The organism is Streptomyces sp. CNH189, from assembly GCF_000527195.1.
Genome location: NZ_AZUS01000031.1, coordinates 1 through 57,671 on the forward strand (window position 1 = coordinate 1; position 57,671 = coordinate 57,671).

The 57,671-nt window shown below is 73.2% G+C and carries 47 protein-coding genes and 2 tRNA genes (1 of these 49 running past the window's edge); 41 read left to right on the forward strand and 8 right to left on the reverse strand.

Going from position 1 to position 57,671, the window contains the following annotated elements:
* Positions 1 to 805, forward strand: an 805-nt coding sequence (locus B100_RS0131300; RefSeq protein ID WP_024888320.1) for a stealth conserved region 3 domain-containing protein, incomplete at its 5' end; no start/stop codon positions are given.
* Between the two features lie 78 nt (positions 806 to 883).
* Here the strand turns inward: B100_RS0131300 and B100_RS0131305 are convergent.
* Positions 884 to 2,983 carry a hypothetical protein gene (locus B100_RS0131305; RefSeq protein WP_024888321.1) on the reverse strand — a complete coding sequence of 700 codons (2,100 nt, stop codon included), beginning with the start codon at positions 2,981 to 2,983 and terminating at the stop codon, positions 884 to 886.
* A gap of 401 nt (positions 2,984 to 3,384) precedes the next feature.
* Between B100_RS0131305 and proB the strand changes: the two genes are divergently transcribed.
* The 5 genes from proB (at position 3,385) to B100_RS0131330 (ending at position 8,369) form a co-directional block, all read left to right on the forward strand.
* Positions 3,385 to 4,512 carry a glutamate 5-kinase gene (gene proB / locus B100_RS0131310; RefSeq protein WP_078541284.1) on the forward strand — a complete coding sequence of 376 codons (1,128 nt, stop codon included), beginning with the start codon at positions 3,385 to 3,387 and terminating at the stop codon, positions 4,510 to 4,512.
* 131 nt (positions 4,513 to 4,643) lie between these two features.
* Positions 4,644 to 5,114: a hypothetical protein gene (locus tag B100_RS0131315; RefSeq protein ID WP_051490107.1), complete on the forward strand. Its 471-nt coding sequence runs from the start codon at positions 4,644 to 4,646 to the stop codon at positions 5,112 to 5,114.
* Between the two features lie 142 nt (positions 5,115 to 5,256).
* Complete coding sequence (locus tag B100_RS0131320; RefSeq protein WP_024888324.1) at positions 5,257 to 6,543, forward strand: glutamate-5-semialdehyde dehydrogenase; 1,287 nt, start codon at positions 5,257 to 5,259, stop codon at positions 6,541 to 6,543.
* Between the two features lie 102 nt (positions 6,544 to 6,645).
* Positions 6,646 to 7,203, forward strand: a complete 558-nt coding sequence (locus B100_RS0131325) for an SCO2584 family spore wall biosynthesis protein (protein WP_486585746.1) — start codon at positions 6,646 to 6,648, stop codon at positions 7,201 to 7,203.
* Positions 7,204 to 7,289: 86 nt separating this feature from the next.
* Positions 7,290 to 8,369, forward strand: coding sequence for an SCO2583 family membrane protein (locus tag B100_RS0131330; RefSeq protein ID WP_024888326.1), 1,080 nt, complete (start codon positions 7,290 to 7,292; stop codon positions 8,367 to 8,369).
* A gap of 54 nt (positions 8,370 to 8,423) precedes the next feature.
* Here the strand turns inward: B100_RS0131330 and B100_RS0131335 are convergent, their stop codons facing one another.
* Positions 8,424 to 9,524: a M48 family metallopeptidase gene (locus B100_RS0131335; RefSeq protein ID WP_024888327.1), complete on the reverse strand. Its 1,101-nt coding sequence runs from the start codon at positions 9,522 to 9,524 to the stop codon at positions 8,424 to 8,426.
* Positions 9,525 to 9,811: 287 nt separating this feature from the next.
* Here B100_RS0131335 and B100_RS37380 point away from each other — a divergent pair, with 287 nt between their 5' ends.
* The 9 genes from B100_RS37380 to B100_RS0131380 all read left to right on the forward strand — a co-directional run bounded on the left by B100_RS37380 (position 9,812) and on the right by B100_RS0131380 (position 14,779).
* Positions 9,812 to 9,976, forward strand: a complete 165-nt coding sequence (locus B100_RS37380) for a hypothetical protein (protein WP_024888328.1) — start codon at positions 9,812 to 9,814, stop codon at positions 9,974 to 9,976.
* 70 nt (positions 9,977 to 10,046) lie between these two features.
* Positions 10,047 to 10,685: a nicotinate-nucleotide adenylyltransferase gene (gene nadD, locus B100_RS0131345; protein ID WP_024888329.1), complete on the forward strand. Its 639-nt coding sequence runs from the start codon at positions 10,047 to 10,049 to the stop codon at positions 10,683 to 10,685.
* A gap of 16 nt (positions 10,686 to 10,701) precedes the next feature.
* Positions 10,702 to 12,471, forward strand: coding sequence for a LytR C-terminal domain-containing protein (locus B100_RS0131350; RefSeq protein ID WP_024888330.1), 1,770 nt, complete (start codon positions 10,702 to 10,704; stop codon positions 12,469 to 12,471).
* Between the two features lie 93 nt (positions 12,472 to 12,564).
* Positions 12,565 to 13,011 carry a ribosome silencing factor gene (gene rsfS, locus B100_RS0131355; RefSeq protein ID WP_024888331.1) on the forward strand — a complete coding sequence of 149 codons (447 nt, stop codon included), beginning with the start codon at positions 12,565 to 12,567 and terminating at the stop codon, positions 13,009 to 13,011.
* Positions 13,002 to 13,676: a histidine phosphatase family protein gene (locus B100_RS0131360; protein ID WP_024888332.1), complete on the forward strand. Its 675-nt coding sequence runs from the start codon at positions 13,002 to 13,004 to the stop codon at positions 13,674 to 13,676. Before rsfS ends, B100_RS0131360 begins: the two co-directional genes overlap by 10 nt.
* A gap of 155 nt (positions 13,677 to 13,831) precedes the next feature.
* A tRNA-Ala gene (locus B100_RS0131365) sits at positions 13,832 to 13,904 on the forward strand.
* Between the two features lie 202 nt (positions 13,905 to 14,106).
* Positions 14,107 to 14,280, forward strand: a complete 174-nt coding sequence (locus B100_RS36735) for a hypothetical protein (protein WP_006136075.1) — start codon at positions 14,107 to 14,109, stop codon at positions 14,278 to 14,280.
* A gap of 3 nt (positions 14,281 to 14,283) precedes the next feature.
* Complete coding sequence (locus B100_RS0131375) at positions 14,284 to 14,517, forward strand: hypothetical protein (protein ID WP_004988233.1); 234 nt, start codon at positions 14,284 to 14,286, stop codon at positions 14,515 to 14,517.
* A 189-nt stretch (positions 14,518 to 14,706) separates the two neighbouring features.
* Positions 14,707 to 14,779 (forward strand) — tRNA-Ala (locus tag B100_RS0131380).
* 121 nt (positions 14,780 to 14,900) lie between these two features.
* Here the strand turns inward: B100_RS0131380 and B100_RS0131385 are convergent.
* Both B100_RS0131385 and B100_RS0131390 read right to left on the reverse strand, forming a co-directional pair.
* Positions 14,901 to 16,514, reverse strand: coding sequence for an NADH-quinone oxidoreductase subunit NuoF family protein (locus B100_RS0131385; RefSeq protein WP_024888333.1), 1,614 nt, complete (start codon positions 16,512 to 16,514; stop codon positions 14,901 to 14,903).
* Positions 16,511 to 17,755: a ferric reductase-like transmembrane domain-containing protein gene (locus tag B100_RS0131390; protein ID WP_024888334.1), complete on the reverse strand. Its 1,245-nt coding sequence runs from the start codon at positions 17,753 to 17,755 to the stop codon at positions 16,511 to 16,513. The genes B100_RS0131385 and B100_RS0131390 overlap by 4 nt, the downstream gene beginning before the upstream one ends.
* Before the next feature lie 485 nt (positions 17,756 to 18,240).
* On the opposite strand from B100_RS0131390, the gene leuS reads away from it, so the two are divergent.
* The 8 genes from leuS to holA all read left to right on the forward strand — a co-directional run bounded on the left by leuS (position 18,241) and on the right by holA (position 29,522).
* A complete protein-coding gene (gene leuS, locus B100_RS0131395) occupies positions 18,241 to 21,111 on the forward strand; it encodes a leucine--tRNA ligase (RefSeq protein WP_024888335.1) in 2,871 nt (956 codons plus the stop codon).
* Between the two features lie 154 nt (positions 21,112 to 21,265).
* A complete protein-coding gene (locus tag B100_RS0131400; RefSeq protein ID WP_024888336.1) occupies positions 21,266 to 22,015 on the forward strand; it encodes a hypothetical protein in 750 nt (249 codons plus the stop codon).
* Positions 22,016 to 22,109: 94 nt separating this feature from the next.
* Entirely contained in the window at positions 22,110 to 22,955 is an 846-nt protein-coding gene (locus B100_RS0131405; protein ID WP_024888337.1) for a DegV family protein, read from the forward strand.
* A gap of 1,121 nt (positions 22,956 to 24,076) precedes the next feature.
* Positions 24,077 to 24,751 (forward strand): ComEA family DNA-binding protein, encoded by a 675-nt coding sequence (locus B100_RS0131410; RefSeq protein ID WP_106967136.1) that lies wholly within the window; start codon positions 24,077 to 24,079, stop codon positions 24,749 to 24,751.
* The gene (locus B100_RS0131415) at positions 24,748 to 27,324 is read left to right on the forward strand and encodes a ComEC/Rec2 family competence protein (protein WP_024888339.1); all 2,577 of its coding nucleotides are present in this window, start codon (positions 24,748 to 24,750) and stop codon (positions 27,322 to 27,324) included. The genes B100_RS0131410 and B100_RS0131415 overlap by 4 nt, the downstream gene beginning before the upstream one ends.
* A gap of 4 nt (positions 27,325 to 27,328) precedes the next feature.
* The gene (locus tag B100_RS0131420; RefSeq protein ID WP_024888340.1) at positions 27,329 to 28,180 is read left to right on the forward strand and encodes an arylamine N-acetyltransferase family protein; all 852 of its coding nucleotides are present in this window, start codon (positions 27,329 to 27,331) and stop codon (positions 28,178 to 28,180) included.
* Positions 28,181 to 28,203: 23 nt separating this feature from the next.
* Entirely contained in the window at positions 28,204 to 28,449 is a 246-nt protein-coding gene (locus B100_RS0131425) for a hypothetical protein (protein ID WP_037723888.1), read from the forward strand.
* A gap of 83 nt (positions 28,450 to 28,532) precedes the next feature.
* Positions 28,533 to 29,522, forward strand: a complete 990-nt coding sequence (holA, locus tag B100_RS0131430) for a DNA polymerase III subunit delta (RefSeq protein ID WP_024888341.1) — start codon at positions 28,533 to 28,535, stop codon at positions 29,520 to 29,522.
* 537 nt (positions 29,523 to 30,059) lie between these two features.
* Here holA and rpsT read toward each other — a convergent pair.
* The gene (rpsT, locus tag B100_RS0131440; RefSeq protein WP_024888342.1) at positions 30,060 to 30,326 is read right to left on the reverse strand and encodes a 30S ribosomal protein S20; all 267 of its coding nucleotides are present in this window, start codon (positions 30,324 to 30,326) and stop codon (positions 30,060 to 30,062) included.
* 252 nt (positions 30,327 to 30,578) lie between these two features.
* Here rpsT and lepA point away from each other — a divergent pair, with 252 nt between their 5' ends.
* The 6 genes from lepA (at position 30,579) to hemW (ending at position 40,368) form a co-directional block, all read left to right on the forward strand.
* The gene (lepA, locus tag B100_RS0131445; protein ID WP_024888343.1) at positions 30,579 to 32,447 is read left to right on the forward strand and encodes a translation elongation factor 4; all 1,869 of its coding nucleotides are present in this window, start codon (positions 30,579 to 30,581) and stop codon (positions 32,445 to 32,447) included.
* A 246-nt stretch (positions 32,448 to 32,693) separates the two neighbouring features.
* On the forward strand, positions 32,694 to 34,568 hold the full coding sequence (locus B100_RS0131450) for an AMP-dependent synthetase/ligase (RefSeq protein ID WP_024888344.1): 1,875 nt from the start codon (positions 32,694 to 32,696) through the stop codon (positions 34,566 to 34,568).
* 375 nt (positions 34,569 to 34,943) lie between these two features.
* On the forward strand, positions 34,944 to 35,690 hold the full coding sequence (locus B100_RS0131455) for a hypothetical protein (protein ID WP_158686761.1): 747 nt from the start codon (positions 34,944 to 34,946) through the stop codon (positions 35,688 to 35,690).
* Positions 35,691 to 35,774: 84 nt separating this feature from the next.
* Positions 35,775 to 36,719: an NADP-dependent oxidoreductase gene (locus B100_RS0131460; protein ID WP_024888346.1), complete on the forward strand. Its 945-nt coding sequence runs from the start codon at positions 35,775 to 35,777 to the stop codon at positions 36,717 to 36,719.
* Positions 36,720 to 37,003: 284 nt separating this feature from the next.
* Positions 37,004 to 39,061: an ATP-binding SpoIIE family protein phosphatase gene (locus B100_RS0131465; RefSeq protein ID WP_024888347.1), complete on the forward strand. Its 2,058-nt coding sequence runs from the start codon at positions 37,004 to 37,006 to the stop codon at positions 39,059 to 39,061.
* Positions 39,062 to 39,135: 74 nt separating this feature from the next.
* Complete coding sequence (hemW, locus tag B100_RS0131470) at positions 39,136 to 40,368, forward strand: radical SAM family heme chaperone HemW (protein ID WP_024888348.1); 1,233 nt, start codon at positions 39,136 to 39,138, stop codon at positions 40,366 to 40,368.
* A gap of 115 nt (positions 40,369 to 40,483) precedes the next feature.
* Here the strand turns inward: hemW and B100_RS0131475 are convergent, their stop codons facing one another.
* Positions 40,484 to 41,293 (reverse strand): DUF3097 domain-containing protein, encoded by an 810-nt coding sequence (locus B100_RS0131475; RefSeq protein ID WP_024888349.1) that lies wholly within the window; start codon positions 41,291 to 41,293, stop codon positions 40,484 to 40,486.
* Positions 41,294 to 41,327: 34 nt separating this feature from the next.
* Positions 41,328 to 42,056 (reverse strand): MBL fold metallo-hydrolase, encoded by a 729-nt coding sequence (locus tag B100_RS0131480; RefSeq protein ID WP_024888350.1) that lies wholly within the window; start codon positions 42,054 to 42,056, stop codon positions 41,328 to 41,330.
* Positions 42,057 to 42,219: 163 nt separating this feature from the next.
* Here B100_RS0131480 and hrcA point away from each other — a divergent pair, with 163 nt between their 5' ends.
* The 8 genes from hrcA (at position 42,220) to B100_RS0131520 (ending at position 51,754) form a co-directional block, all read left to right on the forward strand.
* Positions 42,220 to 43,236 (forward strand): heat-inducible transcriptional repressor HrcA, encoded by a 1,017-nt coding sequence (gene hrcA, locus B100_RS0131485; RefSeq protein WP_024888351.1) that lies wholly within the window; start codon positions 42,220 to 42,222, stop codon positions 43,234 to 43,236.
* On the forward strand, positions 43,237 to 44,376 hold the full coding sequence (gene dnaJ, locus B100_RS0131490; protein WP_024888352.1) for a molecular chaperone DnaJ: 1,140 nt from the start codon (positions 43,237 to 43,239) through the stop codon (positions 44,374 to 44,376).
* Between the two features lie 238 nt (positions 44,377 to 44,614).
* Positions 44,615 to 45,688: a nitronate monooxygenase gene (locus tag B100_RS0131495; protein WP_024888353.1), complete on the forward strand. Its 1,074-nt coding sequence runs from the start codon at positions 44,615 to 44,617 to the stop codon at positions 45,686 to 45,688.
* Positions 45,685 to 46,425 (forward strand): 16S rRNA (uracil(1498)-N(3))-methyltransferase, encoded by a 741-nt coding sequence (locus tag B100_RS0131500; RefSeq protein WP_024888354.1) that lies wholly within the window; start codon positions 45,685 to 45,687, stop codon positions 46,423 to 46,425. The genes B100_RS0131495 and B100_RS0131500 overlap by 4 nt, the downstream gene beginning before the upstream one ends.
* Before the next feature lie 138 nt (positions 46,426 to 46,563).
* Positions 46,564 to 47,106, forward strand: a complete 543-nt coding sequence (locus B100_RS0131505) for a hypothetical protein (RefSeq protein ID WP_051490105.1) — start codon at positions 46,564 to 46,566, stop codon at positions 47,104 to 47,106.
* 46 nt (positions 47,107 to 47,152) lie between these two features.
* Positions 47,153 to 50,395: a S41 family peptidase gene (locus B100_RS0131510; RefSeq protein ID WP_024888356.1), complete on the forward strand. Its 3,243-nt coding sequence runs from the start codon at positions 47,153 to 47,155 to the stop codon at positions 50,393 to 50,395.
* A 93-nt stretch (positions 50,396 to 50,488) separates the two neighbouring features.
* Complete coding sequence (locus B100_RS0131515) at positions 50,489 to 50,842, forward strand: histidine triad nucleotide-binding protein (protein ID WP_024888357.1); 354 nt, start codon at positions 50,489 to 50,491, stop codon at positions 50,840 to 50,842.
* A gap of 3 nt (positions 50,843 to 50,845) precedes the next feature.
* Complete coding sequence (locus B100_RS0131520) at positions 50,846 to 51,754, forward strand: ribonuclease Z (RefSeq protein ID WP_024888358.1); 909 nt, start codon at positions 50,846 to 50,848, stop codon at positions 51,752 to 51,754.
* 189 nt (positions 51,755 to 51,943) lie between these two features.
* Here the strand turns inward: B100_RS0131520 and B100_RS0131525 are convergent, their stop codons facing one another.
* Positions 51,944 to 53,290, reverse strand: a complete 1,347-nt coding sequence (locus B100_RS0131525; protein WP_024888359.1) for an MFS transporter — start codon at positions 53,288 to 53,290, stop codon at positions 51,944 to 51,946.
* Positions 53,291 to 53,687: 397 nt separating this feature from the next.
* On the opposite strand from B100_RS0131525, the gene B100_RS0131530 reads away from it, so the two are divergent.
* The 4 genes from B100_RS0131530 to ybeY form a co-directional block, all read left to right on the forward strand.
* Entirely contained in the window at positions 53,688 to 54,998 is a 1,311-nt protein-coding gene (locus tag B100_RS0131530; RefSeq protein WP_024888360.1) for a glucarate dehydratase family protein, read from the forward strand.
* Positions 54,999 to 55,130: 132 nt separating this feature from the next.
* Positions 55,131 to 56,285 (forward strand): PfkB family carbohydrate kinase, encoded by a 1,155-nt coding sequence (locus B100_RS0131535; protein WP_024888361.1) that lies wholly within the window; start codon positions 55,131 to 55,133, stop codon positions 56,283 to 56,285.
* 258 nt (positions 56,286 to 56,543) lie between these two features.
* Positions 56,544 to 57,614, forward strand: coding sequence for a PhoH family protein (locus B100_RS0131540; RefSeq protein WP_024888362.1), 1,071 nt, complete (start codon positions 56,544 to 56,546; stop codon positions 57,612 to 57,614).
* A 12-nt stretch (positions 57,615 to 57,626) separates the two neighbouring features.
* Positions 57,627 to 57,671: the beginning of an rRNA maturation RNase YbeY gene (gene ybeY, locus B100_RS0131545; protein ID WP_024888363.1), read on the forward strand. It continues 453 nt past the right edge of the window; only the first 45 of its 498 coding nucleotides appear in the window; it begins with the start codon at positions 57,627 to 57,629; the stop codon falls past the right edge of the window.

The following is a 57,671-nucleotide window of genomic DNA, read 5'->3' on the forward strand; positions in this document are numbered from 1 at the left end:
CGACGAGCTGAAGTACTCGCTGCGGTCGCTGGAGATGTACGCCGGGTTCGTGCGGCACATCTACATCGTCACCGACGGCCAGACGCCGGAGTGGCTGGACGCCGACGCGCCCGGCATCACGGTCGTGGACCACAAGGACATCTTCCCCGAGGGCGTCCTGCCGGTCTTCAACTCGCACGCCATCGAGACGCGGCTGCACCACATCCCGGGCCTGTCGGACCACTACCTGTACTTCAACGACGACGTGTTCGTCGGCCGCAGCGTCACCCCCCAGCACTTCTTCTACGGCAACGGCGTCGCCCGCCTGCCCTTCTCGACCTACCAGATCGGCGTCGGCGCCCCGCACCCCCAGGCCTCCGCCCCCAACTCCGCCGGACGCAACGTGCGCCGGCTGCTGGAGGAGACCTACGGGGTGTCCATCACCCACAAGTTCCTGCACACCCCGCACCCCCAGCGCCGTGACGTGCTGAACGACCTGGAGCGGGACTACCCCGACGCGATCGAGCGGACCATGCGGTCGAAGTTCCGCTCCATCGAGGACGTGGCGACGGCCACCTCCTTCCACCACCACCTGGCGCTGCTGACCGGCCGCGCCGTCCCGGGGAAGTTCAAGTACCGCTACGTCGACGTCGGCAAGGCCCACCTGGAGGAGCGGGTGAAGTCCCTGAAGGAGCGGCGCGGCTACGACTTCTTCTGCCTGAACGACGTGGACACCGCCCCGGGACGCCGCGACTACGTACGCGGCTACGTCCACGCCTTCCTGGAGTGGTACTTCCCCTACCCGAGCTCCTTCGAGCGCCGCTGACCCCCACCGGGCCGGACACCGGCCCGGAACGCCACGCCCGGGCCGCCGTAGCGCCCGGGCGTCGTCACGTTCCGGCGGTCACGCCCGCGTCGGCGCCCCCGACGGCACCCCGGCGCCCGGGGCCACGGCCTCCGCGGCCACGGCGTCCGGGGACACGCTGCGCGGGACGGGCTCGCGCCGCTGTCCCGGCAGCTCCGCCGGCCGGCGTCCCAAGGCCCGCAGCCGGTGTTGCAGCGCGGCGGCGCCGAGCGCCCGTACGGCCGCCGCGAAACGCTCCTGGGACGCCGGTTCCGCCGGGCCCAGCAGCCGGGCCTTCAACGCGGCGCGCGCTTCCGCCAGTTCGTCTTTCTCCGGGTGGCGGACCGTCTCCAGCAGGGCCGGCACCCCGCTCGCGTCGGGGGTGAGGACCGTCGCCGCCACCACGGTCGGGAAGGCCGCGCGGAACTCCTGCTCCGGCATCCCGCCGGTGTTGGCCACCGCGTACGGCTTGCCGCTCGCCAGGAAGTCGCTGATCACGCTCGACACGTCGCTGATCAGCAGGTCGGCGGCGTTGAAGCAGGCGTAGAGGGAGGGGCGGGCGTCCACCACGACCTGGTGCTCCCACTCCGGCAGCGACGCCCAGTACGCCGCCTCCCAGTCCCGTGTCGCCCGCGCCACGGCCTCCGCCCGGCCCGGCTCGGGCGCGCGCTGGACGAGCATCCGCTCGGCCTGGTCGGCCCCCTCCCGGAACTCGGCCGCGGTGAGCCGGTCCAGCTCGGCGGTCAGCGCGGCCAGTTCCTTCGACGGGGCGGGGCGCGGCCCGGAGCGGGCCCGGTTGGCCGAGCGGACCATCTCCCGGATGCGGCGGTCCGCGGCGCCCGCCCGCGGGTCCACCGAGCCGGTCAGCGGATGCGGCTTGTACAGCAGTCGTACCCCCGGGTCGGCGAGCAGGGCACGCACCAGGTTCTCGCCGGCCGCGATCACCGACGTGTTGCCCGGGTTGCCGTCCCAGCCCTCCCAGGTCGGCGCGTACAGCACGGTGGTGTACGAGCCCGCCGGCGGCCCCGCGTACGGCCGTACCGCGTCCAGCTGCGGGCGGCCGATCTCCACCACGTCCTTGTCCTCGACCCCGACGTCGGCCAGCGCGTACCGCTCGCGCGCCGCCGGGCCGGCCACCCACACCTCGTCGTACGCCTTCGCGTACGGGTTGCAGGACGACAGCTTGTCGCTCTCGCCGTGGTTGACGAAGGCGTGCTTGATCGTGGGGATGCGCAGCACCTGGGAGGTCTTGCCCGAGTTGGAGGGGTGGATGAGGACCTGGAGCGTGGAGTGTTCCAGCCGCATCAGCGTGGGCACCTTCGGCAGGCACACGATCGGGATGTCGGTGGCCGGGATCCGCGACACCATGAACCGCTCGCGCAGGACGACGATCGGCCGGGCGTCGAGCCGGGCCAGCGGCTCCAGCCACATCCCGGCCTGGTAGACGGAGGCCACCCCGCCGGAGAAGTACAGCCCGACCGTGGGCCGGTACTCGGCCAGCCAGGCGTCGAACCAGGCGAGCACCTCCTGCTCGCCCGCCGGCCGCCGGCCCGGCAGCAGCCGCGGCAGCAGCGCCGCCAGACCGGCCAGCGCCAGTACCAGGGACAGCCCGATCCCGGCCGCGGCGCAGCGCGGGTCGTCCGTCACCGCCGTCGCCGTCAGTCCGGCCGTCGCGGGCAGGCCGAACACGAGCAGCCGGTGCCCGGGGCGGCGCAGCAGCGCGGCCGGGGCGGGGGAGAGGCGCAGCGCCGAGGCGTCGATGTTGCGGGTCACCACGGGGAGCGTGCGGGTGCGGCGCACCAGCACGGACGCGGCCTGGATGGCGCAGTGCAGGGCGTAGCAGAGCAGCAGACCGGCCAGCAGCGGCGCGTACTGCGTCTCGCGGTGCTGCTCGCCGAGCCGCAGCAGACCCACGACCAGCAGCAGGTCGCGCAGCACATGGCGCACGGTGATGTCCGCGTGCGCCTTGGCGAACAGCGCCGGCACCCCCCGCTGCCAGCGGTACAGCACGCCCTCGACGGCCAGGGACACGGCTGTCGCGGCCAGCAGCAGCGGCACGTGCGGGGTCAGGGCCGCCACGGCCTGCACCACGTAGGCGCCGGCCAGGACGGACGCCGTCAGGACGGTGGCGAGCGCGGGGCGGCCGGGTGGGCGGAGCAACGGGAGGCGGCGTCGGCGGGCTGCCGCGCCGGACCACCGACGGGACGTGGGTAGGGGCACTGCGGTCACTCCAGGGTCGTGAGGGACGTGCGCCCGGGTTAACGCCCGTCGGCCTCCGGACGACACGCGCGTGTCGGCGGGCCCCGGTCGATGCCGTCGTACGGCGGACCGCTTACGGCGGTCCGCTCACGGGGTCGACGCGGCGGAGTGCGGCCGCCCCGTCGGGACGGCTGCCGCGGCGCACCCCGCCACCCCGACACGGCCGGTCACGCGAACGGCGTACGGCGTCCGGCGTGCCAGGCCCCGGCCTGTCCGGAGGCTGGACCCGTGAGCGGCCTTCCGCGCCCTTCGCGTAGATTGCCTGGCGGGCGAAGGATCGGCGCGAGGGGAGCGACGGCAAGGTGGCAGGGGCACGGCAGGCCGTGGGCGAGGCGCGCAGGATCGTCGTCAAGGTCGGCTCCTCGTCGCTGACCACCGCGGCGGGCGGACTGGACGCCGACCGCGTCGACGCGCTCGTGGACGTCCTGGCCAAGACCAGGAGCGGCGGGGAGCGGGAGGTCGTCCTCGTCTCCTCGGGCGCCATCGCCGCCGGACTCGCCCCGCTGGGACTGCGCCGCCGCCCCCGGGACCTGGCCCGGCAGCAGGCCGCTGCCAGCGTCGGCCAGGGGCTCCTGGTCGCCCGCTACACCGCCTCCTTCGCCCGCTACGGCATCCGGGTCGGCCAGGTGCTGCTGACCAGCGACGACATGAGCCGCCGGGCCCACCACCGCAACGCCTCCCGCACCCTGGACAAGCTGCTCGCGATGGGCGCGCTCCCGGTCGTCAACGAGAACGACACTGTGGCCACCGACGAGATCCGCTTCGGCGACAACGACCGGCTCGCCGCCCTCGTCGCCCATCTGGTCCGCGCCGACCTGCTGGTGCTGCTGTCCGACGTGGACGGCGTCTACGACGGCGACCCCTCCCGCCCCGGCACCTCGCGGATCGCGGAGGTCAGGGGTCCCGAGGACCTCGCCCACGTGGAGATCGGCAGCGCCGGCAAGGCGGGGGTCGGCACCGGGGGCATGGTCACCAAGGTCGAGGCCGCCCGCATCGCCGCCGCCGCGGGCATCCAGGTGGTGCTGACCAGCGCGGTCCACGCGGCGGAGGCGCTCGGCGGCGGCGACACCGGCACCTACTTCCACCCCACCGGGCGCCGTTCCGCCGACCGGCTGCTGTGGCTGCAGCACGCCTCCACCCCGCAGGGTTCGCTCACCTTGGACGACGGGGCGGTGCGCGCGGTCGTGCAGGGCCGCAAGTCGCTGCTGCCGGCGGGCATCGCCGGGGTCGAGGGCGAGTTCAGCGCGGGCGACCCGGTGGAGCTGCGGGACCGGGAGGGACGGGCGGTGGCCCGCGGGCTGGTCAACTTCGACGCCCGGGAGATCCCCCGCCTGGTGGGGCGCTCGACCCACGAGCTCGCCCGGGACCTCGGACCCGGGTACGAACGCGAGGTCGTACACAGGGACGATCTCGTGGTCCTGCAACCGTAATGCCCTGAAACGTCGGCCCTCGGTGGTGGACGTTCCGCGAAACCGCCCCACGAGCCGCGACGGCCTGCTCAACTTTGTCGCAGGGACAAATCCGCCCGGCCCCGGGTGGTCCGCGTGTGAAGGAGGCCGTCGTGAGACGAGTGCGCCCTGGGACGACGGTGTCTCCCGGTGGCCGCGGCTCCCGGGCGGCGGGCGAGGAGCGCGCCCTGACCAGCGTCACGGCCGGGGACCGGCACCGCGGCGGCGAGGCGCGCGATCTGCCCCGCCTGTGGCACGTCACCCTCAGCGTGTCCGGCGAGCCCGCCCCGGTCGCGGAGGTCCGGCGGGCGCTGGAGCAGCTGGCCCAGGACCACCCGTTCCTGCTGACCAGCCGCTACGCCGACGACCACGCGGAGATCCGCTACTGGGAGGAGGCCCGCGACCTGCACGACGCGGCCGCGGTGGCGCTGCGCCTGTGGGGCGAGCACCGGCGGACCGCGGGGCTGCCGCCCTGGGAGATCGTCGGCCTGGAGGTCATCGACCGCGCCACCTACCGCCAGCGCGTGGCGGCGGGCCATGGCCCGGTCCCGGCGACTCCGGTGGGCGTCCACCCGTTCCCGTAGGGACGTGGCGAGCCAGGGGGCGGGCGTCCATCACGGTGGCGGACCGCACCACCCGTCCCATCCGTTTTGCGGGTGAAAGTCCCCGTCTCGGGGTGTGGGACGAGCGCCTCCGCGGCAGGCCGCGCGCACTACGCTTCCCCTCATGACCACGCTCTCGCCGTACGACTCGATGTCCCCGGTCAGCCAGGCCGCCTACCGTGCCAAGGGCGCCGCCGCCACTCTCGCGCCGCTGCCGCGTGCCACCAAGGACGACGCGCTGCTCGCCATCGCGGACGCGCTGGAGGTCCGCACGAGCGAGATCGTCGAGGCCAACGCCCAGGACGTGGCCAAGGCCCGGGACGCAGGCATCGGCGAGGGCATGATCGACCGGCTCACGCTCACCCCGGAGCGGGTGCGCGCCATCGCCGCCGACGTCCGGGACGTGGCCGCGCTGCCCGACCCGGTCGGCGAGGTGGTCCGCGGCTCGACCCTGCCCAACGGCATCGACCTGCGCCAGGTCCGGGTGCCGCTCGGCGTCGTCGGGATCATCTACGAGGGCCGGCCCAACGTGACGGTCGACGCCGCCGCCCTCTGCCTGAAGTCGGGCAACGCGGTGCTGCTGCGCGGCTCCTCCTCCGCCTACCGCTCCAACACCGCGCTGGTGCGGGTGTTGCGCGACGCCGTGCACGGCGCGGGTCTGCCCGCCGACGCCGTCCAGCTGGTCCCCGGCGAGAGCCGGGACAGCGTGCGGGAGCTGATGCGCGCCCGGGGCCTGGTCGACGTGCTGATCCCGCGCGGCGGCGCCTCACTGATCAACACGGTCGTGCAGGAGTCCGTCGTCCCGGTCATCGAGACCGGCACCGGCAACTGCCACGTGTACGTCGACGCCCAGGCCGACCTCGACATGGCCGTCGACATCCTGATCAACTCCAAGGCCCAGCGGGTCGGCGTGTGCAACGCCGCCGAGACCCTGCTGGTGCACCAGGACATCGCCGCGGAGTTCCTGCCCCGCGCGCTGGACGCCCTCGCCGACGCCGGGGTCACCGTGCACGCCGACGAGCGCGTGATGGCGTACGCCAAGGACTCCCGCGCCACCGTCGTGGAGGCCACCACGGAGGACTGGGAGACCGAGTACCTCTCCTACGACATCGCCGCCGCCGTGGTCGACTCCCTCGACCGGGCGGTCGAGCACATCCGGCTGTGGACCTCCGGCCACACCGAGGCCATCGTCACCACCTCCCAGCAGGCCGCCCGCCGGTTCACCCAGCTGGTCGACTCCACCACGGTTGCGGTGAACGCCTCCACCCGGTTCACCGACGGCGGCCAGTTCGGCTTCGGCGCCGAGATCGGCATCTCGACGCAGAAGCTGCACGCCCGCGGTCCGATGGGCCTGCCCGAGCTGACCAGCACGAAGTACATCGTCACCGGCGACGGCCACACCCGGCGCTGATCACACGCCCCGCGAGGTCGCCCCGCGCGCGGCGGTGTCCGGTGAACGGACGAATTTCCATACCGTCTGCCCAAAATGACCCCCCAGGTCTACTCTGGATCCGTGCCGGAGGACGTGGGGGGCACGCCGTTCCCTGACGGCTGGGAGCCCGACGACGACCACGACCGCGGGGTGTCGGACGAAGAGTTCGCCTCCGTGGTCTTCGACGAGGCCTTCGTGCAGGCGGCCGCGGTGCACGAGCCGACCGCCGTGGAGCGCCTCCTGGCCGCCGCGCGGGCCAGAGCCGAGGCCTCCGAGGCCGAGGCCCACCGGGCCCGCGCCCGAGGCGAGCGCCACGACGACGGCTACGGCGGCCACCGGAGCGGTGGCGCCTACGACGAGGACGAGGACGCCGACGTCCTGGAGGCGGGCTACGGCTCCCCCTTCGGCCGGCAGGTGCGCTGGCACCGCCCGGTGGCCTGGATGCTGGCGCTGGTGCTGGGCGTCGGCATGGTCGCGCTCGCGTTCTCTGCCGTCTACCGGGGTGCCTCCTCGCAGCGCCAGGGCCCCGTCCCGCCGCCCGCCACGACCGGGGTCGGACAGGGCGGCGCGGCGGCACCCTCCGCCTCGGCCGACTACTCCAGGCCGACCGTCCCGGTGATACCCGACGGCAGTCCCTGAGCCCGTCGCCCGCTTGGTGAGGGCCTGTCAGAAGTTGGCGGTCCGGCGGGCGTTTACCGCGACCCCGCCGGACCTACCCTGAAGATATGGGAGAGCCTCCGGACCCGCCCGAGGGGACGCCCGAGGGAGCCCCTGGAGGTGGCGAGGACGAGTACCGGTCCGTCGTCTTCGACGAGTCCTTCGTCCGTGCTGCCCGGCTCCAGGAGTTCTCGGCGCAGGAGCGCATCACCGACCACGCACCCGCCGTGCGCCGCCGGGAGCCGGTGCGCCGCGGCGGCGGGCTGTCCCGCCAGGTGCTCGTCCTGGTGCTGCTGATCGCCGTGGCCTTCGGCACCGCCGTCTACATGGGCGTACGCCACCCCTACCGCACGTCGGCCGCCGACCGGCCCGCGGAGCCCTTACGGATGACCGTCGTCCCCCTCGCCCCGCAGGACGAGGTGCCCGGCACCACCGACGTCGGGCAGCTGTACGCGCACAGTCCGGCCGCGCGGTTCCGGGTCGGTGCCGAGGGCGTCCCCCTCCCGCCGACCAGACGCACCGCGAACTTCTCCGACGAGCAGGTGGTGTCCGCCCTGCTCACGGCGAAGGACTACGTCGTACGGTCCACGCTGGACCCGGCCGTGCTCACCGGCGGGGAGACCCGGGAGGTGCGGGTGCTGCTCGACTCCGGCCAGCAGCAGCAGTTCGACGACAGCTTCGACCGGCCCGCCGCCGACGGACGGCACGCGGTCACCGGATGGCTGGTCCGCTTCGACCCCTCCCGGGTGGAGCTGGCCGACGAGCGGATCCGGGTGCGCGGGACCATGCAGGCCGCCGAGGCCGACGCCGCGACCCTGGAGGTCACCACCGACCACACCGTCGTCTACGCGCTGCGCCCGGCCGGCGCCGGGCGGGACGCCGAGGCGTCGTTGTTCACCGTCCGCCGCGAGCTGCGCTTCCGCTTCGACCGGGACGACCTGCGGCTGCACCAGACCGAGCTGATCATCTCGCACGTCCAGGCGGGCCCCCAGTCCTGCGCCCTGGACCCGGCGCCCCGCCTGCACCCCCTGCTCGCCGGCCAGAAGGCCGAGCGGACCGGCCCGCCCGGCACCAACCCCTACCTCCCCGACACCAGCACCCCACCCCTGTGCGGCACCCTCTCCCCGGCGGCCCAGCCCACCCTGTGAACAAGCCGCCCGGGCGGCGCGGGGACGGGCCGTGGCGGGCCCGGGAATCGCCGGTCAGGTGCTGTCGCGCGGGGGCTCGTCGTCGCGCGGGGGCGGGCCGTCGGGGGCCGGCTTCGGGCCCGTGAAGCCGCCGAAGCCGCGGCGGACCCGGTCGCCCAGGTCGCCGGCGCCGCCCGCGATGTCGTTGACCAGCCTCATCAGGGGATCCTTGGAGTTCTTCACCTCACCGGCGTAGGCGCTCGCCGACTCCCGCCAGGAGTCCCGTACCGAGGCGTCCTTGTCCTCGTCGCGGCGCGGGTAGTGGCCGTCCATGATCCGCTGGAAGTCCCGGGAGGCCTCCCACTTCTTCAGCTCCGCCGCCCGCACCGTGGTGAAGGGGTGCGTGCGCGGCAGCACGTTGAGGATCTTCAGCACGGAGTCGCGCAGGTCACCGCCCGACTCGTACTCCTCGGCCTGCTCCAGGAACGCGTCCACGTTCATCTCGTGCAGATGGTTGCCGCCCGCGATCTTCATCAGGCCGCGCATCGACGCCTGCAGGTCCTGTCCGACCAGCAGCCCCGCGCGGTCCGCGGACAGCTCCGACTTGCGGAACCACTCCCGCAGCGCGGTGACGATCGCCATGATCGCGACGTTGCCCAGCGGGATCCAGGCCACCCGGACCGCCAGCGACGTCAGGAACAGCAGGACCGTCCGGTACACCGCGTGACCGGACAGCGCGTGCCCGACCTCGTGCCCGACGACCGCCCGCATCTCCTCCTCGTCGAGCAGCTCCACCAGGCCCGTGGTCACCACGATGATCGGCTCGTCGAGCCCGATGCACATCGCGTTCGGGTTCGGGTCCTGGTTGACGTACATCGGCGGGACCTTCTCCAGGTCCAGGATGTAGCAGGCGTCCCGCAGCATGTCGTTGAGATGCGCGAACTGCCGGTCCGAGACCCGTACCGAGTCGGACAGGAACAGCAGCCGCAGACTGCGCTCGGGCAGCAGCCCGCTCAGCGCCTTGAAGACCGTGTCGAACCCGCTCAGCTTCCGAAGCGCCACCAGCGCGGAACGGTCGGCGGGATGCTCGTACGCACGCGAGGAGATTCCGGGGAAACGCCTGCGCTGCCTGCTGGGCACCTTCTCGTGCCCGTTGTGCTCGTGGCCGTCGGACATGTTTCCCCCATGTGCGTCTGGATGACCTGTGCGGCCCCTGGTGCGGCCCTTCGCTCCCCCGCGGCGGGACCCAGCCTAGGGGGAGTCAAGCGGAAGGACGAGCGCGGACGGGGCAACGGTTGCCTCCCGGTGCGGGACCCGGGAGGAACCGCCGCGGGCCGTTCCGAACGGCCGCGCCGGGACGCCACGGGCCCGCAACGGCGGAGTCGGGGTGATCGCCGCGAAGCCGCCCGCATACGATGAGCCCACGTCTTTATCCCGCCCACACGCGATAGGTCCTGCCGAAGATGAGCTTCCCCAGCACCGCTGCCCAGATGGTCACCCTCGCCGCCGAGGGCGGAGAGCACGGCGGCAACCACGAGAGCCTGAGCCCCTTCCTCACCGGTGGCGGCGCCCTGTTCGCGCTGCTGCTCCTGCTGTGGATCACCACCCGCTTCAACCGCGACCGCTGAGCCGACGGGGCCCCGTCCCGAGGGCACTGGACGACGGGGCCCACAGCACGGGCCGGTAGGGTCTGCACGCATGGGAGAGCAGGACATGCCTACCGGCCCCGGCACCGGCACGGCCCCGCGGGGCAAGCGCCGTCTGGGCGTCATGGGCGGCACTTTCGACCCGATCCACCACGGGCACCTGGTGGCGGCCAGTGAGGTGGCCGCACAGTTCCACCTCGACGAGGTGGTCTTCGTCCCCACCGGCCAGCCGTGGCAGAAGAGCCACCGCGCGGTGTCCGCGGCCGAGGACCGTTACCTGATGACGGTCATCGCCACCGCCGAGAACCCGCAGTTCTCGGTGAGCCGCATCGACATCGACCGCGGCGGTCCCACGTACACCGTGGACACCCTGCGCGACCTGAGCGCGCTCAACCCGGACACGGACCTGTTCTTCATCACCGGCGCCGACGCCCTCGCCCAGATCCTCACCTGGCGCGACAGCGAGGAACTGTTCTCCCTGTCACACTTCATCGGCGTGACCCGGCCCGGACACCACCTGACCGACGCCGGCCTGCCCGAGGGCGGTGTCTCGCTGGTGGAGGTCCCGGCCCTCGCCATCTCCTCCACGGACTGCCGTGCGAGAGTCGCCAAGGGAAACCCCGTCTGGTACCTGGTGCCGGACGGAGTCGTGCGCTACATCGCCAAGCGCCAGCTGTATCGCGGCGAGTGAGCCGAGAGGGGCACCGGTGAACGACGGATACGACGCGGGGTACGGCGACGGCGGCCCGTACGAGCTCGTCGGCTACGACGAGTACGGCCGGCCGGTCTACCGCCAGGCCGCCGACCAGCAGACCGAGCGGTACGACCCTTACGGGCAGCAGGGGCAGCAGGGGCAGCAGGACCGGCAGGGTTACGGCTACGACCCGTACGCCACGGGCGGCCACCAGCAGCCGTCGTACGACCCGTACGGGGGTAACGCCTCCGCGCCCCCGCAGCAGCCGCAGGGCCCCTCCTACGGCTCCTACGACCCCTACGGCTCCCAGCAGGGCGCCGGCGCGCCCGTCTACGACCCCTACGGGCAGGGAACGCACCCCGACGGCACCGGACAGCAGCCCCGGGTGGCCGAGCAGACCGCCTACATACCCGAGCAGCAGGCGGGGCACGCCCCCCAGCGGCCCGCGCACATCCCCCGGCAGGCCGGACCGGCCGACGGGGAACAGGAAGGCGACGGGCCCGGCCGGGAGTACCACACCGAGCAGTTCGCCTTCGTCGAGGAGCCCGACGGCGACTCCGAGGACGTCATCGACTGGCTCAAGTTCACCGAGAACCGCACCGAGCGGCGCGAGGAGGCCCGGCGCCGCGCCCGCAGCCGGGTCATCGCCCTGGTCGTGGTGTTCGCGCTGGTCGCCGCGGGCGGCGTCGGCTACCTCTGGTACGCGGGCAAGCTGCCCGGACTGTCCGACTCCGGCACGGACACCGGCACCACCACCGCCGCGGGCGCCCAGAAGCGCGACGTCATCGTCGTCCACCTGCACGACACCGAGAACGGCGGCACCTCCACCGCGCTGCTCGTCGACAACGCCACCACCAAGCAGGGCACCACCGTGCTGCTGCCCAACTCCCTCGCCCTGACCGCCGAGGACGGGACCACCACCACGCTCGCCAAGTCGGTCGACGACGACGGCTCCGAGGGCACCAGGACCGCCCTCGACACCGTCCTCGGCACCGACATCGAGGGAACCTGGCGGCTGGACACCCCGTTCCTGCTCACCCTCGTCGACCTGGTCGGCAACATCGACGTCGACACCGACGCCGACGTGCCCGACCCCGACGCCAAGAAGAAGGGTGAGGCGCCGCTGGTCAGGAAGGGCAAGAAGCAGACCCTCAGCGGCAAGATGGCCGTTGCCTACGCCACCCACCGCGCGTCCGGCGAGGGGCAGAACGCCCAGCTGGAGCGGTTCGGCCAGGTGCTGCACGCCGTGCTGCGCAAGATGACCTCCGACCCGGACGCCGCCACGGTCACCGTCCAGACCCTCGGCCAGATCATCGAGCCGCCACTGACCGACGCGGACCTCGGCGCCTTCCTCGCCGGGCTCTCCGACCTGGCCAAGGGCGGCGACCACCGGACCGCCCTGCTGCCCGTCGAGGAGGACGGCACGCTCACCGCCGAGGCGAGCGACAGCGTGGTCAAGGACGTCCTCGGCGGCACCGCCAAGAGCCCCGACCGGGACGCCGCCGTCACCGTGTCCGTGCGCAACGCCACCGGCGACAAGGACACCACCGAGAAGGCCCGCGTGGTGCTCCTCAACGGCGGCTTCACCTTCCTGGAGGGCGGCACCGCGTCCTCCACCGAGGGCACCTCCGAGGTCGTCTACGCCGACCCCGCCGAGAAGGAGAACGCCACCGAGGTCGCCAAGACCCTGGGCCTGCCCGCCGACACCGTCTCCAAGGGCAAGATCTCCGGCAACGCGCGCGTGGCGGTGATCCTCGGCCAGGACTACGACCCCGGCTCGTAGCGAGGCGTGGCGCACCCTCCGTGACGGCGTGGGGTGCGCCCGGCGGTCCGTGAGACCCTTGAGGTCCATCGACCGCCGATCGAAAGCCACGCAGTGACCGCAACCGACCGTTCCATCGAGCTCGTCCACACCGCCGCGCAGGCGGCCGCCGACAAGCTCGCGCACGACATCGTCGCCTACGACGTCAGTGACGTGCTGTCCATCACCGACGCCTTCCTGCTGGCCTCAGCCCCCAACGACCGTCAGGTCAAGTCGATCGTCGACGAGATCGAGGAGCGGCTGAACAAGGAGCTGGGCGCCAAGCCGGTCCGCCGCGAGGGCGACCGCGAGGCCCGCTGGGTGCTGCTCGACTACGTCGACATCGTCGTCCACGTCCAGCACAGCGAGGAGCGGGTCTTCTACGCGCTGGAGCGGCTGTGGAAGGACTGCCCCGAGCTGGAGCTCCCCGAGGACGCCAAGGCCACCCGGGGCAAGGCCACGGAGCACGCCAAGCTCCAGGAGGCCGAGGAGGCGACGGAGCCGGGCGGTGAGTGGCGGTGAGCTCCACCGGTGAGGTGCGCGACTCCGGACGCCGGGGCCGCCGCGTCATCCTGTGGCGGCACGGCCAGACCTCCTGGAACGTGGAGCGCCGCTTCCAGGGCTCCACGGACGTCGAGCTGACCGAGACCGGCGTGGCCCAGGCCCGCCGGTCCGCCCGTCTGCTGGCGGGTCTGCGGCCCGACGCGATCGTCGCCTCGGACCTGAAGCGGGCCGCGGCCACCGCCGCCGAGCTGGCCGCCCTCACCGGCCTGCACGTCGTCCACGACGAGGCGCTGCGGGAGACCTACGCGGGCGTCTGGCAGGGCCTGACGCACGACGAGATCATCGCCCGGTACGGCGAGGAGTACTCCGCGTGGAAGCGCGGTGAGCCGGTCCGCCGGGGCGGTGGCGAACTGGAGACCGAGGTCGCCGACCGCGCCGCCCCCGTGGTGCTGCGGCACGCGGAGAAGCTGCCGGAGGACGGCACCCTCGTGGTGGTGAGCCACGGCGGCACCATCCGCACCACCATCGGCCGGCTGCTGGGCCTGGACGCGCGCAGCTGGGAGAGCCTGGGCGGCCTCATCAACTGCTGCTGGTCCGTCCTCGGCGAGGGTGCCCGGGGCTGGCGCCTGCTGGAGCACAACGCCGGCACCCTGCCGGAGCCGGTGCTCGGCGACGACGACTGAGACCGCAGGCGGGGCGTCCGGCGAGGGGCCGTACGACCCGCCCCGGTGCGCCCCGGACCCGGATTTCACTTTCTGGCAGGTCGCAGGCTAAAGTTCTTCTTGTTCGCCCCGCCGAGCGGAGCGAAACACCAGGAAGCCGCGTCAGGCGGCAGCCCGGGGCTATAGCTCAGTTGGTAGAGCGCCTGCATGGCATGCAGGAGGTCAGGAGTTCAATTCTCCTTAGCTCCACGTGACGATGATCCCGCCTCCCACAGTGGAGGCGGGATCTTTTGTTGTCCGCAGATGAGCAGGACGGTGTTCCCAGGCGTATACCTCTACGAGGCGTCCAGCCGTGTCCCGACCGGTACCACGGCGTCGCTGACCGTATTGGCCCGGTCGTGGCAGAATCAAACGACCGGAAGGGGGCGCGGCCCGACGGGAGGGAGTTGTGATGCCTGCGAGCATCCTCGAGGAGGTCGACCACCTTCTCGGAGCGGTGTCGACCCGACGGACCTCTACCCGCCTCAGCTGCCCTTCCTGCGGTTCCGCGCACGTCGCCCAGGTCCTCGGCGACAACGGCGGGATCTCCTACGTGTGCACGGCCTGCGGCCACAGCTGGAGCTGACCGATGGGTGCACACAGGCGGAAGTGCGACTGGTGCGGCAGCGGGACGCCGATCGTCCGCGACATGGAGCCGCTCAACCCCGAGTACCAGTACTGGTGCGAGGAATGCGCGCGGGCGCTGATCATAAAAGGCGACCCCATCGAGACGTACCGGGAACTCGAGGGCGAGCCGATCTACGGCCGGCTGCTCGAGGAGCACTGCACCCTCAAACGCTTCTACTCGTTCGTGACGGCGTGACGGCGTGACGGCGTGACGGCGTGACGGCGTGACGGCGTGACGGCGTGACGGCCTGGTCGGCGTGACGGGGCGTGGCGAGGGCCGGGCGATCCGGGTGGAATCGGGCGAAGCGAAACCGATTTGGTGTTGGCCCGGGGGGACCGTGTAAAGTTGGCGTCGCCGCCGGGGAGACCCGGAGGAACACCGCAAGGGGCTATAGCTCAGTTGGTAGAGCGCCTGCATGGCATGCAGGAGGTCAGGAGTTCAATTCTCCTTAGCTCCACAGAAGTCGAGGGCGGATCATCCGAACGGATGATCCGCCCTCGCTCGTTGTGCGTGCGGCCCGCGCGGACTCCTCCCCGGCGGCCCGAAGGCCGCCGGGAAGGGCGCGGTTCAGCTGTCCGTCAGCGTCCCAGGGCGCGCCGGCCGCGGCCCTGGGAGAGCACCGGAAGGTTCCGGGAGGGCGCCTTGGCCTGCGGGCCGGTGTCCTCGATACGCAGCGCCAACGCCGGGCAGCGGCGCACCGCGCGCAACGCCTTCGCCTCGGCGTAGCGGGGCACCTCGGCCTGAGCCACCGTCGGGAAGCCGTCCGCGCCGAGCTGGAACACCTCCGGGAGGAGGTCGGCGCACAGCCCGTGGCCCCGGCACAGCGTCCAGTCGACGAAGATCTTCTGGCGGCTGGGGCCGTTCTCCTCGGACTCGGCGCCGCCCGGGATGCCCGTCGGGGCCCTGCCCCCCTCGAAGAGCGGCAGGACGCCTGCCACGGGACGTCCGCAGCCGCCCGCGAGGGTATGGGCCGCGATGTCCTCGGTGAACGCCTTGAGGGTCGACTCCAGGAACATCGCGGAGCCGTCCGGATGCGAACAGGCCCCGCGCCGCTTGACGTTCTTGGCGACCTGCCTGACCGCCTCGAGCGCGGCCGGCCCGCCGCCGCCCAGGATGTCCTCCAGACCGCGCGCGGCGGCCGGGAGCCCCAGGTAGCAGGGGCCGCACTGGTTGGCGCTCTCCTCCGCCAGCCACTTCGCCACCATCAGTGACTCGCCCAGCGGGCAGGTGTCCTGACTGATCGGCAGGATCGCGCCCGCGCCCAGCGAACCGCCCACCGCGTCCAGCGAGTTCCGGGAGACGATCGCGTCGTTCACGGTCGCCGCGTCGATCCACTTGCCGTGGTAGCCGCCCGTCAGCACGCCCTGCGGGACCGGCGGGGCGCCGGCCAGCTGGAGCACGTAGCGCAGCGGCACGCCGGTCGGCACCTCGATCACCATCGGGCGGGCCACCGCCCCGGACACCGTGAGCATCACGGTGCCCGGCTCGTCGTACAGGCCCGTGTTGCCGTAGCGCTCCGGGCCGATGCGGGCGGCGATGGCGAGCTGTGCGAACGTCTCGGCGTTGGACAACAGCGTGGGCGCGCCGCCCACACCGCTCTTGGAGGCGCTGGTCTTGCGGCCCGGCGGGATCGCCGGGCCGCCGTCGATGGAACGGATCAGGGAGGCCGCGGCCCCCGTCACCATGCGCACCGGGTTGCGCTGCACACGGGCGCGCAGCACGGACCGGCGTCCGTTGCTCAGGCCGCGCTCGGCGAGCGCCTGCTCCATCGAGCGCTGGGTGGACTCACGGGTGACCCCCACCACGAGCGTGCGGGCACCCATGGCCTCGGCGCACAGCAGTGCGCCGTCCAGGATGAGGTGCGGTGCCCGGTTGATCAGCACCGTGTCCTTGCGGCAGGCCGGTTCGTCCTCGCTGCCGTTAACGACGACGACCGGCCGGACGCCGCGCTTGATCGCCGATTCGGCGACCGAGCGCAGCTTCTTGTGGAAGGGGAAGCCGGCGCCGCCGCGGCCCCTGAGGTTGATGCGTTCGGCGAGCTGCGCGAGCTGCTCACCGCCCAGGGGCTCGAGCGGGCCGTGCACCTTGAGGTGCATCTGCAGGTCGAGCCGGTCGACAAGGTCGAAACCCGACGTCAGTTGCGGAAGCCCTACGACGCGGACTTCTGGTACGTCGGGCAGGGCCTCGTTCACTTAAAGCCTCCGGAAGGCGTGTTCCAAGGTTCGCCCGAACCCGGTGCGTCGAAGTCGTAGGACGACGAGGGCGCACCGGGGTGTGGTTCATTGGCGGGACCGCTGTTGTACGTGTCACCCGGGTTGTACGTGCCGTAGAGGGTGTTCGTCTCAGCGGTGTCGTACACATCACTCGACCCGTAGCCGGAGGCGACCGAATTGTCGTAGGTCGGGATGGTGTATCCGGTGTCGTTGAGCGGGTCGTACGCCGACGGAGGGGCCTCACCGACCGGTGGCGGGGACGGGACGGGCCAGCTTCCGGAGGTGCTGGACGGGCCGTCGACGCGGGGTATGGCCTCCGTGGCCTGCAGGTCCGGCAGCTCCATGCGGGCGGTCGCGTCGGTCAGCGGGCTCTGCCCGGCGCCGGACGGCCGGGAGGGCGCGGACATCGCACGGTAGGCGGCCGCGAAGCCGTTCGCCGGCTCCGGGGCGGGCGTGGGTACGGGCGCCTCGTACAGGGGGCGTTCGGCGCGCTGCCGGCCACCGTCCCGGGCGTTCCCTCCGCCGTATCCGGGGAGGGCGGACTCGGTGCCCCGCGCTCTGCTCTCCTCCAGTTGCTCGCGGGCGGCGCGCTGCTGGTCGGTGAGGCCGAGCAGGTTGGTGACGCGGTCGGCGACCTTGCGCTTGACCGGCCGCGGGGAGGCCCGCAGCACCAGGGCCGCGAGCACGCCGAGCAGCGACAGGCCGTAGAGGATCATGAAGATCGGCTTGGCCGCTCGACCCGCGTAGAGGCCGTGGACCAGCGCCGCGCACCAGGCCGGATAGGCCAGCATGTGCACCGCGCGCCAGCGGGCGGCGACCTCCGCCGGGGAGGCGAAGCGGTTGCGCAGCACGCCCGTGATGGCGACGAAGATCATCAGCATGCCGGCCAGGGTGCCGAGCCCGATCAGGAAGCTCCGCCCCATGACGGCCTCGTCGTCGGTGAGGACGAGCCCGAAGGGGATCACGGCGGCGATCCACGAGGTGTGGTCCAGGACCAGCTTGATCACGATGTGGATGAGCAGGAAGACGACGGCCGCGACCGCCGTCGTGCGGTGCACCGCCTGCGCGAGAATCCGCTGCCGGGGGCCGAGCAGGATCCGGTCCTGCGCCACGAGTCCCCAGATCACGGAGCAGCTGAGGCAGACGAGCGACAGGACGCCGACGCCGAAGTTGAGAAATTCGACGAACCAGTCGTCCGCCGTGCTGTCGTCCGGCCTCACGACGCACCTCCGGGCGTCGGGACGCACAGCGGGTACGACGGAGTCGCAGCCGACCTGCCCCGAGCGGGGGGTGGGCTGCCGAATGGACGAGGGTTCATGGGGGCAACTCCGAACGGTTCGGTAAAGCGGTCCCGCTGCCGAACTCTAAGCCTCGTCGTACCCGTCAGTACCGGGTTTGAGTTATTGCGCTGTTATCAAAAGACAATGAGGCTGTTGTGATGTCCCTTAGGAGTTGTTACGCGGAGTAACTTTTGACCTTTGGTCAGCGCGCCGTGAACGGCGTCGCGGCCGGTTCCGTCACTGCGGTACCCTGACCGCATGCGTGCCGTACGCCTTCTGCTTAGCGAGCCGCGCTGATCAGTCCCGACCCGCCGGTGTCCCCGGCAGGCCGGAATCGGCGCGGCGTCCCCTCCTGTGCGAGGGGTTTTTTCATTTCCAGGAAGCCGCAGCAGCAGGCAGAGACGATCGATGGAGCTTTGAGGATCATGAGCGAGACGAACCCCGCAGCCGCGGAGGCCGCGCCGCACCGCTACACGGCCGCCCTGGCCGCCGAGATCGAGGCACGCTGGCAGGACTTCTGGGACGCCGACGGCACGTACGCGGCGCCCAATCCCAAGGGTGACCTGGCGGGGGATCCCGAGCTGGCCGCGCGGCCCAAGAAGTTCATCATGGACATGTTCCCGTACCCCTCCGGTGCGGGCCTGCACGTCGGCCACCCGCTGGGCTACATCGCCACCGACGTCTACGCCCGCTTCCAGCGCATGACCGGGCACAACGTCCTGCACACCCTGGGCTTCGACGCCTTCGGCCTGCCCGCCGAGCAGTACGCGGTGCAGACCGGCACGCACCCGCGCGTGTCCACCGAGGCCAACATGAAGAACATGCAGAGCCAGCTGCGCCGGCTGGGCCTGGGCCACGACAAGCGCCGGTCGTTCGCCACGATCGACCCGGACTACTACAAGTGGACCCAGTGGATCTTCCTGCAGATCTTCAACTCCTGGTACGACGAGAAGGCGGGCAAGGCCCGCCCGATCGCCGAACTGGTCGAGCAGTTCGCCTCCGGTGAGCGCCCCGTACCGGGCCACACGCGCGCGTGGAGCGAGCTGACCGAGGCCGAGCGCGCCGACGCCCTGGGCGAGTTCCGCCTGGCCTACGCCTCCGACGCGCCGGTCAACTGGTGCCCGGGGCTGGGCACCGTGCTGGCCAACGAGGAGGTCACCGCCGACGGCCGGTCCGAGCGCGGCAACTTCCCCGTCTTCAAGGCCAAGCTGCGCCAGTGGAACATGCGCATCACCGCCTACGCCGACCGCCTGCTGGACGACCTGGACGCCTTGGACTGGCCCGAGGCGATCAAGCTGCAGCAGCGCAACTGGATCGGCCGCTCCGAGGGCGCCCGCGTCGACTTCCCCATCGACGGCGAGAGCATCACCGTCTTCACCACGCGCCCCGACACCCTGTTCGGCGCCACCTACATGGTGCTGGCGCCCGAGCACCCGCTGGTCGAGAAGTTCACCCCCGCCGCCTGGCCCGAGGGCACCCACGAGGTGTGGACCGGCGGCCACGCGACGCCCGCCGAGGCCGTCGCCGCCTACCGCGCCCAGGCCGCCTCGAAGTCCGACGTCGAGCGGCAGGCCGAGGCCAAGGACAAGACCGGTGTCTTCACCGGCGCCTACGCGACCAACCCGGTCAACGGGCAGAAGGTCCCCGTCTTCATCGCCGACTACGTCCTGATGGGCTACGGCACCGGCGCGATCATGGCCGTCCCCGGCCACGACTCCCGCGACTTCGCCTTCGCGCGCGCCTTCGAACTGCCCGTCGTCTGCGTGGTCGAGCCGACCGACGGCCGCGGCACCGACCCGTCGACGTGGGACGACGCCTTCGTGTCCTACGACGCGAAGATCGTCAACTCCGCCCGCGAGCACATCTCCCTGGACGGTCTGGGCGTCGTCGAGGCCAAGGCGCGCATCACCGAGTGGCTGGAGCGCGAGGGCCACGGCGAGGGCACCGTCAACTTCCGCCTGCGTGACTGGCTGTTCAGCCGCCAGCGCTACTGGGGCGAGCCCTTCCCGATCGTCTACGACGAGGACGGCATCGCCCACGCGCTGCCCGAGTCGATGCTGCCGTTGGAGCTGCCCGAGGTCGAGGACTACAGCCCCCGCACCTTCGACCCGGACGACGCCGACACCCAGCCCGAGACGCCGCTGTCGCGCAACGAGGACTGGGTGAACGTCACCCTGGACCTGGGCGACGGGCCGAAGAAGTACCGGCGCGAGACCAACACCATGCCCAACTGGGCCGGTTCCTGCTGGTACGAGCTGCGCTACCTGGACCCGCACAACTCCGAGAAGCTGGTCGACCCGGAGATCGAGCAGTACTGGATGGGCCCGCGCGAGGGCATGCCGCACGGCGGCGTCGACCTGTACGTCGGCGGCGCCGAACACGCCGTGCTGCACCTGCTGTACGCCCGCTTCTGGTCCAAGGTGCTGTACGACCTGGGGTACGTGTCCTCGGCCGAGCCGTTCCACAAGCTGTTCAACCAGGGCATGATCCAGGCCTACGTCTACCGCGACAGCCGGGGCATCGCCGTGCCGGCCGCCGAGGTGGAGGAGCGCGACGGCGGCTACTGGTACCAGGGCGAGCGCGTCACCCGGCTGCTGGGCAAGATGGGCAAGTCCCTGAAGAACGCGGTCACCCCGGACGAGATCTGCGCCGAGTACGGCGCCGACACCCTGCGCCTGTACGAGATGGCCATGGGCCCGCTGGACGTGTCCCGCCCCTGGGACACCCGCGCGGTCGTCGGCCAGTTCCGCCTGCTGCAGCGGCTGTGGCGCAACATCGTCGACGAGGCGACCGGCGAGGTGACCGTCGTCGACACCGACGACGTCGACGAGGACACCCTGCGCGCCCTGCACAAGGCGATCGACGGCGTCCGCGGCGACCTGGAGGGCATGCGGTTCAACACCGCCATCGCCAAGGTCACCGAGCTGAACAACCACCTGACCAAGCGAGGAGGGGCGCTGCCGCGCCCGGTCGCGGAGTCCCTGGTGCTGCTGGTCGCGCCGCTGGCCCCGCACATCGCCGAGGAGCTGTGGCGCAAGCTGGGCCACGACGACTCCGTGGTGCACCGGGACTTCCCGGTCGCCGACCCGGCCTACGTGGTCGACGAGACCGTGACCTGCGTGGTGCAGATCAAGGGCAAGGTCAAGGCGCGGCTGGAGGTCGCCCCCGGGATCGCCGAGGACGAGCTGGAGAAGGTCGCGCTGGCCGACGAGCGGGTGGTCGCGGCGCTGGACGGCGCCGGGATCCGCAAGGTGATCGTGCGGGCGCCGAAGCTGGTGAACATCGTTCCGGCCTGACCCCTGCCCGGTCCGACCCTTACGGGTAGCGGCCGGATCGTCTGCGGGCAGGTTCGGGGTTCCGCCGGAACTCCGGGCCTGCCCGTTGCGTTTACCGTGGAAGAGCGGCACGACGTGTGCCGGGACAGGCCGAAGGGCCCGGAGGAGGAGCCTCGTGGAAGCGGTGTTCGCAGTGATCGCCCTGCTTTTCGTGCTCTTCGTGGCGCTGGGTGTGTTCGTCACGGTGAAGGTCGTGGGCGCCGCCAAGCGCAGCGCGGACCGCCACATCCACCAGGCCCGGCGCACGGTGGAGGAGCACACCTTGCGGGCCAAGGCGTTCGCGCAGACCGGCCCGGCCGGCGAGATCGCCCAGCTCCGCCTGAAGCTGCGCACCTCGATGCGCGCCACCCAGGACGCCCTGGAAGCGGTCGCCGCCGAGGACGGCTCCGTCAAGGAGTCCCTCTCCCTCTTCCAGCGGCTCAGCGCGCACGGCCACGAGCTGGACGCCGAACTGCGCCGCCTGGAGGGCGAACCGGACCGCGCCACGCTGTCCGCGCGCCTGCCCGAGCTGCGCGAGCGCACGGAGCGCATCACCAAGTCCGCGGACTCCCTGCGCTGGGCCACCCGCGACCGCGCCCGCCGCTTCGCGGACGACGACCTCGACTCCCTGAGCGAGCAGATCGACATGGAGGCCGGTGCCCTGCGGCACTGGACCACCACCGAACAGCCGGGCACGCCCGCGCCCCCGCCCTGGCCCGAGGCGCCCGCCACCGACGCCGCGACGGCACCCGGCCAGACCTGGCCGGAGACCCCGCGGCCCGAGGAGGCACGGGAGCCGGACCAGGACCAGCCCGCGATCGCGCCGGCCGCCCCGCGCCCCACCTATCCCTGGCAGAAGAAGCCCCGCCCCGAAAGCACCACGTGAGGACCGTCTGATCCCCGCGTGATCACACCACCGTCGAGGACGCCCCGCGGGCCCGGGCTGCCCCGCGGCCACCACGGCAGGTAACCTCCAGCTCATGTCCCGCCATGTCGCGATCGTCACCGATTCAACGGCCTACCTTCCGGCCCGGACGATGGAGCGGCACGACATCACGGCGGTACCCCTGACCGTGGTGCTGGGCGACCGTGCCCTTGAGGAAGGCACCGAGATCTCCACCCGCTCCTTGGCGCAGGCTTTGCAGAAGCGGCGTCCCGTCACGACGTCCCGGCCCAGCCCGGAGGTCTTCGCGGAGACCTACCGCAGGGTCGCCGAGTCCGGCGCGACCGGCATCGTCTCCCTTCATCTCTCCGCCGAGCTGTCCGGCACCTACGACGCGGCAGTCCTCGCGGCCCGCGAGGCGCCGGTGCCGGTCCGCGTGGTCGACACCGGCATGATCGCGATGGCGCTCGGCTTCTGCGCGCTGGCGGCGGCCGAGGCCGCGGAGGCGGGCGGCACCGTCGACGAGGCGGTCACCGCGGCGGAGAAACGGGCTGCGGGCACCTCGGCCTACTTCTACGTCGACACACTCGACTATCTGCGCCGGGGCGGCCGGATCGGCGCCGCGCAAGCTCTGCTGGGCTCCGCCCTCGCGGTGAAGCCGCTGCTGCAGCTCGCGGGCGGGCGTATCGAACCGCTGGAGAAGGTGCGGACGGCGTCCAAGGCGATCGCCCGCCTTGAGGAGATCGCGGCGGACCGGGCGGGGAGCGCGGAGGTGGACGTCGCCGTCCACCATCTCGCCGCGCAGGAACGGGCCTCGGCGCTGGCCGATCGGCTGCGGGCCCGGCTGCAGGGGCTGGGTGAACTGCATGTCAGCGAGGTCGGAGCGGTGATCGGCGCGCACACCGGGCCGGGGCTGCTGGGGGTCGTGGTCTCGGCGCGCTGAGGCTGTAACGGCCGACCTGGGGGGACCGGGGGCGAGGCGGGGACCGGGGGTGGGCTCCGGGGAAGGGTTCCGTGGAAGGGCTCGGGGCGGGGTGCGCTTCCGTCCTCGATCGGGTGACGCCGTTGTCCACAACGGGGCGTTCGTCCACGGATTCCGAGCAAGATCATCGCGGTGGGACGGTTGTGCCGGACCCTCGTCGCATGGCACTTCGATCACGCACACGCACCGCGACTCCGACGAGCGGCCCGGGCCGCGGCCCCTCGTCCGACGGCCGCACCCGCAACCGGCACCGCCGGCCGGGCAGGACCCGGACCTGGCCCCCTTCCTGGCCCCGGCAGGGGGACCGTGACGGCGACGGCCACGCAGCGGCGGACGACATCCGGCGTCGCGCCGAGACCTTGTTCGGGGTGGAGGGCGGGGGCGGGCAGCCCGTCGGGAAGGGCGGGGCGGTGCGTCCCACGGATGCCGTCGAGGGACGCCTGGCGAGGCGGGCGCCGAGCTGGGCGCGGCCGGGCGAGGACGGGGCGGGGACGGCCGGCGCGTTAGCGGGCGTGAACGATGCGACGGCGGCACGGCGGCGGGCCGTGGTGGTGGACCGTCGGGGCGGCGCGGGTCATGCGTTGCTGACCACGTCCCAGTCGGGTGCGAGGCGTCCGGCAGCCGTGGACCGTACGGCTCGTGCCGACCACACCCTGGAACTGCGGCGGCTCCCGGACCGTGCGGGCATGCCGGGGGCGGTACGTCGGGGGAGGCCGGGCGCGCCGCCGGAACCCGCGTCGGCCGGTGCGCACGCCACGCGTCCGGGGCGGTTCCTCGGCGTCGGGCCGGAGGGCGAGCCCGCCACCTATGCGGTGCGGCTGCATGCGCCGCGCCGGAGGGAGCAGGGCCGGACGGAGCAGGGCCGCACGGAGCGACTCGGAACGGAGCAGGGCCGGACGGAGCAGGTGCAGGGGGCGCCTGAGCCGTGGCGGTTGCCTGCGGGAGTGGCCGATGCGGTCGGCCGTGCGGACTCGGTCGGCCGTGCGGACTCGGTCGGCCGGGAGACGCCGGAAGGGGTGCCCGAGCCGGGGCCTCCGCCGGGGCGGTGGGGACCGGCGTTGCGGGAGCGGCTGCCGCTGTGGGTGCAGGTCCGGTGCGGGTTGGAGCGGCGCAGTGTGGTGGCGCTCTCCGCACTGCTCGTCCTGGCCGTGGTGTTCGCCGTGCAGCACTTCTGGACGGGGCGCACCCAGCCGGTGCGGGCACCGGAGGTGGTGCAAGCCGGTGCGGCCTCGCAGACCTCGCGGGAGGAAATGACGGACGGCGGAGCGAGCCCGTCGGGCGCACCCGGCCTCACGGTGGCGGCAGGAGGCTCGGCGGCTCCCGAGATCGTGGTCGACGTCAGCGGCAAGGTACGGCACCCCGGCGTTCACCGCCTGCCCTCCGGCTCACGCGTCGAGGACGCCCTGAAGGCGGCCGGCGGAGTACGTCCCGGTGCGAAGACCGGCAGCCTCAACCGCGCCCGTTTCCTCGTGGACGGCGAGCAGTTGGTCGTCGGAGGCCCGGCACCCGCGGGCGCCGCGGCCCCCGCTGCCCCGCCCGGCCCGGGTGCGGCGGCCGGTCCCACCGCGCCCGTCTCCCTGAACACCGCCACCGTCGACCAGCTCGACACCCTGCCCGGCGTCGGTCCCGTGCTGGCCCAGCACATCGTCGACCACCGCACCCGCAACGGCGGTTTCCGCTCGGTGGACGAACTGCGCGAGGTCAACGGCATCGGCGACCGCCGGTTCGCGGACCTGCGCGACCTCGTACGCCCATGAGTACCCGGACACCCACCGCGCCCGGGGCACCGGAGGACACGGCACCCGCGCCGCGCCCCTCCGTCCACGCTGCCTCCGGCAAGCGGCTCGGTGCTTCGCATCCGCGCCAGGAGGGGCCGACCGACCTCCGGCTGGTCCCGCCCGCGCTCGCCGCCTGGGCCACGGCGGCGGTCACGCTGCACGCCCCGCCCGGCTGGACCGTGGCCACCGTGGCCGGCTCGGTCCTGACCGCCGCCGCTCTCCTCCCGGCGCGAGGCCGCCTGACGGAGCGGGCCCGGGGCACCGTCCACGCCGTCGCGGCCGTGCTGCTGTGCGTCGGGGCCGCCGCCGGTTCGGCCGGCCTGCACGGCGTGGACGTCCGGCGCGGTCCCGTCCCGGAGCTGGCCCGGGAGTACGCCCGCGTCGTCGCGGAGGTGGAGGTCACCGCGGACCCCCGGCTCACCCGGCCCCGGGTCAGCGGCGACCACATGGCCCCGACGTCCGTGCTGATCGAGGCCGACGTGCGGCGGGTGGAGCGGGCCGGCGCGACGGCGCGGACGACCCGCGCACCCGTCCTGCTGATCGTCGACACGGGCGCGGCCGGCCGGGGCGGTGGGGTCGACGGGGCCGGTCCCGCGACGGGCGGGCGGGGCTCGCCGTGGCTGGGCCTGCTGCCCTCCACCCGGCTGAGGGCCGAGGGAGGGCTGGCACCCGCGCGGGAGGGCGGCGACCGGTTCGCGGCGGTGCTGCGGGTGCGGGGCCGCGACGGTCCACAGACGGTGGACGGGCCGTCGGGCCCGCAGCGGCTGGCGGGACGGCTGCGGGCCGGACTGCGCGAGGCGACCGAGGACCTGCCGGCGGACGCGCGGGCGCTGCTGCCGGGCCTGGTCGTCGGCGACACCGCGCGGGTCACCCCGGAACTGGATCTGGCGTTCCGGGAGACCGACCTCACGCACACCCTCGCCGTGTCCGGCGCCAACTTCACCATCCTGCTCGCCCTGCTCCTCGGGCCGCCCGGGCTGGCGCAGCAGGCCGAGCGACGGGGACTCGCGCCCCGCCTCGGCATCTCCCTGCGGACCACGGCGGTGCTGGGCGCGGTGCTCTCCCTCGCGTTCGTCGTCGTGTGCCGGCCCGACCCCAGCGTGCTGCGCGCCGCCGCCTGCGGATCGGTCGCCCTGCTCGCGCTCGCCACCGGCCGCCGCAGATCCCTGGTCCCGGCCCTGGCGACGGCCGTCCTGCTGCTGGTGCTGTACGACCCATGGCTGGCCCGCAGTTACGGCTTCCTGCTCTCGGTGCTGGCCACCGGCGCGCTGCTCACCCTCGCGGCGCGCTGGAGCGAGGGACTGCGCCGCCACGGGGTGCCGCCCCGCGTCGCGGAGGCCCTGGCGGCGGCGGGCGCGGCCCAGGCGCTCTGCGCCCCGGTGGTCGCCGTGCTGTCCGCGCGGGTGAGCCTGGTGGCGATCCCGTGCAACCTGCTCGTCGAGGCCGCGCTCGCGCCGGCCACGGTGCTGGGCTTCCTGGCCCTGGCCACCGCGCCGGTCGCGATGCCGTTGGCCGAGGCGGTGGCCTGGTGCGCGGGCTGGCCCGCCGGGTGGATCGCGAAGGTCGCCCGCACCGGGGCGGCCATGCCCGGCGCGGGGGTGGACTGGCCCGGCAGTTGGACCGGCGCGGCGGCCCTCGGCGCCGTCACCCTGGCCGCGCTGCTCGTGGGGCGGCGACTGCTGCGACACCCTTGGTGGTGCGCGGCGTGCGCACTGCTGCTGGCGCTGCTGGTGGTGCAGCCCCGGCCGCTCGTCCGCCCGATCACGGGCTGGCCGCCGCCGGACTGGCGGATGGTGATGTGCGACGTGGGACAGGGCGACGCGCTGGTGCTGGCGGCGGGCGAGGGGACCGGGGTGGTCGTGGACGCCGGACCCGACCCGGTCCTCGTCGACCGCTGCCTGGACTCCTTGGGCGTCACCCGCGTCCCCCTGGTCGTGCTGACCCACTTCCATGCCGACCACGTGGCCGGTCTGACAGGGGTGCTGCGCGGACGTGCGGTGGGTGCCATCGGGACGACGGCCTTCGAGGAACCGGCCGACCAGGCGGCGTTCGTCCGGAGAGCCGCGGCCGACGCGGGGGTTCCGGTGACCCGGGTCGTCGCGGGGGAGCGGCGGCGGGCCGGCGACCTGTCCTGGGAGGTGGTGTGGCCCCCGCCCGGCGCCCACCCGGCGGTGGAGGGCCCGAACGACGCCAGCGTGGCCATGCTGGTCCGCACCGGGGGCTTGCGCCTGCTGCTCCTGGGCGACCTGGAACCTCCGGCCCAGCGCGCCCTGGCCCGGTCACCGGCGGCACGGGACCTGACCGGCGTCGACGTCCTCAAAGTCGCCCACCACGGCTCGGCGTACCAGGATCCGGGCCTCGTGAGCCTTACCGCCCCCCGGCTGGCGCTGATCAGCACCGGCGAGGACAACTCCTACGGCCACCCCGCCCCGGGGACGGTCGACGCGCTGCGCGCCGGGGGAGCGGTGGTGCTGCGTACGGACCGGGACGGGGCGCTGGCGGTCACCGTCGGTACGGACGGGAGCGGAGAGCTGGAGGTGGCGCGACACTGAGAGCATGACCGAGGGGACGAACCCCGCGACGATCGACGCCTATCTGCGCCGCCTGGGGGTGGAGCAGCCGGCCCGGCCCACCCTGGACGCCCTGCGCGAGCTGCATCTGAGTCATCTGCGGACCGTGCCGTTCGAGAACCTCTCCGTGCATCTCGGCGAGGAGATCGTGCTGGAGGAGAAGCGGCTGCTGGACAAGGTGGTGGAGGCCGGGCGCGGCGGGTTCTGCTACGAACTCAACGGTGCCTTCGGGACGTTGCTGACCGCGCTCGGCTACGACGTCGCCCTGCTTCCCGCGCGCGTCCACGGCGAGGGCGGCCGGCTGGGCATCCCGTACGACCATCTCGCGTTGCGGGTGCGGACGGTGGACGGCGGGGACCGGCTGGTGGACGTCGGGTTCGGGGCGCACTTCCATCTGCCGCTCGCCTTCGGGGAGCGGCGGGAGCAGCAGGACCCGGCGGGCGTGTTCCGGATCGTGGAGGCCGGGGCGGACGCGGCCGGGGCGCGCGGCGGGCACGGCGCGAAGGAGGCGGCGGACCTGGACGTGCTGCACGACGGCCGGCCCGTGTACCGGCTGGAGGTACGGCCCAGGGTGCTCGGCGACTTCGCTGCCGGGGCGTGGTGGCACAGCACCTCACCGGCGTCCCACTTCCCGCGGTCGCTGGTGTGCTCGCGGGTCACCGCGGACGGCGGCCGGGTCACGCTCAGCGGGCGGCGGCTGACGGTCACGGCGCCGGACGGGACGCGACAGGTGCGGGAGATCGGGGCGGACGAGGAGGTGCTGGACCTCTACCGGGACGAGTTCGGGATCACGCTGGACGCGGTGCCGGCGGTGCGGGGTGCCGGTACGGACGGCTGACCCCGTACCGGACAATGACCCGTGTGAGTGATGTGCGACATGTGCTGGTGCTGCCCGACCGGGACGCGGCCGAGGAGGTGGCCGAGGCGCTGGAGGAGCGCTTCGGCGTCGACGAGGAGCCGCGGCTCGTGCGGGACGCCCTCGCGGGGGAGGACGACGCGGAGGACGCGCAGTGGCTCGTCCTCCTGCGGGACGAGGCGGGGCGGCTGGACGCCGGCGAGCTGAACGAGTTCGTGGCCCGGTGGGACGGCTGGCGCGAGGAACCGTAGCCACCGGGGCGCGGCGGCCGCGTACCGGGCCCGCGAGTCCGGCCGGGCGGGGATGTCGGTGGCCCGTGGGATGCTTGTCGGCGATGGCCAGGAAGAACGCATCCGACGACCCCCTCGCCCCCGTGACGCTCGCCGTGGGCCAGGAGGAGCTGCTGCTCGACCGCGCCGTGCGGGAGGTGGTGGCCGCCGCGAAGGCCACGGACCCCGACACGGACGTGCGCGACCTGACCCCGGACCAGCTTCAGCCGGGCACCCTCGCCGAGCTGGTCAGCCCTTCGCTGTTCGCCGAGCGCAAGGTCGTGGTCGTGCGGAACGCGCAGGACCTGTCGGCCGACACCGTCAAGGACGTCAAGGCGTACCTGTCCTCGCCCGCCGAGGAGATCACCCTCGTCCTGCTGCACGCGGGCGGCGCGAAGGGCAAGGGGCTGGTCGACGCGGCCCGCAAGGTGGGCGCGCGGGAGGTGGCCTGCCCGAAGATGACCAAGCCGGCGGACCGGCTGGCCTTCGTGCGGGGCGAGTTCCGTGCCACCGGGCGGTCGGCGACGCCCGAGGCGTGCCAGGCCCTGGTCGACTCCATCGGCAGCGATCTGCGTGAGCTGGCCTCCGCGGTGACGCAGCTGGTCGCGGACGTCGAGGGCACGATCGACGAGGCCGTCGTCGGCCGGTACTACACCGGGCGGGCCGAGGCGTCGAGCTTCACGGTCGCGGACCGGGCGGTCGAGGGACGCACGGCGGAGGCCCTGGAGGCCCTGCGCTGGTCGCTGTCGACCGGCGTGGCCCCGGTGCTGATCACCAGCGCGCTGGCCCAGGGCGTTCGGGCCATCGGCAAGCTGTCCTCGGCGCGCGGCGGCCGGCCCGCGGACCTGGCGCGCGAGCTGGGCATGCCGCCGTGGAAGATCGACCGGGTGCGGCAGCAGATGCGCGGTTGGACCCCGGACGGGGTGTCCGTGGCGCTGCGCGCGGTCGCCGAGGCGGACGCGGGCGTCAAGGGCGGCGGGGACGACCCGGAGTACGCCTTGGAGAAGGCGGTCGTCACCATCGCCCGCGCGGCCCGCTCCCGCGGCCGCGCGTGACTGACGAGCGTGCTCGCCGACTTCATTGACGAGCGCCCCCGTCGGCTCTGTTGACGAGCGCCCCCGTCGACCCCGCTGACCAGTGCCCCCGCCTCCCGTTGACGAGCGCCCTGTCGGCCCTGCTGACGAGTGTGCTCGCCGACTTCATCGACGAGCGCCTCCGCCGGCTGCTGACGAGCGCTTCCGTCGGCCCCGCTGACCAGTCCCCGCTAACCCGCTGACCAGCGTGCGTGCCAGCCCTCGCTGACGAGCGCCCCCGCCCGCCCCGCTCGACGAGCGCGCTCGCCCCCACCGTGAGCGCGGCGGGGCGAGCCGACCCCGGCCCCCGGGGCGTCGCGGAAGCCCACTCCCCGCGCGGCGGCACGCCGAAGGCCCCGCTCCCGCCCTGGGGAAGGGTGGGGAGACGGGGCCTTCGGATGAAGCCGATGAGCTCGTACCCGCGTGGCGAACGCAGGCCGCGTACGAGCTCGTGGTGCCGGCAGGGGGCGGATGAGAGAGGGCCCGCCCGGGTCCCGCCGACGATCAGATCAGGGTGATTCAGGCCTTGACGGCCGCGACCTTCTGAGCCAGCGCCGACTTCTTGTTGGCGGCCTGGTTCTTGTGGATGACGCCCTTGGAGACGGCCTTGTCGAGCTGACGCGCGGCAGCGCGCTGGTACTCGGTGGCCTTCTCGACGTCACCCGCGGCAGCGGCCTCGCGGGCCTTGCGGATCGCGGTCTTCAGAGAGGACTTGACGGCCTTGTTGCGCAGCCGCGCCTTCTCGTTGGTCTTGTTCCGCTTGATCTGGGACTTGATGTTCGCCACGAATGAGCCTCTACAGGTTCTGGCACGGGGCCGTACGGGGCCGCACGGATTCCGTACCGGGTGATTTCTTGGGTGTGCCTCGCGCTGAGAGGGCATGAGACACAGCCCCCCACACTACCAGCGGCCGATTCGGTGGCCCAAACCCGTCCCCGGTCCCCACGCGTGGGACCATGGAGGCTACGTATCGATCCGACCCGAGACCGCAGACGGACAAGCACACGTATGCGGACGCCTCAAGAATCAGGACCCTGCGTGCCCGCGATCCCCAGCCATGTGCCCGAGCCGAGCCGTACCGACCCGGCGCTGATCCGCAATTTCTGCATCATCGCCCATATCGACCACGGCAAGTCCACGCTCGCCGACCGGATGCTCCAGCTGACCGGTGTGGTCGAGCAGCGGCAGATGCGCGCTCAGTACCTCGACCGCATGGACATCGAGCGTGAGCGCGGCATCACGATCAAGTCCCAGGCGGTGCGGTTGCCGTGGGCCCCGACCCACGACAAGGGCAACACGCACATCCTCAACATGATCGACACCCCGGGGCACGTCGACTTCACGTACGAGGTCTCCCGTTCGCTCGCGGCCTGCGAGGGGACCATCCTCCTCGTCGACGCGGCCCAGGGCATCGAGGCGCAGACCCTCGCCAACCTGTACCTGGCGATGGAGAACGACCTCCAGATCATCCCGGTCCTCAACAAGATCGACCTGCCGGCCGCTCAGCCGGAGAAGTTCGCCGAGGAGCTGGCGAACCTGGTCGGCTGCGACCCGGACGACGTGCTGAAGGTCTCCGCGAAGACCGGTCTCGGCGTCGAGGCGCTGCTGGACCGCGTGGTCGCCGAAGTGCCCGCCCCGGTCGGCGTCGCGGACGCCCCCGCCCGCGCGATGATCTTCGACTCGGTCTACGACTCCTACCGCGGTGTCGTCACCTACGTCCGTGTCATCGACGGCCAGCTCAACAAGCGCGAGCGCATCCGGATGATGTCCACCGGCGCCACCCACGAGCTGCTGGAGATCGGCACCAACTCGCCCGAGATGCTGCCGGCCGACGGCCTCGGCGTCGGCGAGGTGGGCTACCTGATCACCGGTGTGAAGGACGTCCGTCAGTCGAAGGTCGGTGACACCGTCACCAGCCAGCACAAGGGTGCCGAGGAGGCGCTCGGCGGCTACAAGGACCCCAAGCCGATGGTGTTCTCGGGCCTCTACCCCCTGGACGGCTCGGACTACCCGGAGCTGCGCGAGGCCCTGGACAAGCTCCAGCTCAACGACGCCGCCCTGGTCTACGAGCCGGAGACCTCCGCCGCCCTCGGCTTCGGCTTCCGCGTCGGCTTCCTCGGCCTGCTGCACCTGGACGTGATCCGTGAGCGGCTGGAGCGCGAGTTCGGGCTCGACCTGATCGCCACCGCGCCCAACGTGGTCTACCGCGTGGTCATGGAGGACGGCAGCGAGCACACCGTCACCAACCCGAGCGAGTTCCCCGAGGGGAAGATCGACGAGGTCTACGAGCCGGTCGTGCGCGCCACGATCCTCGCACCCAGCGAGTTCATCGGCGCGATCATGGAGCTGTGCCAGACCCGGCGCGGTGTGCTGCTCGGCATGGACTACCTCTCCGAGGACCGCGTCGAGATCCGCTACACCCTGCCGCTCGCCGAGATCGTCTTCGACTTCTTCGACCAGCTGAAGTCCAAGACCCGCGGCTACGCCTCCCTCGACTACGAGCCCACCGGCGAGCAGACCTCCAGTCTGGTCAAGGTGGACATCCTGCTGCACGGCGACAAGGTGGACGCGTTCTCCGCGATCACCCACAAGGACCAGGCGTACGCGTACGGGGTACGGCTCGTCGCCAAGCTGAAGGAGCTGATCCCGCGGCAGGCGTTCGAGGTGCCCGTGCAGGCGGCCATCGGCTCGCGGGTCATCGCCCGCGAGACCATCCGCGCCATCCGCAAGGACGTGCTGGCCAAGTGCTACGGCGGTGACATCTCCCGTAAGCGGAAGCTGCTGGAGAAGCAGAAGGAAGGCAAGAAGCGGATGAAGATGGTGGGTTCCGTGGAGGTTCCGCAGGAGGCCTTCATCGCCGTCCTGTCCAGCGACGAGAACGCCGGATCGGGCAAGGGCAAGAAGTAACCGCCTGTTACCGCGGGTCACTCCGCAATTCGGGCGAAACGGGGGCCCGCCGCGCGCACGCGCGGCGGGCCCTGCGTGTCGGTCACGTGGCTGTCTGTGTGAAGTTACAGGCCGTGGCCCCTTACGCGGTGGCCGGTCGACCTTTACTCTGTCCGTGCTCGATAGTTACTCGCGAGTTAAACAACGACGCGAGGAAACCCCAGCCGCACTGAGTCAGCCGCACCGTCGCGGGCCCCGGAGGATGTCGTGAGCGACACACAGACACTGATCGAGAACCGTCCGCCGAGCGTGGCGACCCTCTTCCTGGAGCGTGTGGCGGCCACACCGGACGCCGAGGCCTATCGCTACCCGGTCCCACCGGCCTCCGGAGAGGGCCCGGACGACTGGAAGTCGCTGAGCTGGTCCGAGGCCGCCGAGCGGGTCCACGCGATCGCGGCCGGCCTGATCGAACTGGGCGTGCAGCCGGAGGAGCGGGTCGCCCTCGCCTCCTCCACCCGGGTCGAGTGGATCCTCACCGACCTCGGCATCCTCTGCGCCGGCGCCGCCACCACCACGATCTATCCGCAGACCAACGCCGACGAGTCGGCGTACATCCTGTCCGACTCACAGAGCCGGGTGCTCATCGCGGAGAACGGCGAGCAGGCCGCCAAGGCCGTCGCCAAGCGCGACGAGCTGCCCGATCTGACCCGCGTGGTGGTGGTCGACGCGGAGGGCGTCGACACCGACGACTTCGTGATCAGCCTGGCCGAGCTGGAGAAGCGCGGCGCCGCCCGCCTCCAGAAGGAGCCGGAGCTGATCAAGGAGCGGGTCGCGGCGATCACCAAGGACCAGCTCGCCACCCTCATCTACACCTCCGGCACCACCGGCCGCCCCAAGGGCGTGCGCCTGCCGCACGACAACTGGTCGTACATGGCCAAGGCGATCGCCGCGACCGGCCTGGTCAGCAGCGACGACGTGCAGTACCTGTGGCTGCCGCTGGCCCACGTCTTCGGCAAGGTCCTCACCTCCGGCCAGATCGAGGTCGGCCACGTCACCGCGGTCGACGGCCGCGTCGACAAAATCATCGAGAACCTGCCGGTGGTCCAGCCGACCTACATGGCCGCCGTGCCCCGCATCTTCGAGAAGGTCTACAACGGCGTCGCCGCCAAGGCGAAGGCCGGCGGCGGTGCCAAGTACAAGATCTTCCAGTGGGCCGCGGGCGTCGCCCGCGAGTACGCCAAGGTCACGCAGGACAACTTCCGCCGCACCGGCAGCGCGACCGCCCCGGCCGGACTGCGCACCAAGCACGCCCTCGCCGACAAGCTCGTCTACGCCAAGATCCGTGAGGCCTTCGGCGGCCGGCTGCGCGCCTGCGTCTCCGGCTCCGCCGCCCTCGCGCCCGAGATCGGCTACTTCTTCTCCGGCGCCGGCATCCACATCCTGGAGGGCTACGGTCTCACCGAGTCCTCCGCGGCCTCCTTCGTGAACCCCGGCGAGGCCTACCGCACCGGCACCGTCGGCAAGCCGCTCCCCGGCACCGAGGTCCGCATCGCCGACGACGGCGAGATCCTGATGCGCGGCCCCGGCATCATGCAGGGCTACCACAACCTGCCCGAGAAGACCGCCGAGGTCCTGGAGGAGGACGGCTGGTTCCACACCGGTGACATCGGTGAGCTGTCCGCCGACGGCTACCTGCGCATCACCGACCGCAAGAAGGACCTGATCAAGACCTCCGGCGGCAAGTACATCGCGCCCGCCGAGGTCGAGGGCCAGTTCAAGGCGGTCTGCCCGTACGTCTCCAACATCCTCGTGCACGGCGCCGACCGGAACTACTGCACCGCCCTCATCGCCCTCGACGAGCCGTCCATCACCGCCTGGGCGGCGGAGAACGGCATGGAGGGCAAGTCCTACGCGGACATCGTCGCCGCCCCGGCGACGGTCGAGATGGTCGACGGCTACGTCAAACAGCTCAACGAGGGCCTGCAGCGCTGGCAGACCATCAAGAAGTTCCGCCTGCTGCCGCGTGACCTCGACGTCGAGCACGGCGAGATCACCCCGAGCCTCAAGCTCAAGCGGCCGGTGGTGGAGCGCGAGTACAAGCACCTCATCGAGGAGATGTACGAAGGCGCGCGGGAGGCCTGAGACGCGGGGGCCGAGACGTCGGGGCCCGGCAGGCGTCACCCGGCACGCGGTGCCGTAGACGCGGGCCTGATACGCGCGGGCGTCCCATGAAGGGCTGTCCGTGGAGCAGGAGCAAGGGGGCGGGCTGCCTCCGGACCGAGCGGTCCGGAGGCAGCCCGTCCCCTTCGCCGTGCGCGCCGGACCGCCCGGTGGTCCGGCCCGACGCCGGAACGACCGCCGGGCCCGCGGCCCGCGCCCCGTCCTCCTCGCTAGCCGAGACGGCCACGGCTGTCAGTCCGTAACGTTCCGGATTCTTCGGCCGGCGTCCCGCCGCTACCTTCCGAAGCGCCGATGGACCGGACCCCCCGGACCACAGCCGCGACCAGGGAGGCCACGTTGACCCCGCACCGCCCCACGCGCAGAAGCATCCTGAAGTCGGCCGGAGGCGTCTCGGCCGCCATGGCCCTGGGAGCCGGCGGGGTGCTGGCGGCGGCGCCCACGTCGGCGGCGCGCGGGGCCGCCGTGCAGGAGTACGCGGCGGGCCGTGCCGCCTTGCGGCTGGACGCGGCCGTACCCGCATTCTGGCGCGAACTGATCACCGGCTGCCTCGCCCCCACCCACGCCGCACGGGCCGCGCACGCCGCCGAGAGCCTCCAGGCGCGGATCGCGGCCCACCGGACGGTCCGGAGCGCCCCCGCGCGCCCGCGCAACCGCGCGCGCGTCGCTCTGCTGGCGGCGTCCTTGTGTGCCGTGGGAGCGGCCACGCTCACCGAGGCGGGGTCCGAGAGCGGGGCCGGTACGGCCAGGTCGGCGCGGATCGAGGTGTTCAACGCCCAACGAGGCTGTCAGGACCGGTCCGACCGGCCGGCGCAGTGCAGCCTCGGGCTGGCCGTCGACCCGCGGCGGGCCTACACCGCGGAGAACGTCGTGCCGACCCGGGTGTGGCACGGAGACGTCCTGCCCGCCGACTGCCGGCTGGACGGCGGGGTGCCCATCACCGACGAGGAGGCCCTGCGCTCCGACAGTTGGTTCCGCGTCTCGCTCCCGCGCACCGGCGCCACCGCCTGGCTGCCCGCCGTCCGTACGAAGGACCGCCCGTCGCTTCCGCACTGCCCGCCCACCGCCGCCGCGGTGAACGGCTGAACGGGGCCCGCCCGAGGACGTCCCGGCGTGCCCGCGAGAGGGCTCCCGGGAATCCATCGTGGGCCGGCGCGGTTGCCTCTCGCCATGAGGGCAATCGGATTGAGCACCTACGGCGGCCCGGACGTTCTGCGCGAGGTGGAGCTGCCCGCGCCCGAGGCGGGCCCCGGCGAGGTCCGGATCAGGGTGCACGCGGCCGCCGTGAACCCCACCGACGCCATGATGCGCACCGGAGGCCACGCCGCCCGGATGCGGGACATCCCGCCGCCGTTCCTGCCCGGCATGGACGCGGCGGGCGTGATCGACCAGCTCGGCCCCGGCGTCGACGACCGGCTCGCCGTGGGGCAGCGGGTCGTCGCCCTGGTGCTGCCCACCCGTCCGGAGGGCGGCGCCTACGCCGAGCAGATCGTCGTGCCCGCCGCGTCGGTCGTCCCCGCGCCCGCCGGGTCCGGCCACGCCGAGGCCTCCACCCTGCTGATGAACGCGGCCACCGCCCGGCTGGCCCTGGACACCCTCGCCCTCCCGGCCGGCGCGACCGTCGCCGTGACCGGCGCGGCCGGTGCCGTCGGCGCGTACACGATCGAACTGGCCAAGGCCGACGGGCTGACCGTCGTCGCGGACGCCGCCCCGCACGACCGTGACCTGGTCCGCGGCTTCGGCGCCGACCACGTGGTCGACCGGGGCACGGACGTGGCCGAGCGTGTCAGGGCGCTGCTGCCGGACGGCGTACCCGGGCTGGTGGACGGTTCCCACCAGCGGGACGAGGTCGTCCCCGCCGTGGCGGACGGCGGCACGCTGGTCGAGCTGAGGGGATGGCAGGGGCCGGACGAGCGCGACATCACGGTGACCCCGGTCTTCGTCGCGAGCGTCGCCACCGACACCGCCCTGCTGGACACGCTGCGCCGGCAGGCCGAGGAGGGCGTGCTGTCCCTGCGTGTCGCCAAGGTGCTTCCGGCGTCCGACGCGGCCGAGGCGCACCGCCTGCTCGAAGCCGGGGGGCTGCGCGGCCGCCTGGTCCTCGACTTCTCCTGACCGCGACCGGCCGTCGCGGCCGCCCCGGCCGCCCCAGCCCCCCGGTCCGGTCGCGGTCGCCCGGCACCCCGCCCCGTCCTTCACGGTGGGCGCGGGGTGTGCGCCTCCTCGTTCCCCGATGACCGAAAACGAGCGGTTGCGTCTCCACTCTTGAACGAAGACGGAGCACTGTTCCCCCGACAAGCGATCCACTTTCGTGACTCCACGCTTATGGGTGGGTCCGTTCTGTCACCCTGTGGGCAGCGACGAGGTTCTATTCGTACGAACTGCCCGGGGAGCTGCCCATGCGGGCCATTCCGACCCAACGGGAGACCACCTCGTGCGCCCCCGACGTGCGGGGGTGCACGCGGGTGGAGGCGACGCTGTCCGGAAGTCCCCTCGCCCCGGGCTCCGCACGCGCCCTGCTGCGCAAGACACTCACCGAGTGGGCGCAGCTCTCGCCGCCCGGCGCGGATCTCCTCACCGGCCGGGTCGGCGACGACGCCGCCCTCGTCGCCAGCGAACTCGTCACCAACGCCGTCGTCCACGCCGGCACCGAGGTGCACCTGACCTGCCGGCTGGAGGAGGACACCGGCGCACTCGTCGTCGAGGTCGCCGACCACCACCCCGCGCGCGCCCCGCACGACGGCGCACCGGAGGCGCCGGCGCACGACACCCCCGAGTACGGGCGCGGTCTGCGCCTGGTCGCCGCGCTCGCCGAGTCCTGGGGCATCACCTACCGCCCCGGCACCAAGACCGTGTGGGCGCGGCTGGCGGCCCACGACCACGCGGCGGGCGACCTCGCCGAGACGTACGCCGGGGAGCGCGACCCGGCGCGGGACCTGCGGGCCGCCGCCCACCTGGCCTCCGACCCGCTCGCACCCCGGGCACGGACCGGCCCGCGCGACGGCACCCGGGACGCCTGGCGGGCCGCCTCCTACGGCGACGACTGGCTGGCCCGCCGCCCCGGGCGGGACGGCGCCTGGCTGGGCCGGGGCGCGCTCTCCTTCCTGGCGGAGGCCTCCGACCTGCTCGCCGGGCAGCTCGACGAGGACCTGGTCGCCTCCCTCGCCGGACAGCTGATCGTGCCGCGGCTCGCCGACTGGTGCGCGGTCTGGTTGGAGGACGAGACCACGGCCCTCGGTGGCCGGCCCGGCGGCACCCGCGCCGGCGGCCGGCTCGCCCGCGTCTGGCACGCCGGCGAGCAGTACGTCGAGGAGCTGAGCCGGGTGCTGGAGGGGAACCCGCCGCCGCACCCCGACGACCCGCTCGGCACGGACCCCGTGCCCTACCCGTGGCCCCGGCCCGCTGTGGCCGATTTGGTGGGTGCGGGCCCCGGTCCGGTCGAGGACACCGGTGGGGCCCGTGGGGGTGCTGTGGAGGGGGCGGCCGCCGCGCCGCCCGGGACCGCGCTCGCCTACCGGCTCGTGGCCGGAGGGCGCCCGCTCGGCACCCTGGTCATCGGCCGCGGCGGCATCGACCGCTTCCCCGACGAGATCACCGGGCTGGTCGAGGACCTCGGACGACGGGTCGCGCTCGCCATCGGCGCCGCCCGGCAGTACGCCCGCCAGGCCACCATCAGCGCCGTGCTGCAGCGCGGCCTGCTGCCCGGCGCCGTCGCCGAGATCCCCGGCGTGCGCAGCGCCCTCGTCCACGAGCCGTGCGACAAGGGCGGCCCCAGCGGCGACTTCTACGACCTCTTCCCGGCCGGCCGCGGACGCTGGTGCTTCGCCGTCGGCGACGTCCAGGGCAAGGGACCCGAGGCGGCCGTCGTCATCGGACTGGTCCGGCCCTGGCTGCGGCTGCTCGCCCGCGAGGGCTACCGCGTCGCCGACGTCCTCGACCGGCTCAACCAGCTCCTCCTCGACGACGCCACCGAGGCCGCCGACGCCGCCGCCCGCGCGCTGGTGGCCGCAGGCGCCCGCCCGACCGCCCCCGGCGACGGTCCCCAGACCCGCTTCCTCTCCCTCCTCTACGGCGAGCTCGTCCCCTTCGACGGCGGCGTGCGCTGCACCCTCGCCTCCGCCGGACACCCCCTGCCCCTCCTGCTCGGCCCCGAGGGCACCGTCCGTACCGTCGCCCAGCCCCAGACGCTGCTCGGGGTCGTCGAGGACGCCACGTACACCAGCGAGACCTTCGAGATGTACTCCGGCGACAGCCTGCTGTGCGTCACCGACGGGGTCACCGAGCGGCGCTCCGGGTCGCGGCAGTTCGACGACGGTGACGGACTGGCCACGGCGCTGGCGGGCTGCGCCGGCATGGAGGCCGGGGCCATAGCGGAACGGATCACCCGGCTGGTGCACGACTTCGGGGCGCGGCCCCCGGCGGACGACCTCGCCCTGCTGGTGCTCCAGGCGGAGTGAGCACGCCAGGGCGTACGCGCCCCGGCGCGGGCGGCGTGGAAGGGGAGCGGGCGGGGTGCGGGACAATGGAGCACATGCCTTCCGCACTCCCCGACGGCGAGCCCGTCCCCGCCGACGGCGCGCTGCCCGCGTCCGCGCTCGCGGGGGCGGCCGACCGCCCCCTCGGGTTCTACCTGCACGTCCCCTACTGCGCGACCCGCTGCGGCTACTGCGACTTCAACACCTACACCGCGACCGAGCTGCGCGGCAGCGGCGGTGTGCTGGCCTCCCGCGACAACTACGCCGAGACCCTCGTCGACGAGGTCCGCCTGGCCCGCAAGGTGCTCGGCGACGACCCGCGGCCGGTGCGCACGGTGTTCGTCGGCGGAGGCACACCCACGCTGCTCGCCGCCGGTGACCTGGTGCGGATGCTGGGCGCGATCCGTGAGGAGTTCGGGCTGGCGCCGGACGCCGAGGTCACGACGGAGGCGAACCCCGAGTCGGTCGACCCCGCCTACCTGGCGGAGCTGCGGGCCGGCGGCTTCAACCGCGTCTCCTTCGGCATGCAGAGCGCCCGGCAGCACGTGCTGAAGGTCCTCGACCGCACGCACACCCCCGGCAGGCCCGAGGCGTGCGTCGCCGAGGCCCGCGCGGCCGGGTTCGAGCACGTCAACCTCGACCTGATCTACGGCACGCCGGGGGAGTCGGACGACGACTGGCGTGCGTCGCTGGACGCGGCGATCGGCGCCGGACCGGACCATGTGTCCGCGTACGCGCTGATCGTCGAGGAGGGTACGCAGCTGGCCCGGCGGATCCGGCGGGGCGAGGTGCCGATGACGGACGACGACGTCCACGCGGACCGGTATCTGATCGCCGAGGAGCGGCTGTCGGAGGCGGGGTTCTCCTGGTACGAGGTGTCGAACTGGGCCACCTCGGAGGCGGGGCGTTGTCTGCACAACGAGCTGTACTGGCGGGGGGCCGACTGGTGGGGGGCCGGGCCCGGGGCACACTCGCACGTGGGTGGGGTGCGGTGGTGGAACGTGAAGCATCCGGGGGCGTATGCGGGGGCGCTGGCCGCGGGTAGGTCGCCGGGGGCGGGGCGGGAGGTGTTGTCCGCCGAGGATCAGCGGGTCGAGCGGATTCTGCTGGAGCTGCGGCTGCTGGACGGGGTGCCGTTGGATCTTCTCCGGGCGGACGGGCTTGCCGCTGCGCGGCGGGCGCTGTCGGACGGTTTGCTCCGTCCCGAGTCCTTCGAGGAGGGGCGGGCTGCCCTCACCCTGCGGGGGCGGCTGCTGGCTGACGCCGTGGTGCGCGACCTGGTCGACTGACCGGAGGTTTCCTCGCCCCCGCCGCCCCTTCCCGTCCCGAGGCTCCGCCCCGGACCCCGCTCCTCAAACGCCGGACGGGCTGATTCTCAGCCCGTCCGGCCCCAGGGGCGACGGGTCAGGATGACGGGGCCGTCACGAAGTCGATGAGTTCCTCCACGCGCCCGAGGAGCTGGGGCTCCAGGTCCTTGAACGAGTGGACGGAGCCAAGGATCCGCTTCCACGCCTCACCCGTGTTGGCCACCCGCCACCCCAGCGCCTCGCACACCCCCGTCTTCCAGTCCTGCCCCCGCGGCACCCGGGGCCAGCCGGCGATCCCCACGGACGCCGGCTTCACCGCCTCCCAGATGTCGATGTACGGGTGACCGACCACCAGCGCGTGCTCACTCGTCACCGCCTGGGCGATCCGCCACTCCTTGGAACCCGGCACCAGGTGGTCCACCAGCACCCCCAGCCGCGCGTCCGGCCCGGGGCCGAAGGACTCGACGATCGACGGCAGGTCGTCCACGCCCTCCAGGTACTCCACGACCACGCCCTCGATGCGCAGGTCGTCGCCCCACACCTTCTCGACCAGCTCGGCGTCGTGCCGGCCCTCGACGTAGATGCGTCCCGCGCGGGCGACGCGCGCCCGAGCGCCCGGGACGGCCACCGAGCCGGACGCCGTGCGGGTGGGCCGCGCCGGGCCGGACGCGGGCCGGACCAGCGTGACGACGCGCCCCTCCAGCAGGAACCCGCGCGGCTCCAGCGGGAACACCCGGTGCTTGCCGAAGCGGTCCTCCAGGGTGACCGTGCCCGCCTCGCAGCGGATCACGGCACCGCAGAAGCCGGTGCCGGGCTCCTCCACCACGAGGCCCGGCTCGGCGGCGACCTCGGGCGCGGGCTGCGACTTCTTCCACGGAGGGGTCAGATCGGCGGAGTACTGGCGCATTCCGCCGACGATACGAGGATCGTGCCGGGGGCGATCAGTCCGACACGCCGAACCGGGCCGCCAGCGCGTCCCGTTGGGCCCGCACGAACCCCGCGTCGACCACCGCTCCGTGACCGGGCACGTACACCGCGTCCTCGCCGCCGAGCCGGAGCAGCCGGTCCAGCGCGTCCGGCCAGCGGGACGGCACGGCGTCGGGTCCGGCCTGCGGTTCGCCCGACTCCTCGACCAGGTCGCCGCAGAAGACGACCCCCGGGTCGCCGGGCACCAGGACGGCGAGGTCGTGGGCGGTGTGGCCCGGGCCCACGTTCGCCAGCAGCACCCGCCGCCCGCCGCCCAGGTCGAGCGTCCACTCCCCGGACACCGCGTGCCGGGGCGGCGTCAGCGCGTCCACCGCCTCGTCCGCCACCCGCGCGTCCAGCCCCCAGCGCACCGCGTCCGCGCGCAGCTCCTCGCGCCCCCGCCCGGAGAGCGCCGCGTCCAGCCCGACCGCGCCGTACACCTCGGCGCCCGCGAACGCCGACGCCCCGAGGACGTGATCGAAGTGGGGGTGGGTGAGCGCGAGATGTGTCACACGGCGGCTGGTCAGCTCCAGCGCCTCGGTCCGCAACCGCGCGCCCTCGGCCGGCGCGGAGCCCGCGTCGACGGCCAGGAGGCCGTCGGTGCCCACCACGAGCCCCGCCGTGCAGTCCCACACCGGCAGCCGGCGCCGACCGACCCCCGGCGCCAGTTGCTCCCATCCCGACTCTTCCCAAGTCACGGTCATGACCGGGACGCTAGCGGGGGACGACGACGCCGGGCACGGCGGCACGGACCGGCCTTGCCGGGGGCGTACCCCCCGGCCGTACACTGGGCCGGGGAAGTCTGGCACTCGCGTGCGAAGAGTGCCAGGGTCGTTACCGGGCGGAAGTCAGCTGGAGGTGTGCGTGATGCTCAGTGAACGCAGGCTCCAGGTGTTGCGCGCGATCGTCCAGGACTACGTGGGCACCGAGGAGCCCGTCGGCTCCAAGGCGCTCACCGAGCGGCACAACCTCGGCGTCTCCCCGGCCACCGTGCGCAACGACATGGCGGCCCTGGAGGACGAGGGCTTCATCGCCCAGCCGCACACCAGTGCCGGGCGCATCCCCACCGACAAGGGCTACCGGCTGTTCGTCGACAAGCTGGCCGGCGTCAAGCCGATGAGCCCGCCCGAGCGGCGGGCCATCCAGAACTTCCTCGAGGGCGCCGTCGACCTCGACGACGTCGTGGCCCGGACGGTGCGGCTGCTGGCGCAGCTCACCCGCCAGGTCGCCGTGGTGCAGTACCCCTCGCTGACCCGGTCGACGGTGCGGCACGTGGAGCTGCTGTCCCTCGCCCCGGCGCGGCTGATGCTGGTGCTGATCACCGACACCGGCCGGGTCGAGCAGCGCATGGTCGACTGCCCGGCGCCGTTCGGTGAGGCGTCCCTGGCCGACCTGCGGGCGCGGCTCAACAGCCGGGTCGCGGGGCGCCGGTTCAGCGATGTGCCGAGTCTGGTGGAGGACCTCCCGGAGGCCTTCGAGGCCGACGACCGCGGTACGGTCTCCACGGTGCTCTCCACTCTCCTGGAGACGCTCGTCGAGGAGAACGAGGAGCGGCTGATGATCGGCGGTACCGCCAACCTCACCCGCTTCGGACACGACTTCCCCCTCACGATCCGGCCCGTCCTGGAGGCGCTGGAGGAGCAGGTCGTGCTCCTCAAGCTGCTCGGCGAGGCGCAGGATCCGGGTGTGACCGTACGGATCGGTCACGAGAACGCCCACGAAGGACTCAACTCCACGTCCGTCGTGTCGGTCGGCTACGGTTCGGGCGGCGAGGCTGTCGCCAAGCTCGGCGTGGTCGGACCGACCCGCATGGACTACCCCGGAACGATGGGAGCGGTACGCGCAGTGGCACGGTACGTCGGACAGATCCTGGCGGAGTCATAGGTGGCCACGGACTACTACGCCGTACTCGGCGTACGCCGCGACGCGTCGCAGGAAGAGATCAAGAAGGCCTTCCGGCGGCTCGCCCGCGAGCTGCATCCGGACGTCAATCCGGATCCGAAGACCCAGGAGCGGTTCAAGGAGATCAACGCCGCCTACGAGGTGCTGTCGGACCCACAGAAGAAGCAGGTCTACGACCTCGGCGGCGACCCGCTGTCCCAGTCCGGCGGCGCCGGCGGCGCGGGCGGCTTCGGGGCCGGCGGGTTCGGCAACTTCTCCGACATCATGGACGCGTTCTTCGGCACGGCGTCGCAGCGCGGGCCGCGCTCGCGCACCCGCCGGGGCCAGGACGCCATGATCCGCATCGAGGTGGAACTGGACGAGGCCGCGTTCGGCACGACCAAGGACATCCAGGTCGACACGGCGGTCGTCTGCACCACGTGCAGCGGCGAGGGCGCCGCGCCCGGCACCAGCGCGCAGACGTGTGACATGTGCCGCGGCCGCGGTGAGGTCTCACAGGTCACCCGGTCCTTCCTGGGCCAGGTCATGACGTCCCGCCCGTGCCCGCAGTGCCAGGGCTTCGGCACCGTCGTGCCCACGCCCTGCCCGGAGTGCGCGGGCGACGGCCGGATCCGCTCCCGCCGCACGCTCACGGTGAAGATCCCGGCCGGTGTCGACAACGGCACCCGGATCCAGCTGGCGGGCGAGGGCGAGGTCGGCCCGGGCGGCGGCCCCGCCGGTGACCTGTACGTCGAGATCCACGAGCTGCCGCACTCGCAGTTCCAGCGGCGCGGCGACGACCTGCACTGCACGGTCACGCTGCCGATGACAGCGGCGTCGCTGGGCACCAAGGTGCCGCTGGAGACGCTGGACGGCCTGGAGGAGGTCGACATCCGGCCCGGCACCCAGTCCGGCCAGTCGATCCCGCTGCACGGCCGGGGTGTCACCCATCTGCGGGGCGGCGGTCGCGGTGACCTCATCGTCCACGTCGAGGTGCAGACCCCGACCAAGCTGGACCCGGAGCAGGAGCGCGTGCTGCGGGAGCTGGCCAAGCTGCGCGGCGAGGAACGGCCCCAGGGCCAGTTCCAGCCCGGGCAGCAGGGGCTGTTCTCCCGGCTGAAGGACGCCTTCAACGGACGCTGACCGGCGTGCGCCGGGGCGAGGCCGCTGCTGCCGGGGGGTCCGGGGGTCGCCCCCGGGGGCAGGCACAGTCAGCCCGGGCAGCAGGGGCTGTTCTCCCGGCTGAAGGACGCCTTCAACGGGCGCTGACCCGCTTTCCCGCGGAGGGCCGCCGATGTGCTCGGCGGCCCGCCGAAAAGTGGCGTATGCCAAGGGGAAGGGCCGATGCGGAGTTGGTCGGGGGACGTGACAACATTTGGTCATGTCCTCCGTACTGACCGATCTCTTCCGGCACCCGATCGTGCAGGCGCCCATGGCGGGCGGCATCTCGGTGCCGCAGCTCGCCGCCGCCGTGTCCGAGGCCGGCGGGCTCGGTTTCCTGGCCGCCGGGTACAAGACCGCGGACGGGATGTACCAGGAGATCAAGCAGCTGCGGGGACTGACCTCCCGCCCTTTCGGCGTCAACCTCTTCCTGCCCCAGCCGGAGACGGCCGACCCCGCCGCCGTCGACGTCTACGCCCACCAGCTGGCCGGTGAGGCCTCCTGGTACGAGACCGGGCTGGGCGACCCTGACAGCGGCCGTGACGACGGCTACGACGCCAAGCTCGCCGTGCTGCTCGACAACCCCGTGCCGGCCGTGTCGTTCCACTTCGGCGTGCCGGCCCGCGAGGTCGTCGACGCGCTGCACCGCGTCGGCACGGTCACGCTGGTCACCGCCACCACCGCCGAGGAGGCGCGCGCCGTGGAACGGGCCGGCGCCGACGCGGTGATCGCCCAGGGCGTCGAGGCCGGCGGCCACCAGGGCACCCACCGCGACGCCCCGGAGACGGACGGCGGCGGCATCGGACTGCTGTCCCTGGTCGCCCAGGTCCGCGAGTCCGTCGGCATCCCGGTCGTCGCCGCGGGCGGCATCATGCGCGGCGGGCAGATCGCCGCCGTGTGCGCGGCCGGGGCCTCCGCCGCCCAGCTCGGCACCGCCTTCGTCGCCGCCCACGAGTCCGGCGCGCACGCCCTGCACAAGCAGGCCCTGACCAACCCCCTCCACGTCCGCACCGAGCTGACCCGCGCCTTCACCGGCCGCCCGGCGCGCGCCCTGGTCAACCGCTTCCTGCGCGAGCACGGCCCCTACGCGCCCGCCGCCTACCCGGAGGTCCACCACCTGACCGCGCCGCTGCGCAAGGCCGCCGCGAAGGCCGGGGACGCGCAGGGCCTGGCGCTGTGGGCGGGACAGGGCCACCGGATGGCCCGCGAGCTGCCCGCCGGCCAGCTGGTGGAGGTGCTGGCCGCCGAACTGGCCGCCGCCCGGACAGCGTTGTCGGCGGGAGGCACCCGATGACCGCGCCCGTCTTCGTCGTCGACCACTTCGACACCGGTGACACCGGCCGCCATGTGCTCGACGGCCCCGAGGGACGGCACGCCGTCTCCGTGAAGCGGCTGCGCGCCGGTGAGGAGGTCGTCCTCACCGACGGGGCGGGCCGCTGGGCCGCGGGCGAGGTGGACGGCACCGAGGGCAAGGACCGGCTGATCGTGCGGCTCGGCGAGATCGTCGAGGAGCCCGCGGAGACGCCCCGGCTGACCGTCGTGCAGGCGCTGCCCAAGGGCGACCGGGGCGAGCTGGCCGTGGAGACCATGACCGAGGTCGGCGTCGACGCGATCGTGCCCTGGTCGGCCTCGCGCTGTATCACCCAGTGGAAGGGCGAGCGGGGCGCGAAGGCCCTCGCCAAGTGGCGGGCGACGGCCCGGGAGGCGGGCAAGCAGTCGCGCCGGGTGCGGTTCCCGGAGGTCGCGGACGCGGCGACGAGCAAGGGGGTTGCCTCACTTCTCGCCGAAGCGGAGTTCGCGGCGGTGCTGCACGAGAGCGGGACGGAGCCGTTGGCCGGCGTTCCGTTGCCGGACTCCGGGCGGATCGTGCTGGTCGTCGGACCTGAAGGTGGGGTGTCCCCCGAGGAGTTGACGCTGTTCGAGAGCGTCGGGGCGCGGGCGTATCGCCTGGGGCGGAGTGTGCTGCGGACGTCCACGGCGGGGACGGCTGCGGCGGCGCTGCTGCTGGGGCGTACCGGACGCTGGTCCTGACCTCGCGGGGCTCCGCCCCGGACCCCGCTCCTCGAACGCCGGAGGGGCTTGATCTGTGGCTCCGCCTCTGCGAGGGGGCGCCACACGTGGCCCGATGCGCCCTACCGCCGCGCGAGCGGCAGTGGCACGCTGCCGTGCATGGGGGCGAAGAACTGGGCCCGAGGAGGGCCGCGTCGGCGGCGGCACACCGCCGTCGTCGTGTTCGCCGTGGCCGCGGTCACCGGCGTGACCGCCTGTGAGGGCGGCAGCCTCAGCTCCGCCGCCGTCGCGCTCACCACCGACGGCACGGTGACGAAGGAGCTCAACCGGCAGAAGGACAAGGTGCGCTGGCTCACCTGCGACGCGTCCTTCGGTGACCGGGGCGGCTCCGCCTCACCGGCGTCGCGGGAGACCGCCGCCTCGGTCGACTGCGAGGGCGAGACCGAGGGCGGCAAGGAGATCACCGTCACCGGCAAGGTCACCCACGCCGTCAACGGCGCCTGCGTACGCGGGGATCTCACCGCCAAGGTGGACGGCCGGCAGGTGTTCCACGTCGAGGGACTGGGCGACTGCGACTCCAAGAACCCGCCCCGAGTGGGCGATCCCACGCAGCGCGGCGCCGAGCCCACCGTCACCGTGACCGTCACGACGACGGTGTGGTGCGACCAGTACCCCTCCTGTCGCCCCGTCGAGGGCAAGTGATCCGAACCCCTGGCCCGACGGGGCGCGCCCCCCATAGGGTGATCGGGTGACACAGCCTGCATCGGTCGCATCCACCGCATACCTCCGGTTCCCGCATCCGCACGGCGAGTTGGTCGCCTTCACCGCCGAGGACGACGTGTGGCTCGCCCCGCTCGACGGCGGCCGGGCCTGGCGGGTCAGCGCGGACAACGTGCCGGTGAACCATCCACGGATCTCCCCGGACGGCACCACCGTCGCCTGGACCTCCACCCGCGACGGCGCGCCCGAGGTGCACGTCGCGCCCGTCGACGGCGGCCCCGCCCGGCGGCTGACCCACTGGGGCAGCCTGAAGACCCAGGTCCGCGGCTGGACCGACGACGGCCGCGTCCTCGCGCTCAGCACGTACGGCCAGGCCAGCCTGCGCCGCACCTGGGCGCGCGCCGTGCCGCTCGACGGCGGCCCCGCCGAGACCCTGCCGTACGGGCCGGTCGGTGACGTCGCGGCGGGCCCGCACACCGTCCTGCTGTCCGCCACGATGGGCCGCGAGGCCGCCGCCTGGAAGCGCTACCGGGGCGGCACCGCGGGCAAGCTGTGGATCGACCGGGAGGGCGACGGCGAGTTCGTCCGGCTGCACGAGGACCTCGACGGGAACATCGAGTACCCGCAGTGGGTGGGGATGGGGGTCCCCCCGCTCGAGCACAGCCGAGAGTGGGGGAGGATCGCGTTCCTCTCCGACCACGAGGGCACGGGCGCGCTGTACTCCTCCCTCGCCGACGGCTCCGACCTGCGCCGCCACACGCCCCTGGACAGCTTCTACGCCCGTCACGCGGCCACCGACGGCTCCCGGGTCGTCTGGTCCAGCGCCGGCGAGCTGTGGATCCTCGACGACCTCGACACCGCCGAGCCGCGCCGCCTCGACGTCCGGCTCGGCGGGCAGCGCGTCGACCTCCAGCCGTTCCCGGTGAACGCGGCCCGCTGGTTCGGCTCCGCGTCCCCCGACCACACCGCGCGCGGCAGCGCCGTCTGCGTGCGCGGCACCGTCCACTGGGTCACCCACCGCTCCGGTCCCGCCCGCGCGCTCGCCGCGACCCCGGGCGTACGGGCCCGCCGGCCGCGCACCTTCCGCGCGGACGGCGAGGAATGGGTGGTGTGGGTGACGGACGCCGAGGGCGACGACGCCCTGGAGTTCGCCCCCGCCACCGGACCGGCCCCCGGCGCCACCCCGCGCCGCCTGGCCGCCGGACAGCTCGGCAGGGTCGTGGAGCTGGCGATGGCGCCCGACGGCAGCCGCGCCGCGATCGCCTCGCACGACGGCCGCGTCCTCCTCGTCGAGCGGGAGACCGGCGAGGTCCGCGAGGTGGACCGCAGCGAGGACGGCGACGTCTCCGGGCTGGTCTTCTCACCCGACTCCACCTGGCTCGCCTGGTCCCACCCCGGCCCGCGTCCGCTCAGCCAGATCAAGCTCGCCAACACCACCGACCTGTCGGTCACCGAGGCGACCCCGCTGCGCTTCCAGGACTACGCGCCCGCCTTCACCCTCGACGGCAAGCACCTCGCGTTCCTGTCCACCCGCTCCTTCGACCCGGTCTACGACGAGCACGTCTTCGACCTGGCCTTCGTCGAAGGCGTACGGCCGTACCTGATCACGCTCGCGGCGACCACCCCGTCGCCGTTCGGGCCGCAGCGGCACGGCCGGCCCTTCGAGACCCCGGACCGGGACGAGACGCCCGACAGCGAGGGCACCCCCACCACGCGCATCGACCTCGACGGGCTGGCCGACCGCATCGTGCCCTTCCCGGTCGAGGCCTCCCGCTACAGCAACCTGCGCGCCGCCAAGGACGGCGTGCTCTGGCTGCGGCACCCGGTGCGCGGCGTGCTCGGCGCGTCCCGGGCCACGCCCGACGACCCGGATCCCAAGACCGACCTGGAGCGCTACGACCTCGCCCAGCAGCGCGTCGAGCATCTCGCCGTCGACGCCGACCACTTCGAGGTCAGCGGGGACGGCAAGAGGGTGCTGCTGTGGACCGACGGACGGCTGAAGGTCGTCCCCAGCGACCGGCGCGCCTCCGGCGACGACGACAGCGACACCAACATCACCGTGGACCTCGCCCGGGTCCGCCAGTTCGTCGACCCGTCCGCCGAGTGGCGGCAGATGTTCGACGAGAACGGCCGCATCATGCGGGACAACTTCTGGCGTCCCGACATGAGCGGCGTCGACTGGGACGGGGTCCTGGACCGCTACCGTCCCGTCCTTGACCGGCTGGCCACCCACGACGACCTGGTGGACCTCCTGTGGGAGGTGCACGGCGAACTCGGTACCTCGCACGCCTACGTCACCCCGCGCGGCGGCTTCGGCGGCGGAGCCCGGCAGGGACTGCTCGGCGCGGACATCTCCCGGCACGAGGACGGCAGCTGGCGGGTGGACCGTGTCCTGCCCGCCGAGACCTCCGACCCGGAGGCCCGCTCGCCGCTCGCCGCGCCCGGCGTGGCGATCCGGCCCGGGGACGCGATCGTCGCCGTCGCCGGACAGCCGGTCGACCCGGTGACGGGCCCCGGGCCGCTGCTGGTGGGGACGGCGGGCAAGCCCGTCGAGCTGACCGTGTCACCGGCCGGCGGGGGAGAGCACCGGCACGCGGTCGTCGTCCCGCTCGCCGACGAGGAGCCGCTGCGCTACCACGCCTGGGTCGCCGACCGGCGGGCCTACGTGCTGGAGAGGTCCGGCGGCCGGCTCGGCTACATCCACGTCCCCGACATGCAGGCGCCCGGGTGGGCGCAGATCCACCGCGACCTGCGGGTGGAGGTACTGCGCGAGGGCCTGGTCGTGGACGTGCGGGAGAACCGCGGCGGCCACACCTCGCAGCTCGTGGTGGAGAAGCTGGCCCGGCGGATCGTCGGCTGGGACCTGCCGCGCGGGATGCGCGCGGAGAGCTACCCGCGCGACGCGCCCCGGGGACCCGTCGTCGCCGTCGCCAACGAGTTCTCCGGCTCCGACGGGGACATCGTCAACGCGGCGATCAAGGCGCTCGGCATCGGCCCCGTCGTCGGCACCCGCACCTGGGGCGGCGTCATCGGCATCGACAGCCGCTACCGGCTGGTCGACGGCACGCTGGTCACCCAGCCCAAGTACGCCTTCTGGCTGGAGGGGTACGGCTGGGACGTCGAGAACCACGGCGTCGACCCGGACGTCGAGGTCGTCCAGCGCCCGCAGGACTACGCCGCCGGGCGGGACGTCCAGCTGGACGAGGCGGTGCGGCTGGCGCTGGAGGCGCTGGAGGAGACGCCCGCGAAGGTGGCGCCGGAGCTGTCGTGACCGGAGCCGTCGTGACCGCACCCGTGCGGCACGACGGCCCGGGGCCGGGTCGGTAGCATGCCCCTGTAGTGATCGTCGGGTCGAGGAGGGCGTATGGCAGGGGAACCTCAGGACGACTGTCTGTTCTGCAAGATCGTCGCGGGCAGCATCCCGGCGACGATCGTGCGCGAGACGGACACGACCGTCGCGTTCCGAGACATCAACCCCCAGGCGCCCACCCATGTCCTGGTGATCCCGAAGGCGCACCACCGGGACGCCGCGGCGCTCGCCGCCGAGGCGCCCGAGCTCGCCGCGGACGTGCTGCGCGAGACGCAGGCCGTCGCGGACGACGAGAAGCTGGAGAGCTACCGCATCGTCTTCAACACCGGCAGCGGCGCCGGCCAGACCGTGTGGCACGCGCACGCCCATGTCCTGGGCGGACGCGGTCTCGAATGGCCCCCCGGATAAGCCTTGTCCGTCCGTGAACTGGTGGTGCTCGGCACCGCCAGCCAGGTCCCCACCCGGCACCGCAACCACAACGGCTACCTGCTGCGCTGGGACGGCGAGGGCATCCTGTTCGACCCCGGCGAGGGCACCCAGCGCCAGATGCTGCGCGCCGGGGCCGCCGCCCACGACGTGAACCGGATCTGCGTCACCCACTTCCACGGCGACCACTCCCTGGGGCTCGCCGGGGTGATCCAGCGGATCAACCTCGACAAGGTGCCGCACCCGGTCACCGCGCACTACCCGCGCTCGGGGCAGCGGTTCTTCGACCGGCTGCGGTACGCGACCGCCTACCGCGAGACCGTCGCCCTCGCCGAGAACCCCGTCGACACCGACGGCCCGCTCGCCCGCACCGCCGGCTACACGCTGGAGGCGCGCCGGCTCTCCCACCCCGTCGAGGCGTACGGTTACCGGCTCGTCGAGCCGGACGGCCGCCGCATGCTGCCCGACCGGCTCGCCGCGCACGGCATCAAGGGCCCGGACGTCGGCCGCCTCCAGCGTGAGGGCTCCCTGAACGGGGTCGCCCTGGAGGACGTCAGCGAGGTGCGGCGCGGGCAGCGGTTCGCGTTCGTCATGGACACCCGGTTGTGCGACGGGGTGTACGCGCTCGCCGAGGGCTGCGACATGCTCGTCATCGAGTCGACGTTCCTCGACGAGGACGAGGAACTCGCCGTGGAGTTCGGTCACCTGACCGCCGGCCAGGCCGCCCGCGTGGCCCGCGACGCGGGCGTACGGAACCTGGTGCTCACGCACTTCAGCCAGCGCTACACGGACCCGGAGGAGTTCGAACGCCAGGCGCGCGCGGCGGGCTACGAGGCGGGTCTGACGGTGGCGAGGGACCTGCAGAGGATCCCCCTCCCCAAACGCCGAGCGTAGCTACGGGCAGTGGTGCCGCTGGGGCGGTGGGGGAGTGGGCGCGCTTCTGCGGCGTCGGGTGCGGGTGGTTGGTGGCTGGTCGCGCAGTTCCCGCGCCCCTGGAGGGCGCCTGCGCTGCGGGCAGTCGTGCCGCAGGGCGGCACGGTTGGGCGCGGCGGCTTTCAGCCGCCGCGGCTGTCCCCACGTACCTCACATCGCGCCCGGCGCCCTGGTGGCCGCCGCCGTGTCGTAGGCACCCCGCGCCGCCGCCGGCGTCCCGTCGAGAGGAATCTCGACCACCGGCTGCTCCGGCGCCCCGACCTCCGGAACCGGCCCCGTGGGGGTACCCGTGGTCGCCGCGACCAGCGCCGCCGCGTGACCGCCCCGCCGCCGCACCGCACCGGGCAGCAGCGGCCGGCCGCCGGTGTGCAGGGCGACCCCGGTCATCGGCACCGCGACCAGCAGCAGACCCACCGCGAGCACCGCGCCCATGACCGGGAAGCCGGCCAGCGCGGACAGCACGCTGCCGGTGATCGGCCCGGCCGCCGTGCCGAGGGCGGACGCGGAGCCGACCAGCACCGCCCAGCGGCCCTTCGGATCCAGCGAGGCGGCCAGCCCGATCAGGTACGACAGCACCACCGGGTAGAACGTGTTCCAGGCGATCTCGCCCGAGGCGAAGCTCCCCAGTCCGCTGGCCGAGGCGCTCAGCGCGATGCAGCCGGCGATGACGACCGTGCCGCCGCCGATGGGCAGCGCGCGCCCGAGCCGTGAGCCGAGCGCACCCGCGCCCAGCACACCCAGCAGGCCCGCGCCCAGCGCCAGCGCGAAGACCACGCCCACGGTCGGTTCGGACAGATGCGCCTGGTCGACGCCGATGCGCCCGCTGACACCCCACAGCGCGTTCTGCGCCATGGACCACAGCAGCATCGCCCCGGCCAGCACCATGCCCGAACGCCGGTGCGGCAGACGGTCGGTGCCGGTGCCGTAGGCGTCGGTGTGCGGCTCCGCCGGGAGCGGGCCGGCCGTGCCGCCGGGCAGCCGGGAGGTCAGCGGCCACACCGCGAGCGCGGTGAGGGCGATGGCGGCGAGGGTCAGCCCGTGGCCGGGCAGGTGCGGCACCGTCAGGTAGACGGCGCCCGCCAGCGCGGACACGCTGAGCAGTCCTAGGGTGGAGGCCCGGTGCGGGTCCTTCTCCGCGGCGATCCGGGTGGCGGCGACCGTGGTGGCCGTGCCCGAGCCGAACCCGCCGATCACGGCACCGGCGACCACGGCCGGAACGGCGGTGGTCAGGGCGGCCCCGCCGTAGCCGACGACGGCGAGGAGCAGCCCGAGGCGGGCCAGGGTCCGCGGCCCGGTCCGCTCGACGTGCGAGGCCAGCAGGAACCCGGCCGTGGCGGAGCTGAGCAGCAGCAGGCTGCCGACGGCCCCCGCCTGGGTGGCCGACAGGGCCAGGCCGCGTTCCAGCCGGCCGACGGTGGTGGGCAGCAGATACGGCGCGAGGTACCCGGCCGTGAAAAGGGCGACGAGGGGCCAGGGGGTGGTGCGAGGGGCGAACACGGGCGTTCCCAGGGCGTGCGAAAGGGACGGTGCGAGAAAGGAGATGGGGGGCGACGACCGTCGACGGACGAGAACGCGCGGGCAATTTGTATCAAGCGGGAGCGGCGCAACGGCAGCGAGGTCGATGTGATCTAGATCACTCTTTTGTTTGGACGTTTGAGGGGCTGGGTAAAAGCGCGCTTTTCACGCCCCGGCGTGCGCTGGGCGACCGCCGCACGACGGCGTACCGCCCCATTGACGCCCTTGGTTCACCCCTCTAGCCTTCGTTCTCATACATGGATGCCGTCTACGTAGAGAGATGAGCGAGGGTGAGTCCCGGCACCGGCGCAGGCGGCAGCGACCTCACTGACCTCAGGACCCCGCACGACGCCGGACCCGACCTCGTAGGAGCCGCCCTGTGACCGCATCCACCTCCCGGGACGACCTGACCGTCACCGAGGTCCGCCTCACCCCGGTGCTGGTCGCCGACCCGCCCCTGCTCAACACCCAGGGCGTGCACCAGCCGTACACCCCCCGGCTGATCGTGGAGGTGGTGACCGCCGGCGGGACCACCGGACTCGGCGAGACCTACGGCGACACCAAGTACCTGGAACTGGCCCGCCCGCTCGCCGACAAGCTCGTCGGACACCCGGCCGGCGACCTGAACCGGCTGTTCGCCGAGGCCGACGACATAGCCGTCGACGCCGCCCGGGTCTCCGGCCAGGTCGACGTCGGCGGACTGCGGGGCGTGCAGACCGCCGACAAGCTGCGGCTGTCCGTGCTCTCCGCCCTGGAGGTCGCCTGCCTCGACGCCGTGGGCAAGAGCCTCGGCCTGCCCGTGCACGCCCTGCTGGGCGGCAAGGTCCGCGACGCCGTCGAGTACAGCGCGTACCTGTTCTACAAGTGGGCCGACCACCCCGAGGGCGTGCCGGCGGAGAAGGACGACTGGGGCGCCGCCGTCGACCCGGCGGGCGTCGTCGAGCAGGCCCGCCGGTTCAAGGAGGTGTACGGCTTCACGTCGTTCAAGCTGAAGGGCGGCGTCTTCCCGCCGGACGAGGAGATCACCGCCGTCCGCGCGCTCGCCGCCGCGTTCCCCGGGCACCCGCTGCGCCTCGACCCCAACGGCGCCTGGTCCGTGGAGACCTCGCTCAAGGTCGCCGAGGAGCTCGGGGACGTCCTGGAGTACCTGGAGGACCCCACCCTCGGTACGCCCGCCATGGCCGAGGTGGCCGCCCGGACCGGAGTGCCGCTCGCCACCAACATGTGCGTGACGACGTTCGCCGAGATCAAGGAGGCGTTCACCCGGGACGCCGTCCAGGTGGTCCTCTCCGACCACCACTACTGGGGCGGCCTGCGCAACACCCAGCAGCTCGCGGCGATCTGCCGCACCTTCGGCGTGGGCGTCTCCATGCACTCCAACACGCACCTCGGCATCAGCCTCGCCGCCATGACCCACGTCGCGGCCACCGTGCCCAACCTGCATCACGCCTGCGACTCCCACTACCCCTGGCAGTCCGAGGACGTCCTCACCGAGCGGCTCACCTTCGAGGGCGGCACCGTACGCGTCCCGGACGCGCCGGGCCTCGGCGTCGAACTCGACCGTGACCGGCTGGCCTTCCTGCACCGGCGGTGGCTGGACGACGACGGCACGCTGCGCGACCGCGACGACGCGGCCGCCATGCGGATCGCCGAGCCGGGCTGGACCCAGCCCGCCGTGCCCCGCTGGTGACGGTCCCCGAAGCGGCCCCCCGGGACGGCGGCCCGGACGGTCCCCGGGGGCGGCTCGGCGTGACGGCGGCCGGCCTGTCGGCGGTGTGGTGCACACTGGCTGAAACCGCACCACGTCAGGGAGCGCACCGTGATGGCGTCCACCGGGAAGAGGAACGGGAAGAGGGCCGGTAGGAGAGCCGGGCAGGAACCGGCCGCGGGACCCTGCCCGCCCCACGTCGACCCCCTCGCCGCCCTGCGCGGCCCGGACGACCCCGCCTGGGACGTCTACCTCACCGGCACCGTCTTCCTCGACATCGTCTTCACCGGGCTGGGCTCCGCCCCCGTGCGCGGCACCGAGTCCTGGGCGCGCGGCATGGGGTCGAGCCCGGGCGGCGTGGCCAACATGGCCACCGCCCTGGCCCGGCTCGGCCTGCGCACCTCCCTCGCGGCGGCCTTCGGCGACGACCACTACGGCGAGTACTGCTGGGACGCGCTGGAACAGGGCGAGGGCATCGACCTCTCCCCGTCCCGCAGGGTCCCCGGCTGGCACTCCCCGGTCACCGTCTCCATGGCGTACGAGGGCGAGCGCACGATGGTCTCGCACGGCCACGAACCGCCGCCCGAGGAACCCGCTCCCGACTGCCCGCCCCGCGCACGGGCCGCCGTCGCCTCCCTCACCCCCGGCCGCGGCGCCCCCTGGATCGCGCAGGCCGCCCGCAAGGGCACCCGGATCTTCGGCGACGTCGGCTGGGACGACACCGGGGCGTGGGACCTGGCGGGCCTGGACGACCTCAAGTACTGCGAGGCGTTCCTGCCGAACGCCGAGGAGGCCATGCGCTACACCGGCACCGACACCCCGCGCGCCGCCGCCCACGCCCTCACCGAGCATGTCCCGGTCGCCGTGGTCACGCTCGGCGCGGAGGGCGCGTACGCGGTGGACCGGCGGACGGGGGAGACCGCGTCGGTCCCGGCCATCGAGGTGGAGGCGCTGGACCCGACAGGCGCGGGGGACGTGTTCGTCGCCGGCTTCGTCACCGGCACGCTCGCGGGCTGGCCGCTGGCCGACCGGCTGGCCTTCGCGGGACTGACGGCCGCGCTGTCCGTCCAGGACTTCGGCGGCTCGCTGTCCGCGCCGGGCTGGGCGGAGATCGCCGGGTGGTGGCGCAGGGTGCAGTCGGTCGAGGGCCAGGACCCCTCCGCGCTGCGGCGCTACGGCTTCCTGACCGGGCTGGTCCCGGAGGAGGCGGTGCGGCCCTGGCCGCTGCGGCGGGCGGTGCCGACGATCGGGTTCCGCCGGTCGGCCTGAGACGCCGGTCGGCTTGAGACGCCGGTCGGCCTGAGACGCCGGTCGGCCCGAGGCGCCGGTCGGCCGAGCTGCCGCTGGGCCTCTGACGCCGGTCGGCCTGAGACGGCGTCCTCGGGGAAGAGGGCGAGCGGGGTCGATCGCCCGGTCGGATAAAAGACCTACGGGCTTGTCACCCCTCCGTCGTACCCTGGGAAGCGCGAGGCCGCCCACAGCTGCGCGGCCGTGACGAGGAGGAACCGCAGGCCTCAGAGCCGGCCCATGACTCAGACACCCACAGCTCACACCCCCGCGCAGGGGGAGGCGAGAGTGCAGCTCACCGTCCCCGCCCAGCACCCCATGGTGACCGTGCTGGGATCCGGCGACTCCCTCCTGCGTGTGATCGAGAAGGCCTTCCCGGGGGCCGACATCCACGTCCGGGGCAACGAGATCAGCGCGGTCGGCGACGCCACGGAGGTCGCCCTCGTATCGCGCGTGTTCGACGAGATGATGCTGGTGCTCCGCACCGGTCAGCCGATGACGGAGGACGCAGTGGAACGCTCGATCGCCATGCTCAAGGCGAGCGAAAGCGGGGAGAGCGACGGCCAGGAGACCCCGGCCCAGGTGCTCACGCAGAACATCCTGTCCTCGCGCGGTCGCACGATCCGCCCCAAGACGCTCAACCAGAAGCGTTACGTGGACGCGATCGACAAGCACACCATCGTCTTCGGCATCGGTCCCGCGGGCACCGGCAAGACCTACCTGGCCATGGCCAAGGCCGTGCAGGCGCTGCAGTCCAAGCAGGTCAACCGCATCATCCTGACCCGGCCGGCGGTCGAGGCGGGCGAGCGGCTGGGCTTCCTGCCGGGCACCCTCTACGAGAAGATCGACCCGTACCTGCGTCCCCTGTACGACGCGCTGCACGACATGCTCGACCCCGACTCGATCCCCCGGCTGATGGCCGCGGGCACCATCGAGGTCGCGCCCCTGGCGTACATGCGCGGCCGCACGCTCAACGACGCGTTCATCATCCTGGACGAGGCCCAGAACACGAGCCCCGAACAGATGAAGATGTTCCTCACCCGCCTCGGCTTCGACTCGAAGATCGTGATCACGGGTGACGTGACCCAGGTGGACCTGCCCGACGGCACCAAGTCCGGCCTGCGGCAGGTGCAGGACATCCTGGAGGGCCTGGACGACGTCCACTTCTCCCGGCTGTCGTCACAGGATGTCGTCCGGCACAAGCTGGTGGGCCGTATCGTCGACGCGTACGAGAAGTACGACAGCACGCACGGCACCGAGAACGGCACCCACAAGGGCGGCCGCGGCCGGTCCGGGCACAAGGGGAAGTAGACCGAGCACCAGATGTCGATCGACGTCAACAACGAGTCCGGAACCGAGGTCGACGAG

Excerpts from the sequence above, each read along its gene's own strand:
- B100_RS0131320 (WP_024888324.1), top strand. The coding sequence starts at position 5,257 with ATGACCACGCTCTCGCCGTACGACTCGATGTCCCCGGTCAGCCAGGCC.
- B100_RS0131330 (WP_024888326.1), top strand. The coding sequence starts at position 7,290 with ATGGGAGAGCCTCCGGACCCGCCCGAGGGGACGCCCGAGGGAGCCCCT.
- B100_RS0131335 (WP_024888327.1), bottom strand. The coding sequence starts at position 9,524 with ATGTCCGACGGCCACGAGCACAACGGGCACGAGAAGGTGCCCAGCAGG.
- B100_RS37380 (WP_024888328.1), top strand. The coding sequence starts at position 9,812 with ATGAGCTTCCCCAGCACCGCTGCCCAGATGGTCACCCTCGCCGCCGAG.
- nadD (WP_024888329.1), top strand. The coding sequence starts at position 10,047 with ATGGGAGAGCAGGACATGCCTACCGGCCCCGGCACCGGCACGGCCCCG.
- B100_RS36735 (WP_006136075.1), top strand. The coding sequence starts at position 14,107 with ATGCCTGCGAGCATCCTCGAGGAGGTCGACCACCTTCTCGGAGCGGTG.
- B100_RS0131375 (WP_004988233.1), top strand. The coding sequence starts at position 14,284 with ATGGGTGCACACAGGCGGAAGTGCGACTGGTGCGGCAGCGGGACGCCG.
- leuS (WP_024888335.1), top strand. The coding sequence starts at position 18,241 with ATGAGCGAGACGAACCCCGCAGCCGCGGAGGCCGCGCCGCACCGCTAC.
- B100_RS0131405 (WP_024888337.1), top strand. The coding sequence starts at position 22,110 with ATGTCCCGCCATGTCGCGATCGTCACCGATTCAACGGCCTACCTTCCG.
- B100_RS0131415 (WP_024888339.1), top strand. The coding sequence starts at position 24,748 with ATGAGTACCCGGACACCCACCGCGCCCGGGGCACCGGAGGACACGGCA.
- B100_RS0131420 (WP_024888340.1), top strand. The coding sequence starts at position 27,329 with ATGACCGAGGGGACGAACCCCGCGACGATCGACGCCTATCTGCGCCGC.
- holA (WP_024888341.1), top strand. The coding sequence starts at position 28,533 with ATGGCCAGGAAGAACGCATCCGACGACCCCCTCGCCCCCGTGACGCTC.
- B100_RS0131460 (WP_024888346.1), top strand. The coding sequence starts at position 35,775 with ATGAGGGCAATCGGATTGAGCACCTACGGCGGCCCGGACGTTCTGCGC.
- B100_RS0131465 (WP_024888347.1), top strand. The coding sequence starts at position 37,004 with ATGCGGGCCATTCCGACCCAACGGGAGACCACCTCGTGCGCCCCCGAC.
- hemW (WP_024888348.1), top strand. The coding sequence starts at position 39,136 with ATGCCTTCCGCACTCCCCGACGGCGAGCCCGTCCCCGCCGACGGCGCG.
- B100_RS0131475 (WP_024888349.1), bottom strand. The coding sequence starts at position 41,293 with ATGCGCCAGTACTCCGCCGATCTGACCCCTCCGTGGAAGAAGTCGCAG.
- B100_RS0131480 (WP_024888350.1), bottom strand. The coding sequence starts at position 42,056 with ATGACCGTGACTTGGGAAGAGTCGGGATGGGAGCAACTGGCGCCGGGG.
- hrcA (WP_024888351.1), top strand. The coding sequence starts at position 42,220 with ATGCTCAGTGAACGCAGGCTCCAGGTGTTGCGCGCGATCGTCCAGGAC.
- B100_RS0131495 (WP_024888353.1), top strand. The coding sequence starts at position 44,615 with ATGTCCTCCGTACTGACCGATCTCTTCCGGCACCCGATCGTGCAGGCG.
- B100_RS0131500 (WP_024888354.1), top strand. The coding sequence starts at position 45,685 with ATGACCGCGCCCGTCTTCGTCGTCGACCACTTCGACACCGGTGACACC.
- B100_RS0131505 (WP_051490105.1), top strand. The coding sequence starts at position 46,564 with ATGGGGGCGAAGAACTGGGCCCGAGGAGGGCCGCGTCGGCGGCGGCAC.
- B100_RS0131515 (WP_024888357.1), top strand. The coding sequence starts at position 50,489 with ATGGCAGGGGAACCTCAGGACGACTGTCTGTTCTGCAAGATCGTCGCG.
- B100_RS0131535 (WP_024888361.1), top strand. The coding sequence starts at position 55,131 with ATGGCGTCCACCGGGAAGAGGAACGGGAAGAGGGCCGGTAGGAGAGCC.
- B100_RS0131540 (WP_024888362.1), top strand. The coding sequence starts at position 56,544 with ATGACTCAGACACCCACAGCTCACACCCCCGCGCAGGGGGAGGCGAGA.